General features: G+C 71.7%; 45 protein-coding genes and 1 pseudogene. 18 read left to right on the top strand and 28 right to left on the bottom strand.

Going from position 1 to position 47,082, the window contains the following annotated elements:
* Both L615_RS06915 and L615_RS06910 read left to right on the top strand, forming a co-directional pair.
* The coding region (locus L615_RS06915) for a helix-turn-helix transcriptional regulator (protein ID WP_222430477.1) at positions 1-1,816 on the top strand (1,816 nt) is incomplete at its 5' end.
* A 179-nt stretch (positions 1,817-1,995) separates the two neighbouring features.
* The gene (locus tag L615_RS06910) at positions 1,996-3,525 is read left to right on the top strand and encodes a glycine-rich protein (RefSeq protein WP_145724562.1); all 1,530 of its coding nucleotides are present in this window, start codon (positions 1,996-1,998) and stop codon (positions 3,523-3,525) included.
* A 74-nt stretch (positions 3,526-3,599) separates the two neighbouring features.
* Here L615_RS06910 and L615_RS06905 read toward each other — a convergent pair whose 3' ends face one another.
* From L615_RS06905 to L615_RS06895, 3 genes are all read right to left on the bottom strand, one after another.
* Positions 3,600-4,286, bottom strand: coding sequence for an MFS transporter (locus L615_RS06905; RefSeq protein ID WP_186449764.1), 687 nt, complete (start codon positions 4,284-4,286; stop codon positions 3,600-3,602).
* A 175-nt stretch (positions 4,287-4,461) separates the two neighbouring features.
* Positions 4,462-4,854 (bottom strand): MFS transporter, encoded by a 393-nt coding sequence (locus L615_RS06900; RefSeq protein WP_145724560.1) that lies wholly within the window; start codon positions 4,852-4,854, stop codon positions 4,462-4,464.
* Between the two features lie 123 nt (positions 4,855-4,977).
* A complete protein-coding gene (locus tag L615_RS06895) occupies positions 4,978-5,460 on the bottom strand; it encodes a hypothetical protein (protein ID WP_145724559.1) in 483 nt (160 codons plus the stop codon).
* A gap of 136 nt (positions 5,461-5,596) precedes the next feature.
* Here L615_RS06895 and sigJ point away from each other — a divergent pair, with 136 nt between their 5' ends.
* Entirely contained in the window at positions 5,597-6,508 is a 912-nt protein-coding gene (gene sigJ / locus L615_RS06890) for an RNA polymerase sigma factor SigJ (protein ID WP_145724558.1), read from the top strand.
* A gap of 54 nt (positions 6,509-6,562) precedes the next feature.
* On the opposite strand, the gene L615_RS06885 is transcribed toward sigJ, so the two are convergent.
* From L615_RS06885 to L615_RS06875, 3 genes are all read right to left on the bottom strand, one after another.
* Positions 6,563-7,429, bottom strand: coding sequence for a hypothetical protein (locus L615_RS06885; protein ID WP_145724557.1), 867 nt, complete (start codon positions 7,427-7,429; stop codon positions 6,563-6,565).
* 213 nt (positions 7,430-7,642) lie between these two features.
* Positions 7,643-8,320: a hypothetical protein gene (locus tag L615_RS06880; protein ID WP_145724556.1), complete on the bottom strand. Its 678-nt coding sequence runs from the start codon at positions 8,318-8,320 to the stop codon at positions 7,643-7,645.
* Positions 8,268-8,912 (bottom strand): hypothetical protein, encoded by a 645-nt coding sequence (locus tag L615_RS06875; RefSeq protein ID WP_145724555.1) that lies wholly within the window; start codon positions 8,910-8,912, stop codon positions 8,268-8,270. The genes L615_RS06880 and L615_RS06875 overlap by 53 nt, the downstream gene beginning before the upstream one ends.
* A 1,035-nt stretch (positions 8,913-9,947) precedes the next feature.
* Here L615_RS06875 and L615_RS06870 point away from each other — a divergent pair.
* Positions 9,948-10,111, top strand: a pseudogene (locus L615_RS06870) (transposase); the annotation flags it as partial.
* Positions 10,112-10,251: 140 nt separating this feature from the next.
* Here L615_RS06870 and L615_RS06865 read toward each other — a convergent pair.
* Entirely contained in the window at positions 10,252-12,390 is a 2,139-nt protein-coding gene (locus L615_RS06865; protein WP_145724554.1) for a TerD family protein, read from the bottom strand.
* Positions 12,391-12,556: 166 nt separating this feature from the next.
* Positions 12,557-12,904, bottom strand: a complete 348-nt coding sequence (locus tag L615_RS06860; RefSeq protein WP_036518892.1) for a helix-turn-helix transcriptional regulator — start codon at positions 12,902-12,904, stop codon at positions 12,557-12,559.
* A 101-nt stretch (positions 12,905-13,005) separates the two neighbouring features.
* On the opposite strand from L615_RS06860, the gene arsM reads away from it, so the two are divergent.
* From arsM to L615_RS06815, 9 genes are all read left to right on the top strand, one after another.
* Entirely contained in the window at positions 13,006-13,839 is an 834-nt protein-coding gene (gene arsM, locus L615_RS06855; protein ID WP_145724553.1) for an arsenite methyltransferase, read from the top strand.
* A 101-nt stretch (positions 13,840-13,940) separates the two neighbouring features.
* Positions 13,941-14,936, top strand: a complete 996-nt coding sequence (arsB, locus tag L615_RS06850) for an ACR3 family arsenite efflux transporter (RefSeq protein ID WP_261376586.1) — start codon at positions 13,941-13,943, stop codon at positions 14,934-14,936.
* On the top strand, positions 14,933-15,394 hold the full coding sequence (locus L615_RS06845; protein WP_145724551.1) for a low molecular weight phosphatase family protein: 462 nt from the start codon (positions 14,933-14,935) through the stop codon (positions 15,392-15,394). Before arsB ends, L615_RS06845 begins: the two co-directional genes overlap by 4 nt.
* A gap of 344 nt (positions 15,395-15,738) precedes the next feature.
* Entirely contained in the window at positions 15,739-16,830 is a 1,092-nt protein-coding gene (locus L615_RS06840) for an iron ABC transporter permease (RefSeq protein ID WP_145724550.1), read from the top strand.
* Between the two features lie 43 nt (positions 16,831-16,873).
* The gene (locus L615_RS06835; protein ID WP_145724549.1) at positions 16,874-17,869 is read left to right on the top strand and encodes an ABC transporter substrate-binding protein; all 996 of its coding nucleotides are present in this window, start codon (positions 16,874-16,876) and stop codon (positions 17,867-17,869) included.
* Positions 17,866-18,663, top strand: a complete 798-nt coding sequence (locus tag L615_RS06830) for an ABC transporter ATP-binding protein (protein ID WP_028656875.1) — start codon at positions 17,866-17,868, stop codon at positions 18,661-18,663. Before L615_RS06835 ends, L615_RS06830 begins: the two co-directional genes overlap by 4 nt.
* Positions 18,660-19,379 (top strand): class I SAM-dependent methyltransferase, encoded by a 720-nt coding sequence (locus L615_RS06825; protein ID WP_028656874.1) that lies wholly within the window; start codon positions 18,660-18,662, stop codon positions 19,377-19,379. Before L615_RS06830 ends, L615_RS06825 begins: the two co-directional genes overlap by 4 nt.
* Positions 19,380-19,529: 150 nt before the next feature.
* Positions 19,530-20,942, top strand: a complete 1,413-nt coding sequence (locus L615_RS06820; protein ID WP_261376584.1) for a DUF6880 family protein — start codon at positions 19,530-19,532, stop codon at positions 20,940-20,942.
* Positions 20,943-21,442: 500 nt separating this feature from the next.
* The gene (locus L615_RS06815) at positions 21,443-22,027 is read left to right on the top strand and encodes a hypothetical protein (protein ID WP_028656872.1); all 585 of its coding nucleotides are present in this window, start codon (positions 21,443-21,445) and stop codon (positions 22,025-22,027) included.
* A 913-nt stretch (positions 22,028-22,940) separates the two neighbouring features.
* Here the strand turns inward: L615_RS06815 and L615_RS06810 are convergent.
* From L615_RS06810 to L615_RS06800, 3 genes are all read right to left on the bottom strand, one after another.
* Entirely contained in the window at positions 22,941-23,834 is an 894-nt protein-coding gene (locus tag L615_RS06810) for a nucleotidyl transferase AbiEii/AbiGii toxin family protein (RefSeq protein ID WP_261376583.1), read from the bottom strand.
* Entirely contained in the window at positions 23,831-24,415 is a 585-nt protein-coding gene (locus L615_RS06805; RefSeq protein WP_222430476.1) for a hypothetical protein, read from the bottom strand. The genes L615_RS06810 and L615_RS06805 overlap by 4 nt, the downstream gene beginning before the upstream one ends.
* Positions 24,416-24,542: 127 nt before the next feature.
* Entirely contained in the window at positions 24,543-24,884 is a 342-nt protein-coding gene (locus L615_RS06800; RefSeq protein WP_145724547.1) for an AlpA family transcriptional regulator, read from the bottom strand.
* 503 nt (positions 24,885-25,387) lie between these two features.
* Between L615_RS06800 and L615_RS06795 the strand changes: the two genes are divergently transcribed.
* Positions 25,388-25,621, top strand: a complete 234-nt coding sequence (locus tag L615_RS06795; RefSeq protein ID WP_145724546.1) for a hypothetical protein — start codon at positions 25,388-25,390, stop codon at positions 25,619-25,621.
* A 303-nt stretch (positions 25,622-25,924) separates the two neighbouring features.
* Here the strand turns inward: L615_RS06795 and gap are convergent, their stop codons facing one another.
* Genes gap through L615_RS06775 form a run of 4 tightly spaced genes read right to left on the bottom strand, consistent with a single transcriptional unit; the run spans position 25,925 to position 29,748 of the window.
* Positions 25,925-26,923 carry a type I glyceraldehyde-3-phosphate dehydrogenase gene (gene gap, locus L615_RS06790; protein WP_145724545.1) on the bottom strand — a complete coding sequence of 333 codons (999 nt, stop codon included), beginning with the start codon at positions 26,921-26,923 and terminating at the stop codon, positions 25,925-25,927.
* Positions 26,920-27,885 (bottom strand): AAA family ATPase, encoded by a 966-nt coding sequence (locus L615_RS06785; RefSeq protein ID WP_261376582.1) that lies wholly within the window; start codon positions 27,883-27,885, stop codon positions 26,920-26,922. Before L615_RS06785 ends, gap begins: the two co-directional genes overlap by 4 nt.
* The gene (locus L615_RS06780) at positions 27,875-28,288 is read right to left on the bottom strand and encodes a ribulose bisphosphate carboxylase small subunit (protein WP_028656410.1); all 414 of its coding nucleotides are present in this window, start codon (positions 28,286-28,288) and stop codon (positions 27,875-27,877) included. The genes L615_RS06785 and L615_RS06780 overlap by 11 nt, the downstream gene beginning before the upstream one ends.
* An 11-nt stretch (positions 28,289-28,299) precedes the next feature.
* Positions 28,300-29,748: a form I ribulose bisphosphate carboxylase large subunit gene (locus tag L615_RS06775; protein WP_028656409.1), complete on the bottom strand. Its 1,449-nt coding sequence runs from the start codon at positions 29,746-29,748 to the stop codon at positions 28,300-28,302.
* A 116-nt stretch (positions 29,749-29,864) separates the two neighbouring features.
* On the opposite strand from L615_RS06775, the gene L615_RS06770 reads away from it, so the two are divergent.
* Both L615_RS06770 and L615_RS06765 read left to right on the top strand, forming a co-directional pair.
* Positions 29,865-30,755, top strand: coding sequence for a LysR family transcriptional regulator (locus L615_RS06770; RefSeq protein WP_186449763.1), 891 nt, complete (start codon positions 29,865-29,867; stop codon positions 30,753-30,755).
* A 35-nt stretch (positions 30,756-30,790) separates the two neighbouring features.
* Positions 30,791-31,801 carry a class I fructose-bisphosphate aldolase gene (locus L615_RS06765; protein WP_145724544.1) on the top strand — a complete coding sequence of 337 codons (1,011 nt, stop codon included), beginning with the start codon at positions 30,791-30,793 and terminating at the stop codon, positions 31,799-31,801.
* A gap of 123 nt (positions 31,802-31,924) precedes the next feature.
* Here the strand turns inward: L615_RS06765 and L615_RS06760 are convergent, their stop codons facing one another.
* The gene (locus L615_RS06760) at positions 31,925-33,109 is read right to left on the bottom strand and encodes a GAF domain-containing sensor histidine kinase (RefSeq protein WP_222430475.1); all 1,185 of its coding nucleotides are present in this window, start codon (positions 33,107-33,109) and stop codon (positions 31,925-31,927) included.
* Positions 33,110-33,128: 19 nt separating this feature from the next.
* The gene (locus tag L615_RS06755; RefSeq protein ID WP_145724543.1) at positions 33,129-33,821 is read right to left on the bottom strand and encodes a response regulator transcription factor; all 693 of its coding nucleotides are present in this window, start codon (positions 33,819-33,821) and stop codon (positions 33,129-33,131) included.
* Between the two features lie 114 nt (positions 33,822-33,935).
* Between L615_RS06755 and tkt the strand changes: the two genes are divergently transcribed.
* Positions 33,936-35,945, top strand: coding sequence for a transketolase (gene tkt / locus L615_RS06750; protein ID WP_145724542.1), 2,010 nt, complete (start codon positions 33,936-33,938; stop codon positions 35,943-35,945).
* Complete coding sequence (locus L615_RS06745) at positions 35,945-36,928, top strand: phosphoribulokinase (protein ID WP_145724541.1); 984 nt, start codon at positions 35,945-35,947, stop codon at positions 36,926-36,928. The genes tkt and L615_RS06745 overlap by 1 nt, the downstream gene beginning before the upstream one ends.
* On the opposite strand, the gene L615_RS06740 is transcribed toward L615_RS06745, so the two are convergent.
* The 11 genes from L615_RS06740 to L615_RS23160 all read right to left on the bottom strand — a co-directional run.
* Entirely contained in the window at positions 36,915-37,739 is an 825-nt protein-coding gene (locus tag L615_RS06740; RefSeq protein WP_145724540.1) for a DUF6390 family protein, read from the bottom strand. The two genes, L615_RS06745 and L615_RS06740, sit on opposite strands and share 14 nt — an antisense overlap.
* A complete protein-coding gene (gene hypD, locus L615_RS06735; protein ID WP_028656405.1) occupies positions 37,732-38,868 on the bottom strand; it encodes a hydrogenase formation protein HypD in 1,137 nt (378 codons plus the stop codon). The genes L615_RS06740 and hypD overlap by 8 nt, the downstream gene beginning before the upstream one ends.
* On the bottom strand, positions 38,865-39,152 hold the full coding sequence (locus L615_RS06730; protein ID WP_028656404.1) for a HypC/HybG/HupF family hydrogenase formation chaperone: 288 nt from the start codon (positions 39,150-39,152) through the stop codon (positions 38,865-38,867). Before L615_RS06730 ends, hypD begins: the two co-directional genes overlap by 4 nt.
* A gap of 36 nt (positions 39,153-39,188) precedes the next feature.
* Positions 39,189-40,301 (bottom strand): hydrogenase expression/formation protein HypE, encoded by a 1,113-nt coding sequence (hypE, locus tag L615_RS06725; protein ID WP_145724539.1) that lies wholly within the window; start codon positions 40,299-40,301, stop codon positions 39,189-39,191.
* Positions 40,298-40,966: an SIS domain-containing protein gene (locus L615_RS06720; RefSeq protein ID WP_145724538.1), complete on the bottom strand. Its 669-nt coding sequence runs from the start codon at positions 40,964-40,966 to the stop codon at positions 40,298-40,300. Before L615_RS06720 ends, hypE begins: the two co-directional genes overlap by 4 nt.
* Positions 40,963-41,709: a hydrogenase assembly protein HupF gene (locus tag L615_RS06715; protein ID WP_028656401.1), complete on the bottom strand. Its 747-nt coding sequence runs from the start codon at positions 41,707-41,709 to the stop codon at positions 40,963-40,965. Before L615_RS06715 ends, L615_RS06720 begins: the two co-directional genes overlap by 4 nt.
* Positions 41,706-41,999, bottom strand: a complete 294-nt coding sequence (locus L615_RS06710; protein WP_028656400.1) for a HypC/HybG/HupF family hydrogenase formation chaperone — start codon at positions 41,997-41,999, stop codon at positions 41,706-41,708. Before L615_RS06710 ends, L615_RS06715 begins: the two co-directional genes overlap by 4 nt.
* On the bottom strand, positions 42,000-44,348 hold the full coding sequence (gene hypF / locus L615_RS06705) for a carbamoyltransferase HypF (protein ID WP_145724537.1): 2,349 nt from the start codon (positions 44,346-44,348) through the stop codon (positions 42,000-42,002).
* Positions 44,345-45,547, bottom strand: a complete 1,203-nt coding sequence (locus tag L615_RS06700) for an NHL repeat-containing protein (protein WP_222430474.1) — start codon at positions 45,545-45,547, stop codon at positions 44,345-44,347. The genes hypF and L615_RS06700 overlap by 4 nt, the downstream gene beginning before the upstream one ends.
* 10 nt (positions 45,548-45,557) lie before the next feature.
* On the bottom strand, positions 45,558-46,463 hold the full coding sequence (locus L615_RS06695) for a NifU family protein (RefSeq protein ID WP_145724536.1): 906 nt from the start codon (positions 46,461-46,463) through the stop codon (positions 45,558-45,560).
* A partial coding sequence (locus L615_RS23160; protein ID WP_222430473.1) for a hypothetical protein occupies positions 46,460-47,082 on the bottom strand: 623 nt, incomplete at its 5' end. The genes L615_RS06695 and L615_RS23160, both read right to left, overlap by 4 nt.

The following is a 47,082-nucleotide window of genomic DNA, read 5'->3' as shown; positions in this document are numbered from 1 at the left end:
CCCGCAGCCGGTCGTCGCCGACGCGGTCGGGCAGGAGCTCGGGCCGTTCGCGACCGACCGCCTGCACCGCCGCGCCGCCGAGCTCCTGCTGGCCGAGGACGCCGACGCCGCCGAGGTCGCCGACCACCTGCTGCGCACCACCCCCGCCGGCCTGCCGTGGATCGTCGAGAGCCTGCGCCGCGCGGCCGACGAGGCGACCTGCAAGGGCGACTGCGCGACGGCCGCCGTGCTGCTGCGCCGCGCCGTCGAGGAGCCGCCGGCCGCCGAGCACCGCTCCGCCGTACTCGCCGAGCTCGCGTTCGCCGCCAGCCGCGCCGGCACCCCCGACGCCGAGGACCGCCTCGCCGACGCCCTCGCGGTGGCGAACGGGCGCGACGAGCGGCTGATGCTGCTGCGCGAGCGGACCCGGCTGATGTGGCTGACCGGCCGGCTGCCGGAGGCCGTCGAGGCCAGCGAGACCGCGCTCGCGGAGACCGAGCCGGACACCGACCTGCACCAGCAGCTGCTCGCCGAGCTGCTGGCGGTCGCGTCGATGCACGACCTCTCCCCGATCTACGCGCGCCCCCAGCTGGTCGAGCTGCTCGAGCGCGCCAGCACCGGCTGGGTCCCCGAGGTCCCCGCGCTGGCCGCGACGCTGGCGACCGTGCTGCCGTTCGTCCTGGGCGACCTGCGGCTGGTGAACCCCCTCGTCGACCAGGCGCTCACCGAGGAGCTGTGGCGCGTCGACGCCCCGCCGTTCGGGCTGCGCCCGGACTTCGTGATGGGCTCGCTGTGGCTGTCGGAGAACCTCGAGCGCGGCACCCAGGTCGTCCACGAGGGCCTCGAGGTCGTCGACCCGGACAACCTCTTCCGCCACGGCCTGCTGCACTACTGGATGGGCGAGCTGCGGTACGCCGCGGGCGACCTCCACGGGGCCCGCAGCGCCGCCTCCTCCGCGCTCGACCCGCGGTGGGGGCCGTGGGTGAGCTGGTTCGGCTTCTCCAGCGCCACGCTCGCGCACGTCCACATGGACCTCGACGACCACCACCGCGCCCGCGCCGTGCTCGGGGCCGCCGACGACAAGGTCGACCCGCACCAGATGACCGGCATCTCGGTCGACCTCGCGCGCGCCCGGCTGCTGCTGCGCACCGGCGAGCCCGCCGAGGCGGCTGCCCTCGTCGACCTGGTCCAGGAGCGGCTCGAGGTGCTGGGCCACCGCGGCAGCCCGCAGATCGTGTGGCGCCCGCTCGCCGCGACCGCCGCGCACGCGCTCGGCGACACCGACCACGCCCGCGCGCTCCTCGAGGAGGAGGTCGAGCTCGCCCGTCGCACCAGCGCGCTCGGCCGCGAGGGTCGCGCGCTGCGCACGGCGGCCGCGCTGGCCGAGGGCGACGAGCGCCTGTCCCTGCTGCGGCAGGCCGCCGACGTGCTGTGCCGCTCCGAGCGCCGGCTGGAGCGGGCCCGCGCCATGCACGACCTCGGGGTGGAGCTGCACAGCCGCGGCGACGTCCCCGGGGCGCGCACGGCGCTCGCCGAGTCGCGCGAGCTCGCCGAGACCTGCGGATCCGGCGCGCTGGCCGCGCGGGCGCTCAACGCCCTGCACGCGACGGGAGCCCGGCCCCGTCGTACCGCCCGGACCGGGCTCGACTCCCTCACCCGGGCCGAACGACGCACTGTCGAGCTCGCCGCGGAGGGGATGACGAACCGCGAGATCGCCGCGGAGCTGGTGATCGCGCCACGCACCGTGGAGTGGCACCTCGGGCGGGCGTTCGCCAAGCTCGGCGTCACCTCGCGGCGCGAGCTGCGGGACGCGCTGGAGCGCCGCGACCTGTCCTGACCGGACCACGACCCACAAGCTCTTCAGCCCCGCACCCCGGGCCGTTCCTGCCCCCTCCCCCGGGTTTTCACCGCCCCCACCCCGGTCTTTGAGGGGCTTCGCCGAAACTGCCCCGTACGGCGCCGCGCCGTTCCTACGCTGACCCGCGACTCACTGCTCCCTCCCTCCCGGAGTCACCGATGAAGCGTCTCGCCTGCACCGCCCTGTCCGCGCTGCTTCCCGTCGCGGCCCTGGTCGCCGTCAGCACCGCACCGCCGGCCTCCTCGGCCCCGGCGCTTCCCGACGAGTGCTCGGCCGAGGGCAACCAGGTCACCTGCGTCTTCACCGAGGACGCCACCTTCACCGTCCCCGCCTGGGTGACGGCGGTCGAGGTGGTCGCGGTGGGCGGCAATGGCGGCAGCGGGCGCGGGGAAGGCGTCCGCGTGCTTGGCGGTCGCGGCGGCCACGTGGAGCACACGATCCCCACCCGGCCGGGCTCCCTGCCCGCGCCCCGGACCCTGGTCCTCCACGTCGGCGGCAACGGCGGCGAAGGCCAGGCCGACGGCTACGGCTCGAGCGGTGGAGCCCACGGCGGCGGCGCCGGCGGCGAGTGGGCCGGCGGGGGTGGCGGAGCCACCACCGTGTTCAGCAGCCCTGCCCTGACCGAGCGACTCGTCGTCGCACCGGGCGGCGGCGGTGGCGGTGGCAAGTGCTACGTCGAGTACACCCCGTGCGGCACCGGTGGTGATGCCGGCACCAACGGCAGCACGGCCTACGACCTGGGGACGTGGCCGACCGGCGGCCGCCCGGACGGCACCCCCGGAACCGGCGGGCAGGGCGACATCGGCGCCGGCACCGACGGCTGGCCCGGGACGGCCGACGGCCAGGGCGGGAACGGCGCGAACAACCACCAGGGCGGCGGCGGGGGCGGAGGTGGCGGTGGCTACCACGGCGGGGGTGGCGGCGGCTCTGCTGCGACCTTCCACGGTGCTGGCGGGGGTGGCGGCACGCCGTACCCGCCCTCCGCGCCGATGACCCTCGGCGACGGCAACCCCCGCGTCGAGCTGCGGTACGTCGACCGCACCATCGGCGACGAGACCGCGCCGACCGTCTCCGTCGACGCCGGCCCGTCGCCCCGGATGGCCGCGACCGCGCGGGTCTCGTGGTCGGGCAGCGACAGCCAGGCCGGCGTCGCGGGCTACGACGTGCGCATGACCGAGGCCGCGTGGCACGGCGCAGTCAGCGCCCCGAAGATGCTGCGCACCGCGACCACGGCCAGGTCCCTGACGGTGAGCCTCGCGAAGAGCAGCCAGTACTGCTTCCGCGTCCGCGCCCACGACCACGCCGGCAACACCTCGGGCTGGAGCACCGAACGGTGCACCACCCGCCCGCTCGACGACCGCGCGCTCACCGGCGCCGGTTGGAAGCGGGTGTCCGGCGGCGGCTACCTCGACCGGACGGCCACCACCACGAGCCGCAAGGGCCGCGTCCTCGCGCTCCAGCGCGTCCCCGCCGGCCGCGTCGCGCTGGTCGTCAGCAAGGGCCGCAAGCACGGCCGGCTCGAGGTCCGGTACGGCACCAGGGTCGTCAAGCGGCTGTCGCTGGCCGGCCCCGCCCGCAACCGCGTCGTCGTCCGCCTGCCGGACCTGAAGAAGCGCACCACGATCCGGCTGCGCACCACCACCAACAAGCCGGTGAAGGTCGACGGGATCGTCGTCGCCCGCCGCTGACCCGGCAGGCGACGTACGCCGCTCGTGCCCGTCCGGTGTGGGACTCCGGGCGGGCACGGGTGCGGCGCACGCGCTCATCGCGGGCGTCGGAGCAGCCCGGCCGACGCGACGGCGGCCGCAGCCGCCAGGCTCGCCGCGAGCAGCGCGACCGAGCGGAACGCCGTCGCGTCGACGGCGTCGGCGACCGGGACGCCGAGGAGCGTGACGCCGGCGGTGACGCCGAGGGGCCGCACCGTCTGCAGCACCCCGGAGGCCATCCCGGACCGGCCCGACCCAACCTGGTCGAGCCCGGCTTTCGTCAGCGGGGTGAGGACCGGGCCCGAGCCGGCGCCCATCACCACCAGCGCCGGCGTCACGTCCAGCATGCCCGCGCCGTGCTGCACCCCCGCCAGCAGCACCATCCCGAGCGCCAGCACCGCACAGCCGACCGCCGGCACGACCGGGCCCGGGAACCGGTCGGCCAGCCGCCCGGCCACGGGCGAGACGGCCATGTACGGCAGGATCGTCGGCAGGTAGAGCAGCCCGGTCTCCGCAGCCGTGAAGTCCTGCGTCGTCTGCAGGAAGAGGCTGAGGTAGACCAGCACCCCGAAGTACGCCGCCGACGCCAGCGCCGTGGCCACGCACGCGCCGCTGAACACCCGGTTGCGGAAGAGCCGCAGGTCCAGGAACGCCCCGTCGCTGCGGCGCTCGAGGGCGACGAAGGCGGCCAGCACGACGAGGCCGAGCACCACCACGAGCGGCGTGCGCGTCGCCCCACCCACGGTCGGTGGCCCGCATGGCGCCGTACTGCACGGCTCCGATGCCGACCACGAACGCCACCACCCCGGCAGGGTCGAGCGGCGCGCGGCCACGGGCCGGCTCCCGGCGCGGCAGCACGACCGCGGCGGCGGCCAGGACCGCAGCGGCGAACGGGAGGTTGACCATGAAGACGGACCGCTACCCGAACGAGTCCGCGAGCACACCGCCCGCCAGCGGCCCGACGACGAAGGACAGCGCCGCGAAGGAACCGTAGGTCCCGAGCGCCCGGCCGCGCTCGTGCGGCGGGAAGGTCTCCGCGACGAGGGCGAAGGCACTCGCGATCACCGCCGCAGCAGCGGCACCCTGGGTTGCCCGGGCGACGTCGAGCACGACGGCAGACCAGGCCACTCCGCAGGCGGCAGACGTCACCGCGAACGCGAGCAGCCCGCCGAGGAACACCCGTCGCGCGCCGAGCCGGTCGCTCAGGTTGCCGGCGAGGACGAGCAGGGTCGCGCTCAGCAGGGAGAAGGCGTTGACCACCCACTGCAGCTGGGCGAGGCTCGCGCCGAGGTCGCGCTGGACGTCGGGCAGGGCGAGGTGACGGCCGTGGTGTCGAGCCCGGCGAGGAAGCCGGCTCCCGACGCGACGAGCAACGTCCGCCTGGCCGTGCCGCGGTCGACCGCTTCAACCGGCGCGTCACGCGTCGTGCGGTCCTCAACGCTCACGGCGCTCCCCCAGCGAGCGGACCAGGGCGACCAGCCCCGGCAACATCGGGAGCAGGGCAAGCAGGCCCCAGACCGGCGGGAAGATGCGGGCGTCGTACTCACGGACGAGCAGGAGCGCCAGCGCCAGCACTGCGTCCACGGCCAGCGCCGCGCACATCGCCACCGGGGCCATCCAGCGGGCGCGGGAACGGACCACGCCCGCGACCCCCAGCCACACCAGCACCGCGACGGCGGACGCCGTGTAGAGCAGGCCGTAGAGCACTCCCGGGCCCACGTCCACGCCCTCGGCGGCATAGATCGGTTCGGCGTGCTCCATCAGCCGCTGCGGCCCCTGCTGGTCGGCCAGCGCCACCACCGCGAGGACCCCACCGAGGAGCGCCGCAACCAGGGCTGCAGCGCGCGTCACCCGGCGGTCGCTCGTCGTCGGGGTGGTGGTGCTGCGGCTCTTGCTCGGTGCACTGCTGGAACTCATCAACTAACCTCTCTGAGTCGTCGTCAGGGACCGGATCTGTCCCCGTCCTCCTCTGACGACGCAGGCCCCGCAGGTGTGAGGCGAGTCGGGGAGTGCCAGCTCTCGGGCCTGGCCGGCGTTCCCCGGGAAGGAACCCATGACCTCCCCCACCGAGGTCCCGACGATCGATGCCGAGCGGCCACGGCTGGTCAACCTGGCCTACCGGATGCTCGGGTCGCTGACCGAGGCCGAGGACGCCGTGCAGGAGGCCTACGCCCGGTGGTTCGCCCTCGCGCCCGACGACCGGGCCGTGATCGAGTCACCGCCCGCGTGGCTGACCACGGTCACCAGCCGGGTGTGCCTCGACCACCTGGGCTCGGCTCGCGCCCGGCGCGAGACGTACGTCGGCGAGTGGCTGCCCGAGCTGCTGCCCGACCCCCGCGATCCCCGCTCCCCTGCCCCTGCCGCCGGTCACACCGACCCGGCGGACCGGGTGACCCTCGACGAGTCGGTGAGCACCGCGCTGCTGGTCGTGATGGAGTCGATGACCCCCGCCGAACGGGTGGCCTTCGTTCTCCACGACGTCTTCGGCTTCCAGTTCCCCGAGGTCGCCGAGGTGCTCGAGCGCAGCCCCGCCGCCTGCCGCCAGCTGGCCTCGTCAGCCCGCCGCCGCGTGCGCGACGCCGAGGTCTCCCCCACAGCCCCCGCCCACCAGGCCGAGGTCGTCCAACAGATCAAGCAGGCGTGGCAGGCCGGCGACGTCGCCGCCCTGCTCGACATCCTCGCCGAGGACGCCGTCACCGTCACCGACGGCGGCGGCATCGTCCACGCCCAGCTGCACCCCGTCTCCGGCGCCTCCGAGGTCGCCCAGCTCCTGCTCAGGAACGTGCCCGACGGCCTGGACGTCGTCGAGACCCCCGTCAACGGCGAGCCCGGCCTGGTCGTGCAGCGCGACGGCACCACCCTCATGGTCGTCGCCTTCGGCATCGCCGGCGACCACGTCCGCCACATCTGGGCCACCCTCAACCCGGAGAAGCTGCGACCCTGGGGTGGATTGGAGTCGGTCTGACCCGGGCCTCGCTCGGTGCTCTGCGCGCCGGCCCGGCCTGGGCCGGAGCGTTCGTCACATCGCCCCCGAACGGACACGTTGCCAGCGCGCAAGCGCGTCCTCGTAGGCCGTCATGGCGCGGGCGTGCTCGGCGTCGAGCTCGACCTGTCGCGCGACCCGATCGACCTCGGCGCGAGCTTTCCGCGCTGTCCACGCGGAGAACTCCGGATTCTCGATCCGCCGGGCCTGGGACCCACACCTCTTGATGCAATCGGTCCCGACACGGTGCCTTTGGCTCTCCGGGTTCGTCAGTGGCCGGCCACACTTGACGCAGTTGTACGCCAGCTCCCAGATGGTCGAGCTCGGCTGCGCACCGACCCACTCCGCGCGGGCCTTCTGCGGCTTCGGCTTCTTCGGCTTCTTGCCCGCCCGCCGGCGGGCAGCAACCCGCTCGCGCCACGACAACCGGACCTTCTCGACATCTGCGGAAGATTCCGCGTCCGGCGTGCCCGCGACGTCGGCTGTCGGCGGCGCGAGCTGCACCTCCGCCGTCGCCCCCACGTCGACGGCACGTGCAGACTCGACAGCTCCGCCTCCTGCGGCGGCCACGAGCATCTCCATGCGGGGGTCGAGCGTCGAGCCCCAGAGCGTCTTGTTGCCGAGCGGGGTCTTGAGGCGCGCACCGCGCTTTGAGCCTCGCGGCCCCCTGACCAGGTCGAGAGGAAATGGCACGCGGTGGGCACGAGGCCGGAATGCACCCTTGACGACGAGCAGCGCCCGGTCGGTCAGGACAGCCTCGACCCAGATGTGGGCGTTGACCGAGTAGAGCGCGCGCGGGACCTCACCCGGCTCGAGGGCCTCGGCCACGGCTCGTTGCATGCTCTCGTCCCGCAGGCCGTTCTCCCCGTTCAGGGAAGCGATTCGGTCGTCGTACGTCTTCAAGTCCTTCTCAGCACCAATCCGTGGAGTCCGTCGACTCGTCAGCACGTCACGCGGGTGGCAGGGCTCCGTCCGCGACGCCGACAGTAGTTCCGACCCCCGACTGTCGGATGCGCACTTCGTCGAGATGGCCACGACGCCCGACTCCCCGATCGGCCACCCGGGGCCAGGCATGACCGGTTCTCGCTGCTCAGGCACACGTCGCGGTGCCCGCGCCTACCTCGAGCCGCACACGTACGCCACCGCCTCGCTCCGGCCGCACAGGGTCATCTCCCACGGCACCGGTCCCGTCGTGAACTCCTCACCGTCCACCTCGTAGAGCACCTCCGCCGCAAGCAGCGTCCCGCCGGCCCTCCCGGTCTCGAACGTGATGACCAGCACGGGGTCGTCCGCCCGCAACTCGTCCTTGCACTGCCGGTCGATCGGCACCGCCGACAGGTCGTCCTCGAACTCGTACCAGTCGGCGAACTCCGCGCTGTCCTTCGCATATGCCTCGGCGAAGTCGGGCGCCGAGCCAGTGGCAGACACGAAGAGGAGCGGGCCGTCCGGATCTCGTCCCACGCCGATCCGCGCCTTGACCGAGTCGACCTGCCCCACCTTCTCCAGCACACGGACCTCCGTGATCCTCGCCGGCGGCCCCTCCTCGTCGAGGCACAGACGGAAGCCCGAGAACGAACCGACCCAGCGGGCCGGGCCCTTGTCCGGGCGGTAGATGCTCACGCCGCCGCCGTCGGACAATGCGCCCAAAGGTCCGTCCGTCGCCGGCTCGTCGCTGCCGCAGCCGCTCGCGAGGACCGCGAAACCGACGATGGCTGCAGCAGCCCCGACCTTCCTCATCGGCTCAGAGGTTCCGCCGCGCTTCGCGGATCTTCCCCGCCCGGGCAGGAAATGCATTGTTGCCACACGCCCACCTGGCCTTCGGGTTGTCGTAGTAGAGCCGTGCGCCGTTCGAGTACGAACGACTACTGGAGAGGTCGATGCCGATCACGCCCTTGAACTTCACGCCGTAGCTCAGGGTGTAGTCCTTGCCGCGCACACGGCCCCGAAACCACTCCCCCTTGTCGATCGGGGCGCAACGGCGGAAGGCAGGCTTGCCGGTGCGGAGACGGTGGCTCGCCGTACCGCCCGTCTGCAGCCACGGCTTCCACGACCGGGAGGTCTCGTACCTGAACTTCCCGGCGTAGTAGTAGGCGCAGCGGAACTGCCGGTAGAGGACCTGCACCCGGAACGAGCGGTCGTAGTTGCGGCGGACGAAGTTGTGGCCCCAGTCGTCGCTCGTCGACCGGGTGCCGGTGCCGCTGAACGACACCCCCTTGTCGAAGCTGGTCGCCACGCCGAACGTGCTGGTCGAGCCTCCCGAGTAGGTCAGCCACGACCTCGACGTGCGCAGCGGGTACGACGTCCCGATGGTCGCCCACCGCTTCGTCGTCCGGCCGGTCGCCTTGCAGCGCCGGTAGCCGAGACCACCGATCGGGTCTGCCTGCACCGTCCGCCCCAGCGCCGACAAGCGTGTCGCCAGGCGGTCGCCGCCCGTCCGCCCCGGCACGATCCCGGCAGGCGCCCGCACGGTCCGCACCTTCGCCACCGGGACCGCGTCAGCCAGGCTGGCCGGTGTCACCACGGCAGTCCGCGCCGACCCGGCAGATCGCAGCGCTGCCGGGCTCAGGACCGGGAGCCGCGTCGACGGGTTCCGCGACAGCGACGGCACCGGCTCCGCGACGTCCAGCCACACCGGCCTCCCCTCCAGCCGCGCAGCGCGGACGGTCACCGTGTGCTCCCCGACAAGGCGAAGAGCGGCGTTCTCCACACGGATGTTGACCGTCACCAGCCCTCCAGGCTCGACGAAGGCCCTCGGCACCGTCGTCGGGTCGAGCCGGAGCTCCACCCTGCCGTTACGGGTGACGAATGACCCCGTCGGCATCGGGCGCCACGCCATCGACGGGGTCCGCCTCAGTGCGGTGGGGGTGGGAAGCAGCGCAGCGCTGAGTACTGCTCCGGGGACAGCCGCTGCCGGCAGCTCCACCCTGACCGCAACCGGTGGGCCGGACGCCCGATCGGCAGCCGTCGTGGGTTCGCCGGGCCACAGCGACAGGCCCGAGGCGACCAGCAGGGCAACGATGACGGCGGCGAACCGGCCACGGAGGCCGAGGCGTGAACATTCCATGGAGAGCTCCCGAGAGATGGATCGTGCATGAGGCACCGCCCTCCGCACCTTGCACGACTCCTCCATCCTGCCGCCCGCGATCGAAGGACCGGTGCAGGCACGCTAGCCGCGCCGTCGCCCGCTCATGTCCGCTCTCCACAGACCCCTGCGCCGGCCGCCCGGAAGGAGTCACCGGATATCGCCGAGACGCGCTGCGCACCACCGCAGCCATTCCGACAGCATCGCCGGCGTACGCAGTCGCCAGCGCCTGGACCACTCGATGGACGGAGCGATGGGCACCTCACCGAAGACCGGGGACCTCGAGCTCGGCCGGAAGATCGCCGCACGCCGTGAGGAGCTCCGGTTGAGCCGCAAGGCGGTGACATCGAGCTGCGAATCCCCAAGCTCTGCAAGGGCTCCTACTACCATCCATCCTCGAGGCCCGGCATCGGATCGACCAAGCGCTCTACGCGGTCGTGATGGAGCCCTACGTCCACGGCATCTCAACCATGAGTATGGACGACCTGGTGGTCGGGCACGGCGCCGGAAATTGCGGCCACTCCGCCCAGGCTGTCACCACGCCGGTTCATCGTCGTCTCCGAGGCCGGGTCCTACCGCGTGCCGAAGACCGGCGCCCTGCGCGCCACTGGGACCGCGAGTGCAAGTATTCGAAGCCGGTCGGTCAACCGCGCTTGTCGGACCATGGGCGGAGGTGTTGCACGACGTCGGCGTAGAAGTTGGTCGTGACGTCCTTGACCGAGCCGATCAACGTGCCGGCGCCAGCCGCACGCTTGGGTCCGAGCTGCTGCTCCAGGGAGACGGTGAAGGCCTTGATCTCCCGCTGCTCCTCGGGAAGCAGGATGGCTGGGTCCTGCCGGGCCTTGCCCAGGAGGGCGGCGGTGGACGTCGCCCGTGGCCCTGCGAGATGCGCCTCGACGCGGATCGAATCACTCGCCTCCTCCGGGATCTGCCTCAGCAGCCAGTTGATCCGTGTCTGGGCACGCGTCTCGCCACGAGGTGCAGCGACCTTGACGGAGGCACTCACCTTGTCGGCGCGGACGTCGGCGCCCACCACGACGACATCGACCGCGCCGGGCACCTTGAGCCGCCCGAACATCAACCCGGAGTCGGCGAGCTGTTGTCGGCGGCTGGCGTGATCGGGCGTGTCACGCGGCGGCAACGCCAGCACCTCGACGCCGAGGAGACCGGTGAGATGGTGCGCGAGGTGCTGGACCAGCTCGTCGTACCTGGCGCTGACCTCCCCGATGGCCTTGTCGTTCGCCCTCGCGGTCTTCGCCTTGACTGCGTCCCGGACCCTGACCCAGCTGCTGCCCATGTCGCCGAGGCCACCCATGCCCGAGCGGGGGTGGTTCATGTAGCGGAGGAATTCGTGCAGCACCTTGCTCTGGGTCGCGTCCGCCACTCCGCGGTGACGGGCAGCGAGGACAGCCTCAGCCCGGATCTGGTCCCAGGCCAGGTGGTGGAGCCCGACCTTGCGGAGCTTCCGACGATCGATCGCGACGGGATGCTCGGCATCCCCTCCGGCGAGCTCGTTGCCGATGGTGATGACGGCGTCGAACCCCTTGCTCCGGGCGATGTTGACGTAGTTGTCGATCTGAGTGGCATCGAGCTTCCCGTTGGACGTCTTGACCTCGACCAGTGCCGTCCAGGTCTTCTGCCCGCGGGTCACCCGCACGACACCATCCGGCCGGTACGCCTCCTCGTCCTGGCCGAAGGGAACCTCGACGAAGGTCTCGATTGCTCCCTTCGGCGCGCCACACCTGGTGGTCAACGCAGAGCCGAACTCGCGCACCGTGCTCATCACGGCAAGCAGGGCCGACGTGGCGCGGCGTTCCTGCTCCTCGCCGCTGCCGATGCCCGCCACAGGGAAGAGACGAGCGGGTTGCCAGTCGGTGCCGTCATCAGCAGGGATCGACGCATTCCAGTCAGCCGGCAGCCGTGGCGCCCTCGCAGCGCGACGCACGGACACACCCTTCCGGGCAGGTCGTGACGATGACGTCTCCTGCTCTCCCTTCGCGTCCACGGCGGGAGGCACCGCTCCGTCGCCCCCGCCTGGCTCGGTCGGCGTGGCGTCCTGTGAAGAGGGCGCGACGACCTCATCGGCCGCGTCGGCGCTCGACGAGCTCTCAGCGCCGGTGTCGTCAGCATCTGCCGGGCCGTCGTGAACCTCGATGTCTGCGTCATCAGGTTCAGCATCGTCGGGTGCGACCTCCACGCCGTGTGCACCGATCAGGGCAGCCAGCCCCTCGGCGTACCCCTGACCCACGGCGCGGATCTTCCACTCGCCGTCGCGGCGGTAGAACTCACCGAACAGCAAGGCGAGCTCGTCGCTCGCGTGCTCGATGTCGAAGACGAGAAGGTCGGCAGCGTCCGACGTGCGCTGCATGCGCATCCGGATCGCCGCGGCGTCGCCGAAGGTCTCCCCCAGCGCGGGATCGAGGCTCGCGGAGATGACGATCCGCTCGATGTCGTCCGGCACGTTGTCCAGCTCGAGGGTGACGACGTCAGAGGACCAACCTTCCTCTGCCTCTGGCGTGCCGGGCTCCGGCTGGACCTTGTCGCGCAGGTGGACCGCACCGCCGAGGGCGATCGGCTGGTTGTAGAACACCAGGTCCGAGCTCGACCGCACCTTGCCGCTCTCGTCGAGCAACAAGACGCTCACGTCCGCATCGACGACATCGCCGTCGCGGCCGCGTGTGTCGAGGAAGACGGTGAGTGAGCCGAGCTCCGCACCGAGCTGGCTCAGGGCGGCATTGCCGCCTCTCCGCAACACGAAAGGCATCGTTCCGAGATCTGTCACCCTCAAGAGGTTGCCACGAGTACCCGATCCAATGGGCTGGAAGCCGCAATGCGAAAGCCGTCAGCCAGGCTGATTGCGACCGGCCGACGCCAACGATGCTGTGAACGATCGTGCGCACAGCCGACTGCCGTAGCGGCCGGACGTGGCGGCGCCGCCCGACCTCGGCTCAGGGCGCCAGCGCGCGACTGAGCCGCTCCAGCGCACCGTCGACGAGGCGGTAGAAGGCCCAGCGTCCGCGCTGTTCCCGGACCACCAGCCCGGCGTCGACGAGCTGCTTCATGTGGTGCGACACCGTGGGCTGCGAGAGTCCGACGGGATCGGTGAGGTCGCAGACGCACGCCTCCCGCTCGGGCTGCGCGGCGATCATCGACAACAGCCGGACCCGTGTCGGGTCGCCGAGCGCCTTGAACGCCTTCGCCAGCTGCTGCGCCTGCTCGGTGTCCAGCACCCCACCGGTGACGGCGGAGCAGCACGCGGCGGTCGCGTCGGCGAGGGGCAGCTCGGAGGTGGTCACGACATCCAGTTTGCCAGACATATTGACATCCGTCGATGCATCGACGATCCTCGATGCATCGACGACCGTCAATGCAATCACGTTCCCGGAGGAGCACCACCATGAGCACCACTGACCCGACCGCCCCCAGCCAGTCCAGCGACGAGGTCCGCGAGGAGGTCCGCAACCGCTACGCCCAGGCTGCTCTCGCCGTCGGCCGCGGAGCCGGCAACACCGAGCTCAACGACGCGCTGCAGGTCGTCGACTCCTGCGGCAGCTCGGACACCTCGTGCTGTGGCGGCGCCACCGGGGCGATCGACGACGCCTTCGGTGCGGCGCTCTACGCCGCCGACGACCAGGACGCTTTGCCCGCCGAGGCGGTCGCGGCCAGCCTGGGCTGCGGCAACCCCACCGCGGTCGCCGACCTCCGCGCCGGCGACCGGGTCCTCGACCTGGGCTCTGGCGGTGGCATCGACGTCCTCCTCTCCGCCCGCCGTGTCGGGGAGACCGGGTTCGCCTACGGCGTGGACATGACCGACGAGATGCTCGACCTCGCCCGCGCCAACGCCGCCAGGGCSGGCGCGMMSAACGTCGAGTTCCTCAAGGGCACCATCGAGGACGTCCCCCTGCCCGATGGTTCGGTCGACGTCGTCATCTCCAACTGCGTCATCAACCTCTCGACCGACAAGGCGAAGGTCATCGCCGAGATGTTCCGCGTGCTCACCCCCGGCGGACGGATCGGGATCTCCGACGTCGTCGCCGAGGACCACCTCACCCCGGCCGACCGCGCCGAGCGCGGCTCGTACGTCGGCTGCATCGCCGGCGCCCTCTCCCGCTCGGAGTACCTCGAGGGCCTCGCCGCCGCCGGGTTCATCGACGCCGAGGTCGAGTTCACCCACGAAGCCGTCCCCGGCATGCACGGCGCGATCATCCGTGCCACCAAGCCGGCCCAGTGACCCAGAAGGCGCGCCCGGCGGCTCCGCAGACGGTCCCCGCGCCGGTAGCCCGGCGGTTGTCCACCCTCGACCGGTACCTGCCGGTGTGGATCGGGGTCGCGATGGGCGCCGGGCTCCTGGCCGGGCGCTGGATACCTGGCATCGCTGACGCCCTGGACGCGATCACGGTCGGCTCCATCTCGCTGCCGATCGCCCTCGGGCTGCTGGTGATGATGTATCCGGTGCTGGCCAAGGTCCGCTACGACGAGGTCGGCCACGTCGCCCGCGACAGGCGGATGATGGCGCTGTCCCTGGTGCTGAACTGGGTCCTCGGTCCCGCGCTGATGTTCGCCCTGGCGTGGCTGCTGCTCCCGGACCTCCCCGAGTACCGCACCGGCCTGATCATCGTCGGCCTGGCTCGCTGCATCGCGATGGTCATCATCTGGAACGACCTGGCCTGCGGCGACCGCGAGGCCGCTGCTGTGCTGGTCGCGGTCAACTCCGTCTTCCAGGTCCTCGCCTTCGCACTGCTCGGCTGGTTCTACCTCGACCTGCTGCCCGGCTGGCTCGGCCTGTCCACCACGGGACTGGACGTCTCCCCGTGGTCGATCGCCGGCAGCGTGCTGGTCTTCCTCGGCGTCCCGCTCGTAGCCGGTTACCTCACCCGTCGTACCGGCGAGGCCCGCCGCGGCCGCGACTGGTACGAACAGACCGTGCTGCCCCGCCTCGGCCCGTGGGCGCTGTACGGCCTGCTGTTCACCATCGTGGTGCTCTTCGCTCTCCAGGGAGAGACCATCACCGACCAGCCCGTCGACGTCGCTCGCATCGCGGTCCCGCTGGTCATCTACTTCGCGACCATGTGGGCCGGCTCCCTGGCTCTCGCACGGTCGATCGGGCTCGGCCACGCCCGCTCCACCACGGTCGCCTTCACCGCGGCAGGCAACAACTTCGAGCTCGCCATCGCCGTCGCGATCGCCGTCTTCGGCGTCGCCAGCGGCCAGGCACTCGCCGGCGTCGTCGGGCCCCTCATCGAGGTGCCCGTCCTCGTCGGACTGGTCTACGTCAGTCTCTGGACCCGCCGCTTCTTCCCCGACACCCGGACCGGAGCCGCGCCGTGACCCAGCACCCCACTCCCGAGGACCGTCCAGTCCCCCAGGTCGTCTTCGCCTGCGTGCGCAACGGAGGCCGCTCCGTCATCGCCCGCGTACTGACCGAGCACTACGCCAAAGGCCACGTCGTGGCCGTCTCGGCCGGGACCCAGCCCGGGGAACACATCCACCCCGAGGTCGCCACCGCGCTCGAGAGCCTCGGCCTCGACACCTCACGCGAGCATCCCCGGCACCTCACGCGCGAGATGGTCGCCGCCAGCGACCTCGCCATCACCCTCGGCTGCGGGGAGGAGTGCCCCTACGTCCCCGGCGTCACCTACCGCGACTGGCCCGTCGACGACCCCGGCGGCCAGGACCCGGCCACGGTCCACCGCATCATCGCCGACCTCGACGTCCTCGTCCGCGATCTCGTCGCTGAGCTCGCACCCAGCCTCACCCTGCGCGAGAGCGCTCTCGATCGAGGCTGAGGATCGTTGCGACCGGGGCCGTGCGGGAGGCGCAAGGCCCAGGAGACGCGCCGCCGCCGAAGCCGTGGGACGGCTCCTGCCGCCGCAGGGACGGCAGCAGCAACGCCGACCATCGCCCAGGTCGAGGTGGATCCCCCTGCTCCGTCATCAACCCGCGGGCCCGCTGACCCCGGCCCGCTGGTGATGTCCTCGATCGACGGCGCTGCGATCGCGGCGCCTGACCTGCTGACGGCCAGCTGACCTCCGGACCGGACCTCAGGAGCCCTGACCTGACGGACGTGGCAGCTGTCACCACCTGTAGCCTTCGATTCGCTGTTGCCAATCATTTGCAATAAGGGGGTCACATGGGTCTGCCGGGCCACGAGCTGGCGTCCGGGGAGACCCCTGTCGACCTGCTGGGACTGGCGGCGCGGCGCAGCCGCAACTCGCTCGTCGTCACCCTGCTCGGCGTACTGCTCGCAGCCTCCACCGTGCTCTGCACTGCCGTCGGGCCGGTCTGGACCGGCCCCGACGACGTGCTTCACGTCCTGCGCGCGAAGCTCCTCGGCACAGTGGTCGAGGTCGACCAGACCGTGGAGGTCATCGTGTGGGACGTCCGCCTGCCCCGCGTCCTCATGGCGATCGCGGTCGGTGCCGGGCTCGCCGTCTGTGGCGCTGCCCTCCAGGCGATGGTCCGGAACATGCTGGCCGATCCCTACCTCCTGGGGATCAACTCGGGAGCGTCCAGCGGCGCCGCGGCGACCATCCTGTTCGGCGTGACGCTCGGCCTAGGCGAGCACGCCCTGTCGGCCAGCGCCTTCCTCGGCGCCCTGGCCGCCTCCCTGCTGGTGTTCATCGTCGCCCGCGCGTCCGGACGCGTCACGTCGATCCGCCTGCTGCTCGCCGGCGTCGCCGTTGGCTACGCCCTGTCCGCACTCACCAGCTTCCTGATCTTCGCCTCCGGGTCCGCCGAGGGCGCGCGTTCGGTGATGTTCTGGCTCCTGGGCTCTCTCGGCCTGGCCCAGTGGGGCGCACCGCTCCTCGCCCTGGGGCTGGTCGTGGCCGCCACCGTCGTGCTGCTGACGGCGTGGGGGCGACACCTCGACGCGCTGGCCATCGGGGACGAGACAGCGCTCGTCCTGGGCGTCTCCCCCGCGCGCTTCCGGACCCGGCTCCTGGCCGTGGTGTCCCTGTGCATCGGGTTCGTGGTCGCCGCGTCCGGCTCGATCGGGTTCGTCGGCCTCGTGGTCCCGCACCTGGCCCGCCGCCTCGTCGGGGCTGCCCATGCCTGGGCGATCCCGGTCTCCGCGCTGCTGGGATCGCTGTTCCTGCTCTGGGCCGACCTGTTCTCCCGCATGCTCCTGCAGCCGCGCGAGCTGCCCATCGGCATCGTCACCGCGATGGTCGGCGCACCCTTCCTCCTGCTGCTCATCCGTCGACTGCACCCCGGCGCGTGACCGCCCACCACCTCCCCCCGAGAACCAGGAGAAGACAGAACCGATGACCCTCCGCAGCCTGCGCGCCCTCATCGCCGGCGTCGCCGGCGTCGCTCTCGTCGCCACGCTGGCGGCCTGCGGCACCGACGGTGGCCCAGCAACTGGACGATCGGGCGAGAGCTACCCGCTCACCGTCGAGAACTGCGGCGCCGAGGTGACGTTCGACGCGGCACCCACCCGCGGCGTACTGCTCAAGCCCGCTGCGGTCCCCTACCTCCACGAGCTCGGGGTGCTCGACGAGGTGGTCACCGCGCGTGCCGGGGCCTACGCCCGCGAGTACTACGACGACGACACGTGGGCCGAGCTGGAGAGCATCCCGACGCTCTCCGACGACCTCGACGCCTCCGGCCACCTGCAGATCTCCAAGGAGGTCGTGCTGGCCCAGCGTCCCGACATCGTCTTCGGCGAGGCCGACAACCTGGTCCGCGACACCCTTGGCGCAGCAGGGGTCGCCTTGATCGAGGAGCCGGCGCTGTGCCCGGAGCCGCCCGCCGACCCCTCGTTCGAGGCCATCTACGAGCAGATGCGGCTCTACGGCAAGGTCTTCGACAAGAGAGCCGAGGCCGATGACGCCATCACGCGGCTCGAGGATCGCCTGGACCAGGTCCTGACCGAGGTGGACAAGACAGAGAATCGCACCGCCGCGGTCCTCTACCCCACCGTGGGCGGCGGCGCTCCCTACGCCTACGGCACCTCCTCCATGGCACACCCCCAGCTCGAGGCCGCCGGCTTCACCAACGTCTTCGCCGACACCAGCGAACGCGTCTTCGAGGTCACGCTGGAGGAGCTGGTCGCCCGCGACCCCGACGTCCTGATCCTGCTCCACTCCGACGGCGACCCCGACGACGCCAGGGACGCCATCACCAGCATGAACGGGGCACAGGCGCTCACCGCGGTCAAGGACGACGCGATCCTCACGCAGCTCTTCAACTTCACCGAGCCGCCCACCCCCCTGGTGATCGACGGCCTCGAGAACATCGTCGACCACTTCCAGCGATGATCACTGCCGACGCGATCCACTTCGCCTACGGGGACCGCACGGTCCTCGACTCGGTGGACCTCGCGGCGCCGCACGGCGAAGTGCTCGGCCTGGTCGGCCCGAACGGATCCGGCAAGACCACCTTGCTGCGCACGCTCCACGCCTCGCTCAGGCCCCGGGCCGGCACGGTGCTCATCGACAGCGAGCAGCTCACCACGCTCTCGGCCCGCGAGATCGCCCGACGCGTCGCCGTCGTCGTCCAGGAGACCGCAGGCGACCTGCCCCTGCTGGTCTCCGACATGGTGCTCCTCGGACGGACCCCCCACCGCTCGGGCTTCGCCCGGCGAGGACGGGAGGACGAGCAGATCGCGGCCGCGGCGCTCACGCAGGTCGGTGCCCTGCACCTCGCCGGCCAGCCGTTCGACGGGCTCTCCGGCGGTGAGCGCCAGCGGGTGCTGATCGCGCGCGCCCTCGCCCAAGGATCCAGCCACCTGCTGCTCGACGAACCCACGAACCACCTGGACGTGCGCTACCAGCACGAGATCCTCGACCTCGCCCGCGACCTGGCCCTGACGAGCGACCACACCGTCGTCGTCGTGCTCCACGACCTCAACCTCGCCGCGACCTATTGCGACCGGGTGCTCCTGCTCGACCGTGGCACCGTCGTGGCCGCGGGCACCCCCGACGAGGTCCTCACCCCGCCCCTCCTCGAACCCGTCTACCAGGTCGCCGTACGACGGCTCGAGCTCGACGACGGCTTCCAGCTCGCCTTCCGCCCCCTCATCACCCGAACGCCGCAGAGGAACAGCCGATGACCACCTCCACCCCGTCCGACGTCCAGGCCGCGCTCAACGCCTACTGGTCGGAGCGGTCCGTCCCCTACGACGAGTACCAGCAACGCGCCGACCGCAAGGCCCTCGACCTCGCCGCCTGGCAGGACGCCTTCACCGACGCCCTCGGCACCGAGCCGCTCGACGTCCTCGACGTCGGCACCGGGTCGGGCTACGTCGCCTGCACGCTGGCCGAGCTCGGCCATCGCGTCACCGGCATCGACCTCGCCGACGGGATGCTGGACCGCGCCCGCCTGCACGCATCGGGGATGAGCAACCCGCCGACCTTCCTCCACGGCGACGCCGTCGCCCCCGACTTCGCCCCGGGCACCTTCGACGCCGTCGTCAACCGCTACGTCACCTGGACGCTGCGCGAGCCCGACGTCGCGCTGCGCAACTGGTTCGACCTGCTGCGCCCCGGCGGAACCCTCGCTGTCGTCGACGCGGCCTGGTTCGCCAGGGGCCTCCACGTCGGCGCCAGCGAGCAGTTCAAGGCCTACTACGACGAGACCGTGCGCCAAGCCCTGCCGCTCGCCGAGTCCACGAGCATCGAGCCCTTCGTCGACCGCGTCCGGGCGGCCGGCTTCGTCGACGTCGAGGTCGTCGAGCTCACCCGGCTCCACGAGCTGGACCGCGAGCACGGCGTCGCGCCGAACCACGAGGTGCTCATGCAGTACGTCATCCGCGGCACGAGGCTGTGACCGGGGCGCCGTGTTCCCGGTCTCGTCCTGCCCGGTGTCGGGCCAGCGTCAGTCGCCCTTGCCTGCCGCAGCGGAACGGACGACCAGGGCCGGCACGACCCGCCGGCCGCCGACTCCTCGCTTCCAACCCGTGAGGGCGTCATCGCCCGCATGTCGCTGACCCACCGGGCCGGCAGCGGAACACCGCCACGCGTCACGGCGCAGCGCCGACCGAGCGGATCGAAGGGGGGCCGGCGCGAGAATCGGAGCGGTTCGCGGAGCGGTGGTGGTGGGAGCCTGAGGCTGGGTGCGACGAGGCAGGTCAGAGAAGCGGGCGTGCAGAATGAGCGCGTGACCTCACTGGCCGACGCCGTACTGCCCCTGATCCGCACGCGCTCGGACCTCCACCGCTACAGCGCTGCCAACGCGCACGGCCGGGACATGCACGAGGCGATCGACATGCTCGAAGCGGCCATCCCGACCACGGACCCGGCCGAGATCTACACGGTGACGCACAAGGCCCTCGCCTCGTCGCTGAAGGTGATCGCGCGTGCGGATGACTCCGCGGGGATCATCGGCGACGCCTGCCGCCGGCTCCTCGAGCTCCACCCGCGCGCAGCGGCCTCAGCCAGGACACCGGTCGGCAAGCTGATCGACTGGATGATCAGGTTCCAGTTCGACGACAACGAGGTGGACTACTTCGAGCTCGACCCGGTGGCCTATGCGCCGGCGCTCGGTGACGTCGGCATGGCCGCCTACCGGAAGCGCCTGGCGGAGGTCGAGGCGAAGCTCGGACCGCGCCCCTCGGAGGACGAGCGATGGTCGTCAGGTCACTCACACGCGTGGTTCACACTCGACTGGAACGCGCAGCGGCTCGCCGTGCTCGACCACGACATCGACGCGATCATCCGCACCCACGCGAAGGACCGGAAGGCCGCGGCGTGGCTGCAGGAGACAGCCGAGGCCTTCGAGGAGATCGGCGAGATCGATCTCGCCATCGACTGGGCGAAACAAGCCACGGACTTCGACCGCGGGCACCAGTCGCGCAAGGCCGCGGACTACTGGTGCGGCCTGCTGGAGGCGCACCGACCGGCCGAGGCACTGGATGCCCGGCTCTCGGTCTTCCGCAAGTGGCCTTCCTCGACATCGGCGGCACGGCTGCACAAGGCCTCCGGCAAGGCGTGGCTCGACCATCGCGACGAGGTGATGGCCACGCTCGCGTCGAGCCCGAGCGACGCAGTGCTGTTCGCGCTCCTGACGCTGAAGGACCCCGAGCTCGGCTGGAACCTCGCACACTCGCTCGCGCTCGACAGCGACCACACGTGGAGCGAGCTGGTGAAGGCCTACGAGAAGGTCGACCCGATCGCCGTGCTCCCTGTGCACCAGCGCCTTGTCGAGAACGAGCTGGTCGAGGCGGGCGCGCAGCACTACCGGCTCGCGGCACGCCGTCTGGCCAAGATGCGGAAGCTCGCTGCGGGATCCGAGCACGCTGACAGGATCGACGAGTTGATCGCCGAACTTCGGGAGACGCATCGTCGCCGGCCGCGACTTCAGCAGGAGTTCGACCGAGCCGGATTGCCCTGACGGCAAGCTCTGTCCGGCGCTACCGAGGACCCGGGCGTCGGGTGTCGCCAGACTTTGCGGCAGGAGCCTCGTGGACCATCCGGCTCGTCCGTTCCGAGTCCCTGCCTGAGCGCCTTGGCGCGTAGCCGCTGCCCCGGCGGATGAGCCCGCTCGTGCCGCGCCCGCGCCCGCCTCTCCGCGCGAGCCGGCTTGGTCCTTCCCAAGCAGGTCGACCCGGGTCCTGACCGTACGGGCGGGTCCGACATCGACGAGCCGACGTGGTCGTCCCTGTGGGCGAACGCCTGGTCGATGAGCTCGGCGGTCAGCGGGTTCACCTCACCCGCTCGAGCGGGTTCCTCGGCCAGGCTGGCGGCCGCGGAGTATTCGAACCGGGACCAAGGACCCATGCCGCGACTGCCGCTCGACCCTGCAGCGCTCTGTCGCCGACAGCGAGGCTGGGAGCACCAGGACCCGCAGGGGTTCGACCAGCGGGGCCTCGCCCCACGACCAGGAGGCCACAGATGACCGCCGTGCAGCACCATCCTCACGTCGACGTACTCGTCGAACGAGACATCGTCACCCACCAGAACGCCCGTCGCGGACTCTCCGTGCTTCGGATCGGCTTCGGCCTGACCTTCCTGTGGGCGTTCCTGGACAAGACGCTCGCCCTCGGCTTCGCCACCGGCAAGAACGCCGAGACCGGCGCGGTGGACTACTTCGGTCCCGATGCGTGGATCAACGGCGGCAGCCCGACCTTCGGGTTCCTGAGCTTCGGCGTTCCCGAGGACAACCCGTTCCACGAGCTCTTCGGCAGCATCGCCGGCGATGGCTGGGCCAACTGGCTGTTCATGGTCGGCCTGCTGGGCATCGGCATCGCGCTCACGCTCGGCGTGGGCATCCGCATCGCCGCCGTCACCGGGGCTGCGCTCTACGTGATGATGTGGATCGCGTCGATGCCGCTGGAGAACAACCCCGTGGTCGACGACCACCTGCTCGGCGCCATCACGGTGGTCGTGCTCGCCGTCACCCTGGCGGGCGACACCTGGGGTCTTGGCAAGCAGTGGGCCCAGACCCAGCTCGTGCGCCGGTTTCCCTTCCTGCGGTGACCATCCACGACAACCCGGTTCGGAGCCCGTGAGCGTCGCTCACGGGCTCCGTTCTTGCTCCATCGGCTGGATGACCATCGCCGAACGTCCCCGCAAAGAGGTCCGCCGAGCGCTCATTGCTCCTGATCGACGTCGACGGCTGCCTCTCGCCGCACCACCTGGAAGGGGTTTCACGACGCGTGGCAAGTCCAACTCAGCCTTGATCGCACCCGTGCTTCCATCGTGGCCGTCAGCACGACCTTGGGCTCGAGGTCGAGGCCCTGGGCCGGCTTCCGGATCTCTCCGAAGGCCGCCCCTGACCTACTGCTTCTGCTGGTAGCAGGGGGCAGGACTTGATCCTGCGACCTCTGGGCGGATCTGGTCCGATTTCCGCCAACTTCCGTCGATCGTGGTCAGCACCGGATAGCCGGATTGACGTGGGCAGACGGTGTCTTGCGACTCGTCCACAGTGCCTCACGGATCGGCACGCTGCCAGTCGCCTCGGGCTCAATGTGGTGGATCAACGGGTTACGGCGAACGCGTTGCTCGCCCGGCGCGTCCGCCTAGGATCCGATGCATGCTCCCGCCCGAACTGCCGGCCAACGGTCAACTCGGCAACTCGAAGCCGCGCTCGGGCTCTACTGGGACGACCAGCACCTGGGGCATCGTCAACGCAGAGGGTACGCCTCCAGGAGTTTCTTGACTTCTTCGCGCAGAACTACGACGAGCTTTGGTCAGTCTGGACGGTTGGCGAGTACGTCGACCTCGTCCTCGAGTCAGCGTGCGACGTCCTTCGCGCGGACCCAGAATGGGACCCTTCGTGCGTGGACAAGTTCGTCCGCGTTGCAGCGGCCATCGCTCCAGATCGCGTGACCTACTGGACCAAGCATGACTGGGCGATCGCCCCGCATCTGCCCCAACTGGGCTTCCGACGCTAGCTCCAGGCGAATCGGCCGGTGTCCCACGAGCCGGTTGCAGCGCCAGTCAGGACCGGATCCGCAAAGGAGATGACCGCTTCGAGTACGTCTGCGAACGACTCAGGCAGATGGTCCGAGTTGCTGCGCCGACGCCAAGCGACCCAGCGCGCCTGTCCAAGGTCGACGTAGCCGTCGAGGACTTCGGCCAGCGGCGACAACTGCGCATCACGGTGAGCGGCGACGGCGTCGATCGCCGCGCGCAGGTCGGTCGCCGAGACGGAGTGCCGTCGCGAGAGCGTCCAGATATCTCCGAAGTCGCGCCACCGCGTGTTGGCGACGCCCCGCTGGATCGCGGTCACGATCTTCTCTGCGTGCACCATCTGGATCGGATAGCCCGCCAGCACGATCGGTTCGCCGCCACGCAGGCGCGGGACCTCGACCGTGCTCGGAGCTGGCCAGATCGGGTCACCGACGTTGACGTCGACGTGGAACGGCAGGCTCGCCGACGCCAGGAGAGCGCCCATGCTGACACGAACGCCGGAGTACGCGTCCTCCTCCCGAATCACCTCGGACTTGGCCGTCTCGGGCAGGAACACGACGCCGTCCTCCAAGGGCGGCGACGTCTCCACGATCGAGCGGACGAGCTCGAGCACCGTCGCCGCATCGTTCGCCAAATTGAGCCCAGCGAGGTCGACGTCCCGCGTCGGCCGGCGCTCGTCGAACGCCGCCAGCAGCACCCCGCCCTTGAGCACGAACCGATCCCGGAGGTCACTCACTGCCAGTCGGCTCAGGAATGCCTCCAGGACGTAGAGCTGCAGCAGCTCCTGGGTCGGGCGCTTCTCGCGCTCCGCACGGTTCTTGAGATCGAGATAGGCGTCAGCCTCTGTCGTTCCCCGAGATATGCGGCTCACAGCAGGATCTCCAGGGTCTTGCGGATGGTGCTCGCAGCGCGTGGGAACGAGCTCGACAGCCGGAGCAACTCGGACGGTTGGCCGCCTTGGCGAAGCCATCGCTTGAGGGCATCGTTCGCCAGGTCGGCGCCGTCGAGATGCCGAAGCCGATAGGCATCGATGATGCTGCGCTCAGCCGAGTAGATCCCGATCGAGTGATCGTCGTCGAGCTCCAACTGGTCGCGGCCGAGCTCGAACGTCGCCTTGTCGAAGTGGCGCCATCTAACGGGCGCACTCGTTTCCGGTGTCCATCTCCCCCGCGGGATCGCGATGTCGAACTGGGCGGGGATGTCATCGATCAGACCGTGCCTCGACAGCGCTGACCCCAGGCAGATCGTCGCCATCGGGGCCTTTGCAGAGATCTCCAGCAGGTCATCGTCGCCGATCGAGTCAGTCTTGCGGTAAAGGCCTCGCGAGATCGCGGTGATCTGGCCGCTCTCGATGAGCGAGCGGAACTGGCGCTCGTTGAGCTGTTCGCGCGCGTCGGAGTATCGGAAGGTGTCAGGCAGCATGGCGAGCAGCGCGGACGCGGTCGAAGGCACCCTGCTCACCTCCGTAGGAAATCCTCAACAGAAACATCTTTAGTGTAGAGGATTTCCTACACAGGGTCCCAGTACGCAAGGGTGCGACCGGTGGAGCCAGTCGTCGACCCACTTCCGATCGGGCTCATCAGGGACGGTCGCGTCGTCTCCTGCCGCAGCCAACGTTGCCTCGGCAGCGTCCAGCGCTTCGAGTACGAGTACCTCGGGCAGCGAGACCTCCCCGCGGCGCACCGACCGCAGGAACGACAGATCCGGTTTCGGAACGGGAAGCGTGTCCGACCGGTGCGCAGCAGTTCGTCCATTCCGCGACGTCGGTGACGGCGAACTTGAGTCGCTTGCCGAACTTGAAGGCTTGCGGCGCCGTACCTGCGCACCGCCAGCCATAGATGGTCTGGATCGGGACGCTGAGGTAGGCAGCAAGCTCCTCGACGTCGATCAGGGGCTCCAGGCCCAGTTCGTTGGTGTCCATGACACCAAGGTGCACGGGACGAACCGAGCGATCGGCAGTCGACGCCCTTGGTTTCGAGGCTCGCTGCGCTCGCACCTCAACCGGCGGGCGGAAAGAGTTGGGTTCTTCATGGATCGCCATGGCGACCTCCAAAAGCAGATCGAGGCCAGACGATGTCTGACCTCGATCTCTTGGTAGCGGGGGCAGGATTTGAACCTGCGACCTCTGGGCATCCGGCGCGAGCGGGCGTCATTGGCCCAGCCCTTGCTGCCCTTTGCGCATTCGAGCGCTGACCTGCGCGAACACCGCACGCGACGGCGACCCTAGGCGCGCACCTCTTGCTGGGATATGACCCGACGAGGCGACCCTTGCTGTGGTTTTCGGTGCCTAAGCGCGACACGGCTCGAATCTCCGTCCTCCTCGCGCGGCCCGGTCTCACTCGGCTCCGCCGAGCGCCGCCTCTGCCTCGTCGAAGAGGCCCCTTGGGTTGCCTTGGGCGTCGGAAGTATCCGCAACCTGAGCTTGTGTACCTGCCAGCCCAAATGGGCGGTGACTATGGGATCGAGGGCTTCTCGACAGACGGCATCGCCTACCAGTGCTATGCCGACCAAGACTCGTTGGGCCTCCGCGCAAGGACCGACAAGCAGAAGAAGAAGCTCTACGACGACACGGTCAAGCTGAAGACGCACGCGGACAAGAGCAAGGTGAAGCGCCCCAGGTTCTCTGCCGCTCCTATGCGGGTTGCGGCCCTCGGTTGACAGTCGCGTAGTAGGCGGCCTCGTGCTCGACCGGGGTCGGCCTTGCGGTGCTTGTCCACCGCGCCGAGTTTGTGGGAGATCTTCAAGCGGCCAAGCACATAACGACATATTGCAACTATCTGACCGACGTTGAATCGAACGCTCCTGAGGAGCGACCTACCCGTCGGCGTGGCCGACCGTCCTGGGCGCAGACCGTGTCGGTCTCGGCACGGCGGACGGCGAAGGGGACCTCGCCCTGTCATGTGCCGCTGACCTCGCCCAGTCCGTTGTACTCCGTCACAAGCTTCAGAGCCTGAGTGGCGCTCAGAGCGAGGCGCCGACGTGGCTGATCAGGTCAGCGAGGCGGTTGGAGTAGCCCCACTCGTTGTCGTACCAGCCCGCGACCTTGACCTGGTTGCCGATCACCTTCGTGAGCGGGGCGTCGAAGACGCACGAGGCCGGGTTGGTGACGATGTCCGAGGACACGATCGGGTCGGTCGAGTAGACCAGGAACCGGCCGTCGGCAGCGGCCCTCACGATCTCGTTGACCTCGTCGACGGACGTCTCGCGCGAGGCCTCGAACGACAGGTCGGTCAGGGAGCCCGTGGGGGTGGGCACCCGCAGGGCGTAGCCGTCGAGCTTGCCCTTGAGCTCGGGCAGCACCAGGCCGATCGCCTTCGCGGCGCCCGTCGACGTGGGGATGATGTTCAGCGCGGCGGCGCGGGCGCGGCGCAGGTCCTTGTGGATGTTGTCCTGCAGGTTCTGGTCGGCGGTGTAGGCGTGGACCGTGGTCATCAGGCCCTTGACGATGCCGAGGCCGTCGTTGAGCGCCTTCGCCATCGGGCCGAGGCAGTTGGTCGTGCACGAGGCGTTCGAGATGACGGTGTGGGCGTCCGGCTCGTAGAGCTCGTGGTTGACGCCCATCACGATCGTGATGTCCTCGTTCGAGGCAGGCGCCGAGATGATGACCTTCTTCGCACCGCCGCCGTCGACATGGGCGCGGGCCTTGGTGGCGTCGGTGAAGAAGCCCGTCGACTCGACGACGACGTCCACGCCGAGATCACCCCAGCCCAGGGCGGCAGGGTCGCGCTCGGCGAAGGCCTTGATCTCCGTGCCGCCGACGATGATTGCGTCGTCGGTCGAGGTGACCTCGGTGCCGAGAGGGCCGAGGATCGAGTCGTACTTCAGCAGGTGCGCGAGCGTCGCGTTGTCGGTCAGGTCGTTGACCCCGACGATCTCGATGCCGGCCCCGCTGGCCTGCACTGCGCGGAAGAAATTGCGGCCGATCCGGCCGAATCCGTTGATGCCTACGCGGACAGTCACTGGGTTGCTCCCTTGTCGAGCTCGTCGTTCTGGTCGTTCTGATCGATCGGGTCGTCGGCGTCCGGCGTCCGGTCGGGCGCGGCGCGGAACAGGCTGCTCCCGCGGACGTCCCCCTCGGCGAGGGTCACCAGGTCGTCGCGGGTGAGGGGCTGGTGGAGCTCCACCAGGCGCTTGGCCTGGCGGAGCCGGCAGCGCTCGACGGCGTTGCGGACGCTGCGGGCGTTGGAGAACCGGGGCTGGCGCATGCGCAGCTCGAGGTAGTCCGAGAAGGCCGCCCGGGCCGCAGGCGCGAAGCGGAAGTTCTCCCGCTCCACCATCAGGTCGGCGATCCGGACCAGCTCCTGGTGCGTGTAGTCGTCGAAGGAGATGTGGTGCGGCACCCGGGAGGAGAGGCCCGGGTTGGCGGAGAAGAAGGTGTCCATGCGGTCCTCGTAACCCGCGAAGATGACCACCATGCTGTCCCGCTCGCTCTCCATCTCCTGGAGCAGGATCTCGATCACCTCCTGCCCGTAGTCGCGCTCGTTCTCGGGCCGGTACAGGTAGTAGGCCTCGTCGATGAAGAGCACCCCACCGGCGGCCCGGGCGATCGCTTCCTTCGTCTTCGGCGCGGTGTGGCCGATGAACTGCCCCACCAAGTCGTCGCGGGTGACGGTGTGCACCCGCGGCGTCCTGATGTAGCCCATGGCGTGGAGGATCTGCGCCATCCGCTGGGCGACCGTCGTCTTGCCCGTCCCCGGACCGCCGGTGAAGCTCATGTGCAGCGTGGGACGCGACGAGCTCAGTCCCAGCTGCTGGCGCGCCCGGTCGACCAAGAGCAGCGCGGCGATCTCTCGCACCCGGTCCTTGACCGCGGCGAGGCCGACCAGGTCGGCCTCCAGCGAGGCGAGGGTCTCCTCGACCTGCCGGCGCGCGTCGTCGGCGTCGAGGTCGAACTCCTCCTCGGCCGGGTTCTCAGCCTCCACTGTGCTCACCCGACGGCGCGACGGTACGCACGCCATACACCTGGGCACGGCCGCCGCCCTCGGCCCTGGCCAGCTCGACGTCCGGCTCCACGGCCGGGCGCTGCACCAGGAAGGAGAGGGCGGTGGTCTGGCGGCCGAGCCGGGCGTCGTACGCCAGGACCCGGACGTAGTGGTTCGGGAAGGTCGACCGGCAGGCGTTGATCTCGACCATCACCCCGTCCGGTTCGACCAGGTCGAACAGCGGGAGGCCCCACATCTCCCAGTAGACGTTGCGCGGGTGGGGGTCGTCGGTGTGCTCGATCGACACCGGCCAGCCGTTGTCGAGTGCGTGGCGGACCTGGAGGGCGATCTCGTCGTCGGTCAGGTCGGGCAGGTAGGAGAAGGCTCCGTGGCGCAGGTACATGGTCTCGCTCCTCAGTAGCTCGGGGTCGGCACCGCGTCGGGCGCATCGGTGGAGGTGTATTCGAAGGTGACATCTCCCCAGGTGGCGAGCGCCGCCTCCAGGGGCCGGCACCGCTCGGCCGCTCGGCGCAGCACGTCGGGGCCCTCCCGGAGCAGGTCGCGCCCCTCGTTGCGCGCCTTCACGACCGCCTCCAGCGCGACCCGGTTCGCCTCCGCCCCCGCGGCGATGCCCATCGGGTGACCGATCGTGCCGCCGCCGAACTGCAGCACCACGTCGTCCCCGAAGAGGTCGAGGAGCTGGTGCATCTGGCCGGCGTGGATGCCGCCGGACGCGACCGGCATGACACCGGGCATGCTCGCCCAGTCCTGGTCGAAGAAGATCCCGTTGGCGGGGTTGGCCGGCACGTGGTCCTCGCGGAGGGTGTCGTAGAAGCCCCTCGTCGTGGCGGGGTCGCCCTCGAGCTTGCCGATCACGGTGCCGGCGTGGATGTGGTCGACGCCGATCAGGCGGCACCACTTGGAGATCACGCGGAAGCTGACGCCGTGCGTCTTCTGGCGGGTGTACGTCGAGTGCCCGGCTCGGTGCAGGTGGAGCAGGACGCCGTTCCTGCGGGCCCAGGTGGCCATCGACTGCATGGCGGTGTAGCCGATGGTCAGGTCGATCATGACGACCACGCTGCCCAGCTCCTTGGCGAGCTCCGCCCGCTCGTACATCTCCTCCATCGAACCGGCGGTGACGTTGAGGTAGTGCCCCTTGATCTCGCCAGTCTCGGCCATCGCCCGGTTGACGCCCTCCATGCAGTAGAGGAAGCGGTCGCGCCACCGCATGAACGGCTGCGAGTTGATGTTCTCGTCGTCCTTGGTGAAGTCCAGCCCGCCTCGGCAGGCCTCGTAGACCACGCGCCCGTAGTTGCGGGCGGACAGGCCGAGCTTCGGCTTGATCGTGGCACCGAGGAGTGGGCGGCCATACTTGTTCAGGTGCTCGCGCTCCATGACGATGCCGTGCGCCGGCCCCTGGAAGGTCTTGACGTAGGCGACGGGAATCCGCATGTCCTCGAGCCGGAGCGCGGTGAGCGGCTTGAAGCCAAACACGTTGCCGATGATCGAGCTGGTGAGGTTGGCGATGGAGCCCTCTTCGAACAGGTCGATGTCGTAGGCGATGTAGGCGAAGTACTCGCCGGGGCGCCCGGGAACGTCCTCTACTCGGTAGGCCTTCGCCTGGTAGTGGGTATTGGCCGTGAGCCGGTCGGTCCACACGACGGTCCACGTCGCGGTGGACGACTCGCCCGCGACGGCTGCGGCCGCCTCGATCGGGTCCACGCCCTTCTGGGGAGTCACCCGGAAGACGGCGAGCACGTCGGTGTCCTTGGGCACGTAGTCGGCGTCGTAGTAGCCCATCGACGCATAGCTGTGGACGCCCGGGTCCCAGCGGTTCTGCTCTTCCTTCTCCGCGACCGCCATGTGGTTGCTCCTTGCCTGCGAGGGTTCTTCGAGTACTCGAACTGTGGCCCGGCGCACCCCTCAGCGACTATGGAAATATTGATGGGCATTCATAATCTCTCAGTTAATGTTTGCCCATGAGGGACGTGACCTGGGCGAGGCTGCGGACCTTTGCGACCGTGGCGGAGACGGGCAGCATCCGTGGCGCGGCCGAGAAGCTGCACGTGACCGAACCGGCCGTGTCCGCGGCAGTCGGGAGCATCGAACGGCAACTGGGTGTCGAGCTGCTGAGCCGCGAGGGACGCGGCATCAGGCTCACGGAAAGCGGGCGGACCTACGCCCGCTACTGCCGCACTCTGCTCGGCCTCGCCGAGGAGGCGGCCGCGGCGGTGCGCACCCCGGCGACCGGCCGCCTGCGGATCGGCGCGGTCGCCACCGCGGGCGAGACCGTGCTCCCCCGCCTGCTCGCCGGCTTCCGGGACCGCTACCCCGAGGTCGACCTGAGCCTGTCCGTGCGCCCCCGCGACGACCTCTTCGCCGAGCTCGAGCAGCACGAGACCGACCTCGCGATCGCCGGGCGCCCGCCCCGCGGCTCCGGCCTGGTGTCGGTCGCCACCCGGCCCAACGGCCTCGTCGTCGTCACCGGAGCCGGGTACGACGTACCGCCGGCATCGGCCACGTGGCTGCTGCGCGGCCAAGGCTCCGGCACGCGATCGACCTGCCTCGCCCTGCTCGAGCAGCGCCAGTGGGAGCCGCCGACGCTCACCCTCGGCACGCTCGGCGCCGTGCTCGCCGCGGCCCGCGAGGGGCTGGGCCTCACCCTCGTGCACGCCGACGCGGTGGCCGGCGCCCTGCGCGAGGGCAGCCTGCGCGTCGTACACGTCACGGGGACGCCGCTGGACCGTCCCTGGCACCTGGTCACGAACAGCACGCCGCCGCCCGCGACCCGGCTCTTCGTGGAGCACGTGTGCGCCGCGGACGCGGCGGCGGACCTCCGATTCCACCCTCACAACCAACCGCGCGGGTGACGAGGCGGGCGGGGCGCCGCCGCCAGCCTGTGGGCATGCGAACCCTGGCCGACACCGCCCTCGCCCTCGTCAGCTCCGGACGCGGCATCCTCGCCGCGGACGAGAGCGTCCGCACCATGTCCCAGCGCCTCGAGGGCGAGAACATCCCCGCCACCGAGGAGAACCGCCGCCTCTACCGCGAGCTGCTGGTCTCGACGCCCGGCCTGTCCGACCTGGTCAGCGGCGTCATCCTGTGCGACGAGACGCTGCGCCAGCACGCGTCCGTGGGCGACATCGAGATGCCCTTCGCCGAGGCCTGCCACCGCTGGGGCATCCTGCCCGGCATCAAGGTCGACACCGGCACCTCCGCGCTCGCCGGTGCGCCCGGCGCCCTGGTCACCGAGGGCCTCGACGGCCTGCGCGGCCGGCTGGCGGAGTACGCCGCGATGGGCGCCGCCTTCGCGAAGTGGCGCGCGGTCATCGACGTCACCGCCGCGACCGACTACGCGCTGTCCGCCAACGCCCACGCGCTCGCCCGCTACGCGGCGCTGTGCCAGGAGCAGGGCCTGGTCCCGATCGTCGAGCCCGAGGTGCTCTGCTCCGGCGCCCACGACATCGACGTGTGCGCCGCGGTGAGCGACCGCGCGCTCGCCGCGGTCTTCGCCGAGCTGGAGGCCCAGCGGGTGGACCTCGGCGGCATCGTCCTCAAGCCCAACCTGGTCACCCCCGGCCTCGACGCGACCCCCGCGTCGGCCGAGGAGGTCGCTGCGGCGACCCTCGCGGTGCTCGACCGGCGCGTGCCGCCGGCCGTACCGGGCATCGCCTTCCTCTCCGGCGGCCACGACAACGACGCCGCCTGCCGGTACCTCGCCGCCCTCAACGTGGAGGCCGGGGAGCCGAGCTGGAACCTGACCTTCTCCTTCGGGCGGGCGCTGGTGAGCGATGCGCTCCACCAGTGGGGAGGTGAGGAGGCCAGCCGCGCGGGGGCGCAGGCCGTGCTCCTCGCCAACTGCACGCGGGCAGCCGGAGCGGTCGCCGGCCGTGCGCCGGCACCGTTGTCCGCGTGACCGCCGGGTGGCCGGCCCGCGGACTGACCATCCGTGGGCCGGCCACCCACCTTTTCGGGGCTCTCGCGGCTGGTTCGTGCGGTGAGGCTCCGGCGCGACCGCGCTGAGGGCTCTCCGCCCGGCTCAGTGCAGCGGGAACTCCACGATCACGGCCGTGCCCCGGCCCTCGATCGAGTCGATGCGCAAGGTGGCGCCGATCAGCGCCGAGCGCTCGACGATCGACTCCAGCCCGAAGTGCTCCGTGGCCGAGGACCGGCCTCGCTCCCGCACCGACTGGACGTCGAAGCCGGCGCCGTCATCGGTGACGCCCAGCACCGCCGCGTCGCCGACCCGGCGCAGCGACAGCACCACCCGGTGGGCCTGGGCGTGCTTGATCGCGTTGTTCAGCGCCTCCTGGGCGATGCGGAACAGGGCGGCCGCGGCGTGGTCGGGTACGACGTCGAAGGCCGTCGGCTCGTCGGAGCGGAACTCCACCTCGAGCTGCGGCAGCGACTGGCACAGCGACTCCAGGGCGGCCACCAGGCCGAGGTCCTCGAGCAGCAGCGAGTGCAGGCCGGTGATCGCGGCACGGGTCTCGTCGTAGGCCAGGCCGGCCAGCCGGCGGGCCGCGGCGATCTCCGCGAGCGTCCCGGTGAGCCGGGGGTCGGCGTCAGCGTCGCCACGCAGTGCCACGGCGAGGCCGGTGTGCGCCGCGCTGAGGTGGAAGGAGAGCGAGGCCAGCGCCTGGGTCACCCCGTCGTGGAGGTCGCCGGCGATCCGGCGCCGCTCCGCCTCCTGGGCGGAGATCGCCTGGGCGATCAGCCGGTCCCGCAGCGAGTGGTGGTCCTCGACGTCGCCGCGCAGCCCCTCGGCGTACAGGCGGATTCCGACGAGGTCGGCGAGGCGCTGGGCCCGGGCGAGCTCCTCGGTCTCGAAGGGGCGGTGGTCGCGGCGGTGCACCGAGATCACCCCGACGATGGTGCCCTCCAGCCCGTGCGCGGGCACGCACAGTCGCGAGACGACCTCGCCCTCGCCGAGGCCGAGCAGGGCGCGGTGGTACGGGTTGCGGGGCGCGTCGTCGACGATGGTCACCGAGTTGCCGCCTTGGGCGACGAGGCCGACGACGCCGTACCCGACGGGGATGCTCAGCTCCCGCGCGGCGTCCTCGTTGCCAGGGTAGGCGCCGCCGACGCGCAGCTCGGCGTCAACAACGACGAAGACGGTCGCCCCGTCCGCCTCGAACAGGTCGGCGAAGGCGCACGACACGTCGCGCAGGTCGAGCTCGCCCGAGGAGACCAGGAGCTCGTGGATCCGGCTCAGGTCCGCCACGAGGCCACGACCTGGACCGTCACTGGTAGAGGCCCTCGCGCAGGGCGACGGCGATCGCGCCGCCCCGGTCGGAGACGGCGAGCTTGCGGTAGAGCCCGCGGATGTGGGTCTTCACCGTGTCCTCGCTGACAACCAGCTTGGCCGCGATGCCCTTGTTGGAGTGGCTCGCCACCAGCAACGCCAGCACCTCGCTCTCGCGCTGGGTCAGGCCCAGCCGCGCGCCCGGCCAGAACTCGCCCGCGTTGACCCGGGCGGCCGACATCGCGATCCGTCCGGCCAGGGTCGGGTCGATCACCACGTCACCCGCCACCACCCGCTGGAGGTGCTCGACGAGCTCGGAGCCGTCCACCCGCTTGAGCACGTAGCCCGAGGCCTCCGCGCGCAGCGCCTGGTAGGCGTACTGCTCGTCGTCGTAGACCGTCAGGAACACCACGTGGGTCTCCGGCTGGAGCTGCTTGACCCGGCGGCACAGGTCCAGGCCGCTGTCGCGGCCGAGCCGGATGTCGCACAGCACGATGTCGGGCGAGGTCTCGCGGACCACGGAGATCGTGCCTGCCAGGTCGGTGGCCGTGCCGACCACCTCGACCTCGTCGGCGAAGTGGGCGAGCATGGCCTGTACGCCGTGCAGGACCATCTCGTGGTCGTCCGCCATCACGATGCGCGTGGGGCCGCTGCGCGTCGGCACAGCGACTGCCTCCTCCTCGGCCTCCATGACCGCAGCCTAGGCGCTCCGGCAGGCCCCGTCGGCCGCTGCGCGCGAATTCCACCAGCGCGGCCACCCCTGTGGGTGAGTCCCCGCGGGGGTCGGCTTCGGTCTCCTGTGAACATGAGCAGCCCCACGACCACCACCGCGCCGGCGCCCGCCGCCGCCACCGTCGACCAGCTCGCGATCGACACCATCCGGCTGCTCGCGGCCGACATGGTGGAGGCCGCGAACAGCGGGCACCCGGGGATGCCGATGGGCGCCGCACCGATGGCCTGGACCCTGTTCTCCCGCCACATGCGCCACGACCCGTCGGCCCCGGAGTGGCCCGACCGGGACCGGTTCGTGCTCTCCGCGGGCCACGGGTCCGCGCTGCAGTACGCCCTGCTGCACCTGTTCGGGTACGACATCGCGGAGACCGACCTGCGCGGGTTCCGGCAGCTCGGCTCGCGCACACCCGGCCACCCCGAGCACGGCGACACGCCCGGCGTCGAGGCCACGACCGGACCGCTGGGCCAGGGCATCGCGATGGCCGTCGGCATGGCGCTCGCCGAGCGGATGCTGGCCGCGCGGTTCCCCGAGATCGTGGGGCACCGGACGTGGGCGATCGCCGGCGACGGCTGCCTGATGGAGGGCATCAGCCACGAGGCCGCCTCGCTGGCCGGGCACCTCGGCCTGGGCCGGCTCACGGTGCTGTGGGACGACAACCGGATCACCATCGACGGCGCCGTCGACCGCTCCTCGAGCGACGACCAGCAGGCGCGCTTCCGCGCCTACGGGTGGCACGTCGTGGAGGTCGCCGACGGCACCGACGTCGAGGCGATCGACGCCGCGCTCGCCGAGGCGACGGCCGACCCGCGGCCCAGCCTCGTCGCCGTGCGTACCGTCATCGGCCACGGCGCCCCCGACGTCGCCGGCACCTCGGCGGCGCACGGGTCGCCGCTGGGGCCCGAGCGGCTGGCCGAGGCCAAGCGGCGGGTGGGACGGGACGCGGAGGCGGCCTTCGTCGTACCGGAGGAGGTGCGGGCGGAGTGCCGTGCGCTCGCCGCGGCCGGCCACGACGCCCGCACCGAGTGGGAGGGCCAGGTCGTGGCGCTGCGCGAGGCCGAGCCGGCCCGCGCCGCCGCCTGGCAGCGCGCCGAGCGCGGCGACCTGCCCGCCGACCTCGACGACGAGTTCTGGGCCGGCGTCGCGGCGTCCCTCCCGACCACTCCCCTGGCGACCCGGCAGTCTTCCAAGGCCGTGCTGCAGGCGCTCTCCACCGCCCTGCCGGAGCTGGTCGGCGGCTCGGCGGACCTGTCCGGCTCGACCGGTACGGACGTGGGCACGCGGCCGGTGGGACCGGGCGACTACAGCGGCGCGCGGATCGACTTCGGCATTCGCGAGTTCGCGATGGCCGCCGTCCTCAACGGCATCTCCCTGCACGGCGGGCTGCGCTGCTTCGGGAGCACCTTCCTGGTGTTCGCCGACTACCTCCGCCCGGCGCTGCGGCTCTCCGCGCTGATGCGCCAGCCGGTGATCTACGTGCTGACCCACGACTCGGTCGCCGTCGGCGAGGACGGCCCGACCCACCAGCCGGTCGAGCACCTCGACTCCCTGCGCCTCATCCCGAACCTGCGGGTGCTCCGGCCGGCCGACGCCCAGGAGACCGCCGAGGCGTGGCGCAGCGCCCTGGAGCACACCGAGGGACCGACCGTCCTCGCCCTGTCGCGGCAGGGTCTGCCCGCCGTCCCGGGCAGGCCGACGGCCGGCCACCTCACCCGCGACGGCCACCGCGTCGTCCGGGACGCCTCCGAGCCGGACGTCGACCTGGTCGCCTCCGGCTCGGAGGTCGCCCTCGCCCTGGCCGCCGCGGACGTGCTGGCCGGGGAGGGCCTGGCGGTGCGGGTGGTCTCGGTGCCCTGGCGCGAGCGGTACGAGGCCCGTCGCACCGGGCTCGGGGCGGCGACCGCGACGGTGGCCGTCGAGGCCGGCACCACCCTCGGCTGGCGCCACCTCGCCGACGCGGTCGTCGGGGTGGACCGCTTCGGTGCCTCCGGACCGGGACCCGCCGTCCTCGAGCACGTCGGGCTGACGGTCGACGCGGTGGCCGCGGCGGCACGCTCGGCGCTGCAGGCACGACGCGGCCAGTGATGCTCGAGAAGGTCGTCGCGATGGCGCGGGCGCGGGCCGCCGAGCGGTCCCACCCGGTGATGCTGGCCATCGCCGGGGACTCGGCGTCGGGCAAGACCACGCTGAGCGAGGGGCTCACGGCCGCGCTGGGTGCGGACCAGTGCCTGTCGATCAGCATCGACGACTACCACCGCCACGACCGGGTGGAGCGGGCCGCACTCGCGATCACCCCGCTCCACCCGGACGGCAACCACCTCGACATCGTCGAGCAGCACCTCCAGTTGCTCGCGCTCGGCCGCCCGATCCTCAAGCCCGTCTACGACCACGCCACGGGCACCCTCGGCCGCCCCGAGTACGTCGAGCCTCCGGCCTTCGTGATCGTCGAGGGCCTGCTCCCCCTGCAGACCAAGCTGATGCGCGCCTGCTTCGACGTCACCGTCTATCTCGACCCGCCCGAGGACCTCCGGCAGCGCTGGAAGGTCGCCCGGGACACGACGACGCGCGGGTACAGCCGCACCGACGTCCTGGCCGAGCTCGCCCGCCGGGCGCCGGACTCCGAGGCCTTCGTCCGGCCGCAGCGGCGCGATGCCGACATCGTCGTGCGCTTCGCGCCGGAGGTCGGGCCCGGCGCCGACTCCCCCGACGCCGCGCTCTCTGCCGACATCCTGCTCCGCCCGACCATCCGGCACCCCGCGCTGGACCGGATCCTCACCGAGGACCGGCGCGCGGCGGTGCACCTGCGGATCATCCGCGACGACGACGGCACCCCCACCGACTGCCTGCACGTGCACGGCCACGCGTCGGCGCACGACGCCCGGGAGCTCGGCGACGCGATCTGGGCGAACCTCGGCGTCGGCGCCGAGCCGCCCAGCGGCCTGGGCCTGACCGGCCCCGACACCCGCAGCGAGCCGCTCGCGCTGACCCAGCTGATCCTGCTCCACCACCTGTTGCACGCGAGCAGCCGCCACCCGACGCGCGACGACGGGATGCTCAGCCGGACCTGACCCCGGTCGCTCCCGCGATCCGCGGCGCCATCGCCGCGAGCTGGTGCTCGGTCTGGGCCACCAGCGCCGCCACGTCCGCCTCACCCAGCCGGTCGCAGGCGAAGTCCCAGTGCACGGCGACGTGCTCGCCCACGGCCGGGTCCGGGACGAAGGGACGCCCGTCGACCCGGTAGCCGATGGTGCGCACCTCGTCCGGCCCCAGCTCCAGCCGGGCCGGCACGGCCGGCCCGCCCGATGCGGGCAGGTAGCCGAGCCGCGGCCCGCGCACGACGAGCTCGTCCGGCCGTACCTCCTCCACCACCGCCCAGCCGACCCGGCACGACTCGAGGACGCCCAGCGGCTCGGGGCCGTGGCCGAGCAGGCGGGACCACGGGTAGACCGCCAGGACGTGGAAGGCGTGGCTCGGCGCCGCCTCCACGAGCAGGTCCTCGGTCAGGTGCGCCCAGTAGTGCGCCGCCTGCGGCTTCAACTCGGCGAGCAGCCGCTCGCCGAAGGCGCGCCCGTCGACAGCGGCGGCGAGATCGTTGCCGGTCCAGTAGCCCCGCACCACCCGCGGGTCGAGCGGGTCGTCGATGCCGAGCAGCTCGCCGAGCAGCCGCTGGTAGGGCCAGGCACCCGAGAACCGGCGGGCCACCTCGGCGATCTCGGTGACCGCCGCGACCGGGGGCGAGCCGGTCGCGGCGGCGACCAGTGCTGCGGATCCGGCAGGACCGCAGTAGCCCAGCGCGTTCGGAGCGTGCGCGTACTGGGCGAACAGCCGGTGGCCGGCGGGACGGGTCGCGTCCGGGCCACCGGCGCCGGGATCAGCCAACGGGTGCGCCCTGCCCGACCATGAGCGCGGTCTCGCGGTGCAGCCGCCCGAAGTTGTAGTAGGCGGCGCAGGCGCCCTCGGGCGAGACCATGCAGGTGCCGATCGGGGTCTCCGGCGTGCACGCCGTGCCGAAGACCTTGCACTCCCACGGCTTGATCGCGCCCTTGAGGACCTCGCCGCACTGGCAGGCCTTCGGGTCCGCGACCCGCACGCCGGGCATCGAGAAGCGCACCTCGGCGTCGAAGTCGGCGTAGTCGTCGTGGACCTTGAGCGCGCTCTGCGAGATGAACCCGAGCCCGCGCCACTCGAAGTGCGGGCGCAGCTGGAAGGTCTCGGCCATCAGCTTGAGCGCGGCCGTGTTTCCCTCCGGTCGTACGACGCGCGCGTACTGGTTCTCGACCTCGCACCGCCCGCCGGCGTACTGCTGCAGCAGCATGTGCACCGAGGCGAGGATGTCGAGCGGCTCGAAGCCGGCCACCACCACGGGCTTGCCGTAGACCTCCGGCACGAACCGGTAAGGCCGGATGCCGACGACGGTCGAGACGTGGCCGGGCCCGAGGAAGCCGGACAGCCGCAGGTCCGGGCTCTCCAGGATCGCCTTGATCGGCGGCACGATCGTGACGTGGTTGGAGAAGACACTGAAGTTCTTCACCCCGAGCGTCCTGGCCCGCAGCAGGGTCACCGCGGTCGAGGGCACCGTGGTCTCGAAGCCGACGGCGAAGAAGACGACGTGCTTGTCGGGGTTCTCCACCGCGATCTTGAGCGAGTCGAGCGGCGAGTAGACGAAGCGGACGTCGGCACCGCGCGCCTTGGCGTCGAGCAGCGACCCGCGGGACCCGGGGACCCGCATCATGTCGCCGAAGGTGGTGAACACGACGTCGGGCTGCTCGGCGAGCCACATGGCGTCGTCGATGCGGCCCATCGGGATCACGCAGACCGGGCAGCCGGGGCCGTGGACCAACTCGATGTTCTCGGGCAGCAGGTGCTCGATGCCGTGCCGGTAGATCGTGTGGGTGTGCCCGCCGCACACCTCCATGAACTTCCACTCGGTGTCACCGGCGATCTCGGTGATGGACTTGACCAGGGCGCGGGCTGCGGCCGGGTCGCGGAACTCGTCGACGAACTTCATGCGCTGATCCCATCTCCCACGTCGGTGCTCTTGAACATGTCGATCTCGTCCAGGTAGTCCTGGCCCATCTTCTGGACCTGGTCGAGCGTCAGCTGCGCTTCCCGCTCGTCGATCTTCGCCATCCCGAACCCGACGTGCACCAGCACCCAGTCCCCCGGTACGACGTCCTGCTCGGCGAGCAGCTTGATGCTGATGATGCGCCGGACGCCGCTGACGTCGACGCGGGCCAGGTGCTCGTCGGGATCGACGATCTCGACGACCTGGCCGGGAATTCCCAGGCACATGGTGGGTCTCCAATCTCCCTGCGTGGGTTCGGTGGGTCAGCAGATCCGGGGCAGCGGGTCGCCGACGAGCATGTCGACGATGCGGGTACCGCCGAAGGGCGTCCGCATCGCCACGATCCCGGGTGGGTCGGCGAGGACCTCGCCGATCACGGCGGCCTGCGCGCCGCCGGGCTGCGAGCGCAGCGCGGCCACCGCGGCCTCCGCCTCGTCGGCGGGGACGACGGCGACGAACTTGCCCTCGTTGGCGACGTAGACGGGGTCGATGCCGAGCATGTCGCAGCAGCCGAGCACCGTCGGGTCGATCGGCAGCAGGCCCTCGTCGAGGACCACCCCGACCCCGGCGGCCTGGGCCAGCTCGTTGGCGACCGTGCCGAGTCCGCCCCGGGTCGCGTCGCGCATCCAGCGAGTGCCGGGGGCGGCGGCGAGCAGGGCCTCCACGAGCCCGTTGACGGGCGCGGAGTCGGACTCGATGTCGGCCTCGATGTCGAGGTTGCCGCGGGCCAGCATGATCGCCATGCCGTGGTCGGCGATGGTGCCGGACACGATCAGCCGGTCGCCGGCGCGCACCGCCAGCGGCGAGAGCTCGCACCCGGCCGGGATCACGCCGACCCCGGACGTGGTGATGTAGAGCCCGTCGGCGGCGCCGTTGGGCACGACCTTGGTGTCACCGGTGACGATCTGGACGCCGGCCGCGTCGGCCGCCGCCCGCATCTCGCCCGCCAGCTGCTTGAGCTTGTCGATCGAGAATCCCTCCTCGATGACGAACGCCGCGGAAATCCACTGCGGCCGCGCGCCGCTGACGGCCAGGTCGTTGACGGTCCCGTTGATCGCGAGGTCGGCGATCGACCCGCCCGGGAACTCGTACGGCGCCACGACGTAGGAGTCGGTCGAGAACGCCAGCCGCTCACCGGTGGGGAGGGCGAGGACCGCCCCGTCGCCGAGGTTCTCCAGCTCCGGGTTGCGGAAGGCCTCCACGAAGACGTGGTCGACGAGCGCCGCCGAGGACTTCCCACCGGCGCCGTGGGCCATGGTGACCACCTCGTCGACGAGCCGGGGGCGCCGCTTGCGGAACTCCTCGATCCGGATCCGGGTCCGGTCCTCGGGGTCCGGCACCTCGTGGGCCGACGGGGTCAGCCGTTCGCTGGTCATGACGCATACCCCTTCCGCAGGGTCTCGAGGTGGTGCTGGGCGGTCGCCCAGAGCCGGTAGCCGACGAGCGCCTGGCTCTCCTGGATCCGGTGGATGCTCTGCGACCGGATGGTGAAGCAGTGGTCGACCTCGTCGGCGACGGCCATCCGGCCGCCGTCGTGACCGGAGAAGCCGATCGTCAGCAGGCCCCGGCGCCGGGCCTCCACCAGCGCCGTCATCAGGTCCTCGGAGCTGCCCGAGGTCGACAGCGCGACGGCGATGTCGCCGGGCCGCGCGTGCGCCATCAGCTGGCGGGAGAAGACGACGTCGAAGCCGACGTCGTTGCCGAGCGCCGTGATCACCGCCTGGTCCGCGGCCAGGCAGCGCGCCGCCAGCGGGCGGCCGTGCGCCGGGCGCGCGAACAGCGAGGCCAGCGTCTCGGCGTCGGTGGACGAGCCGCCGTTGCCGAAGGTGTACATCCGCCCGCCCGCGGCGAACCGCTCGGCGATCGCCCGGCCCGCGGCCTCGATCTCGGGGCCCCACTCCTCCAGCGACGCCGCCTGCAGGCGGGCGCTCTCGGTGGCCTTGGCCCGGGCCGAGGACGCGAGGTCGGTCAGCAGTGCCGTCGCGTCGGTCTCCTGCGCCTCGATGAACGGGTAGAGGAAGTCGGTGTTCTCGTCGTTCATGCGCCCGGCTCCTCTCCCAGCCGGGTGAGGGCGGCCCCGCCGTGGATCAGGATCAGGTCGCCGGGAGCCACCTCGCCGACGACCATCGTGTCGACGTACTCCTCGCCGTCGGCGGTGCGCACCAGCGCGCCCGACAGCAGGTCGGCCGGCGGCGCGACGACCTCGCCCAGCCGCCCCTCGTCGGAGCAGGTCACGCACACCTCGTCTGTGCACTCCGGCTCCTCGGGCTTCAGCAGGCCGGGGTGCTCGAAGCAGACGTGGGTGAGCTCCCACAGCAGGTGGTACATCAGCACGAACCGGCCGGTCGCCGGCGTCATCGGGTCGGCCGTGGGTACCCACAGCACGTGGTCCGCGGCGCCGGCGGGCGGACGCTCGCCATACCCGATCCAGATGGTCTCGGCCCCCCAGGCGGGGGCGCGGCGCATCACGTCGGCGACGGCCGCGTCGGCGGCGTCGGCCACCGCAAGCACGACGTCGCCGGGCCGGGTGGCGATCCGGGTCTCCGCGACCGTGTCCGCGGCGACCAGTGCGACGGACGGCAGGGCCCGCTTGCCCACGACGACCGGGTGCACGAACTCGACCGCGACGTGGTGCGCGTGCGGCTCCCACTGGGGCGAGATCACCCACAGCGTGGCGCCGGCGTGGAAGCGGCGGGCCAGGGCCAGCGCGGCCCCGGCGAGGTCGGCGGAGAGGTCCTCGTCGATCAGGCCCGGCGCGGCCCCGACGTCGTACGTCGTGCTCATGACGACTCCCGCGCCTGGATCGCCGCCACCACGGCGCTGCCGCCGGCCAGCTCGTCGGCGGCCAGCAGCCCGAGGTCGACCATCATCGCGACGGTCTCGCGGGCGGACTCCTCGGTCAGCCGGGTCAGCGCGTAGCCGGCGTGCACGATGACGTAGTCACCGACCACCAGGTCGGGCAGGTAGTCTAGGCACACCTGGCGCACCTCCCCGACGAACTCGGCCAGCGCGACCAGCGCGCCGTCCTCGGTGGACCAGATCCTCTCGATCCGGCCCGGGACTCCCAGACACATTCAGACCACTCCTCTCCGTGACGCCAACCCTCGGGCGGCCAGTGCTCGCCCGATCGCGGCCTGGCCGAGCGCTAGCCCGGCGTCGTTGCAGGGCACCCGCCGGTGGGTGAGCACCTCGAGGCCGGCCCGGGCCAGCCGTTGGCGCAGCGCGGCGGTCAGCTCGCGGTTGGCGAACACGCCACCGGTCAGCCCCACCACGCCGATCTGTCGCTCCCGCGCCTCGGCGACCACGAGCTCCGCGGTGGCCGCGGCCAGCGCGTCGTGGAATCCCCGGGCCACCGAGGCGGGTTCGTTGCCACCCCCCAGCGCGGCAACGACGTCGTGGACCAGCGGCCTCCAGTCGATGACGCCGCCGGCCACCGGCAGGGCCAGCGGTACGCCGTGGCGGGCCTTCCTGGCCAGCACCTCCAGCTCGACGGCGGCCTGTGCCTCGTAGCCGGCACGAGGCCGCACGCCGAGCAGCGCGGCGACGCCGTCGAACAGCCGCCCGACGCTGGTCGTGGAGACGCACGCGGTGCCGGACGCCAGCTGGGAGCGCACCAGCGCCACCTCCGCCGCGGCGACGTCGGCCGGTGCCCAGTCGGTGGCGACCTCCGCGCCGGCCAGGAGGGCCAGGGCCGTCCGGAACGGGTTGCGCACCGCGGCCTCGCCGCCCGGCAGCAGCAGCGGCGCCAGGTGTCCGGCGCGCTCGAAGGTCGCCAGGTCGGCGCCCATCGCGAGGATCTCCCCGCCCCAGACCTGGCGGTCGCAGCCGTAGCCCGTGCCGTCGTACGTGACGCCGAGGACGGGGGTGCCCACCCGCTCGCGGTCCACCAGCAGCGACGCGAGGTGCGCGTGGTGGTGCTGGACCGTCAGCAGGGGGCGGCCGATCCCGGCGGCGTGGTCCTCGGCCCAGCGTCGGGTGGCGTAGCCCGGGTGCAGGTCGGCCACCACCAGCTCGGGCTCGGCGTCGCGCAGCCGCACCAGCTGGTCGACCGAGCGGCCGAACGCGGTCTGGCTCTCCAGGCTGCCCATGTCGCCGATGTGCGCCGAGCAGAACGCGAGATCCTCCCGCACCAGGCAGAAGGTGTTCTTGACCTCGGCGCCGACGGCGAGCACGGTCGGCCCGGTGCCGAGCTCCGCGGGCAGCGCGACGGGCAGCGGGGCGTACCCGCGCGAGCGGCGGACCGGGACCTCCTCCCCGTCCACGACGGTCACCACCGAGTCCTCGCACGGCACCGCGATCTCGCGGTCGTGCATCAGGAAGCCGTCGGCGATCCCGGCCAGGCGGGCCCGCGCGTCGGCGTTGGTGAAGGCGAGCGGCTCGTCGGCGAGGTTGCCGGAGGTCATCACGAGCAGCGGCGGCGCCCCGGTGCCCGGCCACCCCGGGACCGGCTCGAAGAGGAGGTGGTGCAGCGGTGCGTAGGGCAGCATCACGCCGACCTCGTCCAGGTCCCCGGCGACGGACGGCGCCAGCGGCCCGTCCGTACGACGGGGGAGCAGCACGATCGGCCGTGACGGCTGGCACAGCGCGGCCTCCGCGGCCGGCGTCAGCTCGACGACCCGGCGGGCCTGCTCGAGGTCGCGCACCATGACCGCGAGCGGCTTGTCCGGGCGGTGCTTGCGCTCGCGCAGCAGGTCGACCGCCTCCGGCGAGGTCGCGTCGCAGGCCAGGTGGAAGCCGCCGACGCCCTTGACCGCGACGATCCGGCCCGCAGACAGCATCCCCTGGGCGAGGACCAGCACGTCGTCGTCACCCAGCACCACGGTGTCGGTGTCCGCGACGGGCTCCCACCACAGTCGCGGCCCGCAGGCCTGGCACGAGACGGGCTGCGCGTGGTGGCGGCGGTCCCCCGGGTCGGCGTACTCCGCGGCGCAGGCGGCACACAGCGGGAAGTCCCGCATCGTCGTGGCCGGCCGGTCGTAGGGCAGGTCGGTGATGATCGTGAACCGCGGGCCGCAGTTGGTGCAGGTGATGAACGGGTGCCGGTAGCGCCGGTCGCCGGGGTCGCGCATCTCGGCGAGGCAGTCGTCGCACACCGCGACGTCCGGCGGCACCAGCGTGCGCGCGCCCACCCGGTGCCGGCTCGGCACGATCCGGAACCCGGAGGCGCCGGACGGCGCCCGGTCGGTCACCCGGACGTCGAGGACGCTCGCCAGCGGCGGCGCCTCCGCGACCAGCGCGCCCACGAAGGCGTCGAGCGCCGCGGCGGTGCCCTCGGCCTCGATGAAGACGCTGAGCTCGTCGTTGCCCACCTCGCCGGCGATGCCGTGCGCGGCGGCCAGCCGCGCGACGTGCGGGCGGAAGCCGACGCCCTGGACCACGCCGCGCACCTCGATGCTGCGGCCGGCGGTCGTGGTCCGCGTCATCCCCGCCTCCAGACCACGACGCGGTTGTTGCCCGAGTCGGCGATGGCGAGCCGGTCGCCGGACGCGGCGAGGCCGTAGGGCCAGCACAGGGTGTCCGGGCCGACCTGCTCCCAGCGGTTCTCGCCGTTCGCGGCGAAGGTCGGCTGGCCCAGGACCCAGGCGGGCTCGGTGTGCTGGTCGCGGGGGTCGCCCTCCCACAGCAGCACCCGGTTGTTCGACGTGTCGGCGACCGCCAGCCCGTCAGGGGTGCGGACGGCGGCGTACGGGAAGCGGAGGCCGGTGCCGGTCTGCGGCCGGTAGGGGAACTCGACGCCGGTGCCCATGTCGGGCTGGCCCAGCACGTAGTCGGCGGGCACGTCGCCGTCGGGGTGGCGATGCCACCCGAGCAGCCGGTGGTTGCCGGCGTCGGCGACCACGATGCCGCCGCCGTTGCCGGTGACCATGTGCGGCCAGCGGAAGGAGTCGGGCGCCACCGGACCGTCGCGGTTCTCCCCGCGCGAGGTGGGGTCCGGTTGGCCCAGCACGATGTCGGCGGGGACGTCGGGATCGGTCGGCACCCCGTCCACCCACACCAGCACGCGGCGGTTGTAGGTGTCGGCGACGTAGAAGCGCCCGTCGACCAGCGCGATCCCGAACGGCTGGTAGAAGCTCGTCGCCGACGGCGCGCCGCCGCGATTAGGCTCGACGTCGCTCGCCGACGGCTGGCCGAGCACCAGGTCCGGCGCCCGGTCCCCCGACGGCACCCGGTCCCAGACCAGGATCCGGTGGTTCCAGGCGTCGGCGACGAGGAAGCGACCGTCAGGCGTGCGGAGCAGCCCGGTCGGCAGGTGCATGCCCTGGTCGGGTCCCCGGCCGCCCGCCTGCGGGCCCTCCGACGTCGCGTCCGGCTGGCCGAGCACGACGTCCGCCGGCTCGCCGTCCGTCGACGGGATCCGGTCGAAGACCAGCACCCGGTGGTTGCCCGTGTCGGCCACCACCAGGAGCTCGTCCTCGAGCCACACCCCGCGCGGCGCGTAGACGTACGACGCCGTCGGCTCCGCCTGCGGCAGGAGCAGGCCACCGGCCGAGGTGGCCCCCACGACCACCTCGGGCCGCCAGCTCCCGTAGGTCTCCGGCGCCGGTCCCGCCGGGGCGAACGGATCCACGCCCAGCCGGGCACCGAGGTGCTCGGAGCCCGTCGGGATCACCCGGACCTTCATGCCGACACCCTCATGCCGACACCCTGATCCAGACCTCGCCGTCCTCGACCCGCAGCGGCAGCTGCTCGAGCTGGGCACCGGGGAAGGTCCGGCACTCGCCGCTCAGCGCGTCGAAGCAGTAGCCGTGGTGGGCGCAGGTGAGCGAGCCGTCGCTGGTGTCCAGCTCGGCGTCGTCGAGGGGCATCGCGAGGTGCGCGCACTCGTTGACGTACGCCGACAGCTGGCCGCCCACGTTGACCACGATGGCGTCGACGGCCGGAGCGCCGTCCGGGACCAGCTCGACGGCCGTGATCGCGTCGAGCGTGAACTCGCCGATCGGCAGGCTGCGCACCCAGCCCCGCTCGGGCGTGGCCGTGCGGATGCCGACCTCCCCGAGCGGGATCAGCGTCGGGCCGGGCTCGTTGGGCAGCACCTCGACTCGCTCGATGCCGGGCACCTGGGCCTTGAGCGCCTCCTCGACCCCGTTGCGCATGGTCACCGCGGACATCGAGCAGCCGTTGCACGCACCCGAGAGGCGCACGAAGGCGGTGCCGCCCTCGATCCGGACCAGCTCCACGTCGCCGCCGTGGGACTGCAGCTGGGGGCGGACCTGCTCAAGGGCCTGCCGGGCGAGCGTCATCGGGTCGGGACGGATGATGCCGTGCATCAGCAGCACCATCCGCACGACCGGCTCGTCGACGATCTCGAACAGCAGCTCCTTGCCGCGTGCGTCGTCCCGCAGGCGTCGTACGACGTGGACGAGGGCGGCCCGGTGCACGTCCTCCAGCGAGGAGCGCAGCGCCTGCGCGACGCGCTGGCCCGAGGGGTCGGTGACCTCGGCGAGCGCGGCGACCGCGTCGTCGAGCGCCTGGGCGAGGACCTCGACGTCGCGGTCCTCGGGCGCCGGTGCGACCGGCCGGTCGGCCAGGCTCGTCATGACTCGACCCCCTGCTCGCGGAGCTCGCGGACCAGCTCCACCTCCTCGCCCTGGGGGACCCCGAACTTCGGTCCCTGGCTGCCGGGCACCACCTGGCGGGCGATCTCGTCGAGCACGCCGCGCACGGCCATCACCGCGTCGACGTCGCCCTGCTCCTCGAAGAGGAAGCGGGCCTCGTGCAGCTTGGACTTCGCGTGGTCGAACACCCCGAGGTGGGCCAGCGCATTGCCCTGGTTGGCCAGGATCCGCGCCCGGCCGAGCGGGTCACCCTGCCGCTGGCGCAGCTCGAGCACCTCCTCGTAGCGCTCGACGGCCTCGACGATGTTGTCGCCCTGGTGGGTCGAGGGCGTGTAGACCAGCGCGTTGGCCAGGTTCATCTGCGCGCTCGCCCACTCCTGCGGGAAGTCCTCCTGGGTGAACACCTCGAGCGAGGCGCGCAGCGCCTGCATCGCGATGCCGGCGCGGAGCTGGTCGCTGGCCTCGACCATTGGCATCGTCAGGTACGCCGTGCCGAGGTTGAGGTTCGCGCTCGCCCACACGTGCGGGGCGCTGGCCTGGCCGACCAGCTGGAGCGCCGAGTAGTACTCGTCGACCGCGTCGGTCAGCGGCCGCCGGCCGG

Origin of the sequence: Nocardioides sp. J9 (genome assembly GCF_007829375.1) — a bacterium.
In the GTDB taxonomy this organism is placed as follows: Bacteria; Actinomycetota; Actinomycetes; order Propionibacteriales; family Nocardioidaceae; genus Nocardioides.
Note: the sequence above shows the minus strand (reverse complement) of the source record. Positions and strands in the feature narration are given on the sequence as shown.

Excerpts from the sequence above, each read along its gene's own strand:
- L615_RS06910 (WP_145724562.1), top strand. The coding sequence starts at position 1,996 with ATGAAGCGTCTCGCCTGCACCGCCCTGTCCGCGCTGCTTCCCGTCGCG.
- L615_RS06895 (WP_145724559.1), bottom strand. The coding sequence starts at position 5,460 with ATGAGTTCCAGCAGTGCACCGAGCAAGAGCCGCAGCACCACCACCCCG.
- sigJ (WP_145724558.1), top strand. The coding sequence starts at position 5,597 with ATGACCTCCCCCACCGAGGTCCCGACGATCGATGCCGAGCGGCCACGG.
- L615_RS06880 (WP_145724556.1), bottom strand. The coding sequence starts at position 8,320 with ATGCATTTCCTGCCCGGGCGGGGAAGATCCGCGAAGCGCGGCGGAACC.
- arsB (WP_261376586.1), top strand. The coding sequence starts at position 13,941 with ATGGGCGCCGGGCTCCTGGCCGGGCGCTGGATACCTGGCATCGCTGAC.
- L615_RS06840 (WP_145724550.1), top strand. The coding sequence starts at position 15,739 with ATGGGTCTGCCGGGCCACGAGCTGGCGTCCGGGGAGACCCCTGTCGAC.
- L615_RS06835 (WP_145724549.1), top strand. The coding sequence starts at position 16,874 with ATGACCCTCCGCAGCCTGCGCGCCCTCATCGCCGGCGTCGCCGGCGTC.
- L615_RS06830 (WP_028656875.1), top strand. The coding sequence starts at position 17,866 with ATGATCACTGCCGACGCGATCCACTTCGCCTACGGGGACCGCACGGTC.
- L615_RS06825 (WP_028656874.1), top strand. The coding sequence starts at position 18,660 with ATGACCACCTCCACCCCGTCCGACGTCCAGGCCGCGCTCAACGCCTAC.
- L615_RS06820 (WP_261376584.1), top strand. The coding sequence starts at position 19,530 with ATGTCGCTGACCCACCGGGCCGGCAGCGGAACACCGCCACGCGTCACG.
- L615_RS06815 (WP_028656872.1), top strand. The coding sequence starts at position 21,443 with ATGACCGCCGTGCAGCACCATCCTCACGTCGACGTACTCGTCGAACGA.
- L615_RS06800 (WP_145724547.1), bottom strand. The coding sequence starts at position 24,884 with ATGGACACCAACGAACTGGGCCTGGAGCCCCTGATCGACGTCGAGGAG.
- L615_RS06780 (WP_028656410.1), bottom strand. The coding sequence starts at position 28,288 with ATGTACCTGCGCCACGGAGCCTTCTCCTACCTGCCCGACCTGACCGAC.
- L615_RS06775 (WP_028656409.1), bottom strand. The coding sequence starts at position 29,748 with ATGGCGGTCGCGGAGAAGGAAGAGCAGAACCGCTGGGACCCGGGCGTC.
- L615_RS06770 (WP_186449763.1), top strand. The coding sequence starts at position 29,865 with ATGAGGGACGTGACCTGGGCGAGGCTGCGGACCTTTGCGACCGTGGCG.
- L615_RS06765 (WP_145724544.1), top strand. The coding sequence starts at position 30,791 with ATGCGAACCCTGGCCGACACCGCCCTCGCCCTCGTCAGCTCCGGACGC.
- L615_RS06755 (WP_145724543.1), bottom strand. The coding sequence starts at position 33,821 with ATGGAGGCCGAGGAGGAGGCAGTCGCTGTGCCGACGCGCAGCGGCCCC.
- tkt (WP_145724542.1), top strand. The coding sequence starts at position 33,936 with ATGAGCAGCCCCACGACCACCACCGCGCCGGCGCCCGCCGCCGCCACC.
- L615_RS06745 (WP_145724541.1), top strand. The coding sequence starts at position 35,945 with ATGCTCGAGAAGGTCGTCGCGATGGCGCGGGCGCGGGCCGCCGAGCGG.
- hypD (WP_028656405.1), bottom strand. The coding sequence starts at position 38,868 with ATGAAGTTCGTCGACGAGTTCCGCGACCCGGCCGCAGCCCGCGCCCTG.
- L615_RS06730 (WP_028656404.1), bottom strand. The coding sequence starts at position 39,152 with ATGTGCCTGGGAATTCCCGGCCAGGTCGTCGAGATCGTCGATCCCGAC.
- hypE (WP_145724539.1), bottom strand. The coding sequence starts at position 40,301 with ATGACCAGCGAACGGCTGACCCCGTCGGCCCACGAGGTGCCGGACCCC.
- L615_RS06720 (WP_145724538.1), bottom strand. The coding sequence starts at position 40,966 with ATGAACGACGAGAACACCGACTTCCTCTACCCGTTCATCGAGGCGCAG.
- L615_RS06715 (WP_028656401.1), bottom strand. The coding sequence starts at position 41,709 with ATGAGCACGACGTACGACGTCGGGGCCGCGCCGGGCCTGATCGACGAG.
- L615_RS06710 (WP_028656400.1), bottom strand. The coding sequence starts at position 41,999 with ATGTGTCTGGGAGTCCCGGGCCGGATCGAGAGGATCTGGTCCACCGAG.
- hypF (WP_145724537.1), bottom strand. The coding sequence starts at position 44,348 with ATGACGCGGACCACGACCGCCGGCCGCAGCATCGAGGTGCGCGGCGTG.
- L615_RS06700 (WP_222430474.1), bottom strand. The coding sequence starts at position 45,547 with ATGAAGGTCCGGGTGATCCCGACGGGCTCCGAGCACCTCGGTGCCCGG.
- L615_RS06695 (WP_145724536.1), bottom strand. The coding sequence starts at position 46,463 with ATGACGAGCCTGGCCGACCGGCCGGTCGCACCGGCGCCCGAGGACCGC.